Origin of the sequence: Microbacterium panaciterrae (assembly GCF_039541635.1) — a bacterium.
GTDB lineage: Bacteria > Actinomycetota > Actinomycetes > Actinomycetales > Microbacteriaceae > Microbacterium > Microbacterium panaciterrae.
The window spans coordinates 112228-169898 of record NZ_BAABGP010000005.1 but is presented as its reverse complement, the minus strand read 5'-3'; the positions used below and the strand labels follow the sequence as shown (position 1 = coordinate 169898).

48 protein-coding genes (2 of these 48 only partly in view) are annotated in these 57671 nt (G+C 70.6%); 16 read left to right on the top strand and 32 right to left on the bottom strand.

Annotation, left to right across the window (positions count from 1 at the left end; all coding sequences use genetic code 11):
- Positions 1 to 265: the 5' portion of a metalloregulator ArsR/SmtB family transcription factor gene (locus tag ABD882_RS04345; RefSeq protein ID WP_345184720.1), read on the bottom strand. It extends 113 nt beyond the left edge of the window; only the first 265 of its 378 coding nucleotides appear in the window; its start codon is at positions 263 to 265; the stop codon falls past the left edge of the window.
- A 115-nt stretch (positions 266 to 380) separates the two neighbouring features.
- On the opposite strand from ABD882_RS04345, the gene ABD882_RS04340 reads away from it, so the two are divergent.
- Positions 381 to 1691, top strand: a complete 1311-nt coding sequence (locus ABD882_RS04340) for a hypothetical protein (protein WP_345184718.1) — start codon at positions 381 to 383, stop codon at positions 1689 to 1691.
- 120 nt (positions 1692 to 1811) lie between these two features.
- Here ABD882_RS04340 and ABD882_RS04335 read toward each other — a convergent pair whose 3' ends face one another.
- The 3 genes from ABD882_RS04335 to ABD882_RS04325 form a co-directional block, all read right to left on the bottom strand.
- Positions 1812 to 2915, bottom strand: coding sequence for an ABC transporter substrate-binding protein (locus ABD882_RS04335; protein ID WP_345184716.1), 1104 nt, complete (start codon positions 2913 to 2915; stop codon positions 1812 to 1814).
- 83 nt (positions 2916 to 2998) lie between these two features.
- Positions 2999 to 3952: an ABC transporter permease gene (locus tag ABD882_RS04330; RefSeq protein ID WP_345184715.1), complete on the bottom strand. Its 954-nt coding sequence runs from the start codon at positions 3950 to 3952 to the stop codon at positions 2999 to 3001.
- Positions 3949 to 4827: an ABC transporter ATP-binding protein gene (locus ABD882_RS04325; protein ID WP_345184712.1), complete on the bottom strand. Its 879-nt coding sequence runs from the start codon at positions 4825 to 4827 to the stop codon at positions 3949 to 3951. The genes ABD882_RS04330 and ABD882_RS04325 overlap by 4 nt, the downstream gene beginning before the upstream one ends.
- 162 nt (positions 4828 to 4989) lie before the next feature.
- Here ABD882_RS04325 and ABD882_RS04320 point away from each other — a divergent pair, with 162 nt between their 5' ends.
- Both ABD882_RS04320 and ABD882_RS04315 read left to right on the top strand, forming a co-directional pair.
- Positions 4990 to 6582, top strand: a complete 1593-nt coding sequence (locus tag ABD882_RS04320) for a sensor histidine kinase (RefSeq protein WP_345184710.1) — start codon at positions 4990 to 4992, stop codon at positions 6580 to 6582.
- Entirely contained in the window at positions 6582 to 7286 is a 705-nt protein-coding gene (locus ABD882_RS04315; protein ID WP_345184708.1) for a response regulator, read from the top strand. The genes ABD882_RS04320 and ABD882_RS04315 overlap by 1 nt, the downstream gene beginning before the upstream one ends.
- A 115-nt stretch (positions 7287 to 7401) precedes the next feature.
- Here the strand turns inward: ABD882_RS04315 and ABD882_RS04310 are convergent, their stop codons facing one another.
- The 9 genes from ABD882_RS04310 to ABD882_RS04275 all read right to left on the bottom strand — a co-directional run bounded on the left by ABD882_RS04310 (position 7402) and on the right by ABD882_RS04275 (position 18444).
- Positions 7402 to 9318, bottom strand: coding sequence for a S53 family peptidase (locus tag ABD882_RS04310; protein WP_345184706.1), 1917 nt, complete (start codon positions 9316 to 9318; stop codon positions 7402 to 7404).
- 174 nt (positions 9319 to 9492) lie between these two features.
- A complete protein-coding gene (locus ABD882_RS04305; protein ID WP_345184704.1) occupies positions 9493 to 12435 on the bottom strand; it encodes a LamG-like jellyroll fold domain-containing protein in 2943 nt (980 codons plus the stop codon).
- Between the two features lie 27 nt (positions 12436 to 12462).
- Positions 12463 to 14373, bottom strand: a complete 1911-nt coding sequence (locus tag ABD882_RS04300) for an alkaline phosphatase family protein (protein WP_345184703.1) — start codon at positions 14371 to 14373, stop codon at positions 12463 to 12465.
- Complete coding sequence (locus tag ABD882_RS19070; protein WP_425563324.1) at positions 14370 to 14639, bottom strand: twin-arginine translocation signal domain-containing protein; 270 nt, start codon at positions 14637 to 14639, stop codon at positions 14370 to 14372. Before ABD882_RS19070 ends, ABD882_RS04300 begins: the two co-directional genes overlap by 4 nt.
- A gap of 194 nt (positions 14640 to 14833) precedes the next feature.
- Positions 14834 to 15574 carry a GntR family transcriptional regulator gene (locus ABD882_RS04295; protein ID WP_345184701.1) on the bottom strand — a complete coding sequence of 247 codons (741 nt, stop codon included), beginning with the start codon at positions 15572 to 15574 and terminating at the stop codon, positions 14834 to 14836.
- 186 nt (positions 15575 to 15760) lie between these two features.
- On the bottom strand, positions 15761 to 16117 hold the full coding sequence (locus ABD882_RS04290) for an SHOCT domain-containing protein (RefSeq protein WP_345184699.1): 357 nt from the start codon (positions 16115 to 16117) through the stop codon (positions 15761 to 15763).
- 196 nt (positions 16118 to 16313) lie between these two features.
- Positions 16314 to 16976: a response regulator gene (locus ABD882_RS04285; RefSeq protein WP_345184697.1), complete on the bottom strand. Its 663-nt coding sequence runs from the start codon at positions 16974 to 16976 to the stop codon at positions 16314 to 16316.
- On the bottom strand, positions 16973 to 18166 hold the full coding sequence (locus ABD882_RS04280; protein WP_345184695.1) for a sensor histidine kinase: 1194 nt from the start codon (positions 18164 to 18166) through the stop codon (positions 16973 to 16975). Before ABD882_RS04280 ends, ABD882_RS04285 begins: the two co-directional genes overlap by 4 nt.
- An 86-nt stretch (positions 18167 to 18252) precedes the next feature.
- Positions 18253 to 18444 (bottom strand): hypothetical protein, encoded by a 192-nt coding sequence (locus tag ABD882_RS04275; RefSeq protein WP_345184693.1) that lies wholly within the window; start codon positions 18442 to 18444, stop codon positions 18253 to 18255.
- A gap of 113 nt (positions 18445 to 18557) precedes the next feature.
- On the opposite strand from ABD882_RS04275, the gene ABD882_RS04270 reads away from it, so the two are divergent.
- From ABD882_RS04270 to ABD882_RS04245, 6 genes are all read left to right on the top strand, one after another.
- Positions 18558 to 18956 carry a Rid family hydrolase gene (locus ABD882_RS04270; protein WP_345184691.1) on the top strand — a complete coding sequence of 133 codons (399 nt, stop codon included), beginning with the start codon at positions 18558 to 18560 and terminating at the stop codon, positions 18954 to 18956.
- 309 nt (positions 18957 to 19265) lie between these two features.
- Positions 19266 to 20237, top strand: coding sequence for an ABC transporter ATP-binding protein (locus ABD882_RS04265; protein WP_345184689.1), 972 nt, complete (start codon positions 19266 to 19268; stop codon positions 20235 to 20237).
- Positions 20238 to 20239: 2 nt separating this feature from the next.
- A complete protein-coding gene (locus ABD882_RS04260; protein WP_345184687.1) occupies positions 20240 to 21058 on the top strand; it encodes an ABC transporter permease in 819 nt (272 codons plus the stop codon).
- Between the two features lie 31 nt (positions 21059 to 21089).
- A complete protein-coding gene (locus ABD882_RS04255; protein WP_345184685.1) occupies positions 21090 to 22304 on the top strand; it encodes a sensor histidine kinase in 1215 nt (404 codons plus the stop codon).
- Between the two features lie 13 nt (positions 22305 to 22317).
- Positions 22318 to 22926, top strand: a complete 609-nt coding sequence (locus tag ABD882_RS04250) for a response regulator transcription factor (RefSeq protein ID WP_345184683.1) — start codon at positions 22318 to 22320, stop codon at positions 22924 to 22926.
- Between the two features lie 44 nt (positions 22927 to 22970).
- Complete coding sequence (locus ABD882_RS04245) at positions 22971 to 24134, top strand: polysaccharide deacetylase family protein (RefSeq protein WP_345184681.1); 1164 nt, start codon at positions 22971 to 22973, stop codon at positions 24132 to 24134.
- Positions 24135 to 24216: 82 nt separating this feature from the next.
- Here the strand turns inward: ABD882_RS04245 and ABD882_RS04240 are convergent, their stop codons facing one another.
- Entirely contained in the window at positions 24217 to 25395 is a 1179-nt protein-coding gene (locus ABD882_RS04240; protein ID WP_425563323.1) for a glycosyltransferase, read from the bottom strand.
- A 160-nt stretch (positions 25396 to 25555) separates the two neighbouring features.
- On the opposite strand from ABD882_RS04240, the gene ABD882_RS04235 reads away from it, so the two are divergent.
- The 3 genes from ABD882_RS04235 (at position 25556) to ABD882_RS04225 (ending at position 29169) form a co-directional block, all read left to right on the top strand.
- Positions 25556 to 25819, top strand: coding sequence for a glutaredoxin domain-containing protein (locus ABD882_RS04235; protein WP_345184680.1), 264 nt, complete (start codon positions 25556 to 25558; stop codon positions 25817 to 25819).
- A gap of 176 nt (positions 25820 to 25995) precedes the next feature.
- The gene (locus ABD882_RS04230) at positions 25996 to 27372 is read left to right on the top strand and encodes an MFS transporter (protein ID WP_345184678.1); all 1377 of its coding nucleotides are present in this window, start codon (positions 25996 to 25998) and stop codon (positions 27370 to 27372) included.
- A gap of 51 nt (positions 27373 to 27423) precedes the next feature.
- Entirely contained in the window at positions 27424 to 29169 is a 1746-nt protein-coding gene (locus ABD882_RS04225) for an aldehyde dehydrogenase family protein (protein ID WP_425563322.1), read from the top strand.
- Here ABD882_RS04225 and ypfJ read toward each other — a convergent pair whose 3' ends face one another.
- Positions 29170 to 30066 (bottom strand): KPN_02809 family neutral zinc metallopeptidase, encoded by an 897-nt coding sequence (gene ypfJ / locus ABD882_RS04220; RefSeq protein WP_345184675.1) that lies wholly within the window; start codon positions 30064 to 30066, stop codon positions 29170 to 29172.
- A gap of 84 nt (positions 30067 to 30150) precedes the next feature.
- Between ypfJ and ABD882_RS04215 the strand changes: the two genes are divergently transcribed.
- Positions 30151 to 31143, top strand: a complete 993-nt coding sequence (locus ABD882_RS04215) for a malate dehydrogenase (RefSeq protein WP_345184673.1) — start codon at positions 30151 to 30153, stop codon at positions 31141 to 31143.
- Positions 31144 to 31375: 232 nt separating this feature from the next.
- On the opposite strand, the gene ABD882_RS04210 is transcribed toward ABD882_RS04215, so the two are convergent.
- The gene (locus ABD882_RS04210) at positions 31376 to 32416 is read right to left on the bottom strand and encodes an NAD(P)-dependent alcohol dehydrogenase (protein WP_345184672.1); all 1041 of its coding nucleotides are present in this window, start codon (positions 32414 to 32416) and stop codon (positions 31376 to 31378) included.
- A gap of 153 nt (positions 32417 to 32569) precedes the next feature.
- On the opposite strand from ABD882_RS04210, the gene ABD882_RS04205 reads away from it, so the two are divergent.
- From ABD882_RS04205 to ABD882_RS04195, 3 genes are all read left to right on the top strand, one after another.
- On the top strand, positions 32570 to 33049 hold the full coding sequence (locus tag ABD882_RS04205; RefSeq protein ID WP_345184670.1) for a recombinase family protein: 480 nt from the start codon (positions 32570 to 32572) through the stop codon (positions 33047 to 33049).
- Positions 33050 to 33154: 105 nt separating this feature from the next.
- Complete coding sequence (locus ABD882_RS04200) at positions 33155 to 33484, top strand: hypothetical protein (protein WP_345184668.1); 330 nt, start codon at positions 33155 to 33157, stop codon at positions 33482 to 33484.
- Positions 33481 to 34500 carry an HNH endonuclease signature motif containing protein gene (locus tag ABD882_RS04195; RefSeq protein WP_345184666.1) on the top strand — a complete coding sequence of 340 codons (1020 nt, stop codon included), beginning with the start codon at positions 33481 to 33483 and terminating at the stop codon, positions 34498 to 34500. The genes ABD882_RS04200 and ABD882_RS04195 overlap by 4 nt, the downstream gene beginning before the upstream one ends.
- A gap of 12 nt (positions 34501 to 34512) precedes the next feature.
- On the opposite strand, the gene ABD882_RS04190 is transcribed toward ABD882_RS04195, so the two are convergent.
- The 16 genes from ABD882_RS04190 to eccCa all read right to left on the bottom strand — a co-directional run.
- Positions 34513 to 34764 carry a hypothetical protein gene (locus tag ABD882_RS04190; RefSeq protein ID WP_345184665.1) on the bottom strand — a complete coding sequence of 84 codons (252 nt, stop codon included), beginning with the start codon at positions 34762 to 34764 and terminating at the stop codon, positions 34513 to 34515.
- Positions 34761 to 35198: a hypothetical protein gene (locus ABD882_RS04185; protein ID WP_345184663.1), complete on the bottom strand. Its 438-nt coding sequence runs from the start codon at positions 35196 to 35198 to the stop codon at positions 34761 to 34763. Before ABD882_RS04185 ends, ABD882_RS04190 begins: the two co-directional genes overlap by 4 nt.
- A 30-nt stretch (positions 35199 to 35228) precedes the next feature.
- Positions 35229 to 35507 carry a hypothetical protein gene (locus ABD882_RS04180; protein WP_345184661.1) on the bottom strand — a complete coding sequence of 93 codons (279 nt, stop codon included), beginning with the start codon at positions 35505 to 35507 and terminating at the stop codon, positions 35229 to 35231.
- A complete protein-coding gene (locus tag ABD882_RS04175) occupies positions 35497 to 36924 on the bottom strand; it encodes a glycohydrolase toxin TNT-related protein (protein ID WP_345184659.1) in 1428 nt (475 codons plus the stop codon). The genes ABD882_RS04180 and ABD882_RS04175 overlap by 11 nt, the downstream gene beginning before the upstream one ends.
- Positions 36921 to 37247, bottom strand: a complete 327-nt coding sequence (locus ABD882_RS04170) for a hypothetical protein (protein WP_345184658.1) — start codon at positions 37245 to 37247, stop codon at positions 36921 to 36923. The genes ABD882_RS04175 and ABD882_RS04170 overlap by 4 nt, the downstream gene beginning before the upstream one ends.
- Entirely contained in the window at positions 37247 to 37660 is a 414-nt protein-coding gene (locus ABD882_RS04165) for a hypothetical protein (protein WP_345184656.1), read from the bottom strand. Before ABD882_RS04165 ends, ABD882_RS04170 begins: the two co-directional genes overlap by 1 nt.
- A 121-nt stretch (positions 37661 to 37781) precedes the next feature.
- Positions 37782 to 38528 (bottom strand): hypothetical protein, encoded by a 747-nt coding sequence (locus tag ABD882_RS04160; RefSeq protein ID WP_425563321.1) that lies wholly within the window; start codon positions 38526 to 38528, stop codon positions 37782 to 37784.
- Entirely contained in the window at positions 38516 to 40225 is a 1710-nt protein-coding gene (locus ABD882_RS04155) for a serine/threonine-protein kinase (RefSeq protein ID WP_345184654.1), read from the bottom strand. The genes ABD882_RS04160 and ABD882_RS04155 overlap by 13 nt, the downstream gene beginning before the upstream one ends.
- Positions 40222 to 41499: an FHA domain-containing protein gene (locus ABD882_RS04150; RefSeq protein ID WP_345184652.1), complete on the bottom strand. Its 1278-nt coding sequence runs from the start codon at positions 41497 to 41499 to the stop codon at positions 40222 to 40224. The genes ABD882_RS04155 and ABD882_RS04150 overlap by 4 nt, the downstream gene beginning before the upstream one ends.
- Positions 41499 to 42326 carry a PP2C family protein-serine/threonine phosphatase gene (locus ABD882_RS04145; protein ID WP_345184650.1) on the bottom strand — a complete coding sequence of 276 codons (828 nt, stop codon included), beginning with the start codon at positions 42324 to 42326 and terminating at the stop codon, positions 41499 to 41501. The genes ABD882_RS04150 and ABD882_RS04145 overlap by 1 nt, the downstream gene beginning before the upstream one ends.
- Complete coding sequence (locus tag ABD882_RS04140) at positions 42323 to 43627, bottom strand: RDD family protein (RefSeq protein WP_345184649.1); 1305 nt, start codon at positions 43625 to 43627, stop codon at positions 42323 to 42325. The genes ABD882_RS04145 and ABD882_RS04140 overlap by 4 nt, the downstream gene beginning before the upstream one ends.
- A complete protein-coding gene (locus ABD882_RS04135) occupies positions 43624 to 46050 on the bottom strand; it encodes a transglutaminase-like domain-containing protein (protein WP_345184647.1) in 2427 nt (808 codons plus the stop codon). The genes ABD882_RS04140 and ABD882_RS04135 overlap by 4 nt, the downstream gene beginning before the upstream one ends.
- Positions 46047 to 47309, bottom strand: coding sequence for a DUF58 domain-containing protein (locus ABD882_RS04130; protein ID WP_345184645.1), 1263 nt, complete (start codon positions 47307 to 47309; stop codon positions 46047 to 46049). The genes ABD882_RS04135 and ABD882_RS04130 overlap by 4 nt, the downstream gene beginning before the upstream one ends.
- Positions 47310 to 47346: 37 nt before the next feature.
- Positions 47347 to 48318 carry an AAA family ATPase gene (locus ABD882_RS04125; RefSeq protein WP_345184643.1) on the bottom strand — a complete coding sequence of 324 codons (972 nt, stop codon included), beginning with the start codon at positions 48316 to 48318 and terminating at the stop codon, positions 47347 to 47349.
- A gap of 59 nt (positions 48319 to 48377) precedes the next feature.
- Positions 48378 to 54509 (bottom strand): Ig-like domain-containing protein, encoded by a 6132-nt coding sequence (locus tag ABD882_RS04120; RefSeq protein WP_345184825.1) that lies wholly within the window; start codon positions 54507 to 54509, stop codon positions 48378 to 48380.
- A 101-nt stretch (positions 54510 to 54610) separates the two neighbouring features.
- Positions 54611 to 57671, bottom strand: partial view of a type VII secretion protein EccCa gene (gene eccCa, locus ABD882_RS04115; protein ID WP_345184641.1) — the 3' portion only. The gene runs 896 nt beyond the window's last position; only the last 3061 of its 3957 coding nucleotides appear in the window; its start codon lies beyond the right edge, outside the window; its stop codon occupies positions 54611 to 54613.

Here is a 57671-nt window from a genome sequence, read left to right as displayed (position 1 = left end):
GGCAGACCGTGGAGAGGAAGTCGCCGATCGACAGCGCGAGCCGGTCGCCGGCGAGGGAGTACAGAATCCGGTTCGCGTCCCGCCGCTCGACCACGAGACCGGCGCCGCGCAGGATCCGCAGATGCCGGGAGATCGTCGGGCCGCTCACTGCGAAGCGCGCGGCGATCTCGCCCGCTGCCTGCTCGCCGTCCTTCAGATCCTGCAGGATCTGCCGCCTGGTCGGGTGCGCGAGGGCTTCGAACGCGCTGTTCTCGGCTTCGTTCATGATTGCACTATAGCACCGGAGCTAAATAGCAAAGGGATACCTGACAGACGCCGTCGGAGAATCCAGTAGCCTCATCCTGGAATATCGGCCTGGGGACATCGACGAAGGAATCCATATGAGAAGCGCATCGAAGCGCACCCCCACAGCCGGCATGTCCCGGACGTCGGCCTTCAAGACCGTCGGCCTGCCCGCGCTGGTCCTTATCGCCTGCGGAGCTCTCCTCGCACCGTCGGCCGCCCACGCTGACAGCGCGGCTCCGGTGCTGTTCGCCACCGACGCACCGGCCCATGACAACACGATCCGCCCGAAGATGCCGATCAGTGACCTCGCGATCGTCGGCGACCAACTGTATGCGGGATACGGCGATTACGGCCTCAACACCGGTCCGACCGAGATCATGTCCTACGCCCTGGGCACGGGGACGGCGACAGACCAGTTCACGCTCAACGGCGAAGCCGTCGACCACTTCCGGATCCTCGACGGCGCACTCTACGCGCCCGACATCGACCCGAAGCTCGCGTGGGATGCGAACGTCGGCTATGCCACGAACGCGTCCGGCTCGTGGCGGTACGTGTTCGGCGCGCCGTTCGAGCACGTCTTCGACATCGCCAAGATCGGCAGCACGCTCTTCCTGTCCGGGCAGAGCCTCAATCCGGACAAGGCCAAGTACGGCGCCGCGAACGAACTCGCCGTGATCAAGAAGTCCACAGACGGCGGAGCGACCTGGACGATCGAGAAATGGCGCGACTCGGGCAGCGCCGCGATCGGTTACGACCGCTACTACCAGCTCACCGTCGCCGGCGACACGCTCTATGCGCAGGCGACCCTCGACAGCGGCATCGTCCAGCCCGTCGACACCTGGAGAGCCGGCAGCTGGAGCACGTTCGCGCAGGGCGGCGGGGTGAGCTTCACCGGCCAGGACGTCCCCGGAGTGCTCGGCGGCACCCGCTTCGACTCGGCGAAGACAGCGGTCTTCAACGGGAACATCATCCAGGCGGGATCCCGGTTCGCGCTCAGCGGCTCCGGCTACGGCGTCTGGGTGCAGGCACAGAACGCGCGTCCCTCCGGGAAGTACTCGCCGGCCTACGTCCCGATGCCGGGTCGGGTCGTCGATCTCTACCAGGACGGCGGCGTGCTGTACGCACTGAGCCAGAACTCGTCCGGGACCACGTCGTACGTCTCGTCCACCACGGACGGTGCGACCTGGCAGACACGCGCCACGGTCACCAACCCGCTCGGTGAGCCGTTCGCGCACGGGACCACGACGATCCAGAACCCGGTCGGCTCCTACTCGCTCGCGGTGAACGGATCCGACGCCTACATCGGAACGTCCGAGTCCAGGATCTACCGGGTCAGCCTCGACCCGGCGGCCGCCGGATCCGCTCCTCTGCCGACGACCCAGCCTCCGGGCAAGAACAAGAAGTAATCCACGAACACGGAGAAGGCCGGACATCCGCGGAGGATGTCCGGCCTTCGTCCTTTCGACCGGCTCGTCCCTTCGACAGGCTCAGGGACCGGGGTTGCGGTCAGGGACCGGGGTTGCGATTCAGCCGTTCGCGCCGGCCGGGGTCGTCGTCACCTTCGTGCCGGCGTCCTTGTTGGCCTTCTGCGCGTAGACGTTCGTGAACGTCTTGCTGAGGTCGATGTTGGACGTGTCGAGGCCGAGCTGCTTCTCCATGTCGAGCACCGTCTTGGGGCCGCCGGCGGGCATGATGCCGTCCGGGAGGAACTGGCCCTTGTCGGTGGTGAGACCGGCGATGTACTGGTCCTTGGTGATCGTGGCGTTGTTCACGTACTCGGCGGGCAGCTTGTTCGCGATGTCCGCGGCGGAGTGATCGGCGATCCAGTGCATCGTCGCGACCAGCGCGTTGACGACCCGCTGCGTCGCGTCCTTGTGCGAGTTCACGTACGACGCGTTGGCGATGAGCCCGGCCGCCGGCCAGGCGCCGCCGAGAGCCTTCTGCGCACCCTCGGTGGTGGCGAGGTCGACCACGGTGGTCGCGACCTTCTGGCTGGTCAGCGCGGTGACGGTCGGCTGCGTCGTCATGGCGCAGTCCGCGGCTCCCTGCTGCAGGGCCGCGATGGCGGTGGCCCCGGCGTGCACGGCGACGGTGTGGTAGTCCTGCTGCGTGAGCCCGCCCTTGTGCGCGATGAACTGGGTGAGCTTGTCGGTGCCCGAACCCAGGTCGGTGACGCCCATGTTCTTGCCCTTGATGTCGGACGGCGTCTTGACACCGCTCTTGTCGGTGCACATCAGGCGCTCGCCCGGGGCCCCGGAGAGCTGCACGACGTTGATGACCTCCTTGCCCTTCGGCTGCAGTTCGATGGTGTGGTTGTACCAGGCGCCGGCGAAGTCGACCTGGCCGGAGATCATCGCGTCCTCCGCGCCGACACCGCCGTTCTGCTCCGTGGTCAGCTCGACGTTGACGCCGAACTTCTTGTAGAAGCCGAGCTGGTCGGCCAGCTTGTACGGCAGGTAGATCTGCTTGTCGATGCCGCCGACCATGATCTTCACGGTCTCGGGAGTGGAGCTGCCTGCTCCGGCGGTGCTGGATGACCCGGAGGATCCGGATGCTCCGCCGCTGCAGGCTGCGAGGCTGAGCGCCAGTGCTCCAGCCGCCGCGACGGCGACGATGCCGCGCTTGTTCATGTGATTTCCTTTCGTTGCGCCGACGGGTCGGCGTTCCTGGTGAGGGATTTCGGGAGGGTGGGAGGGGGGGGATCCGGGCGCCGTCAGATCGACGACGCCTCCGAACGGGACGGCGGGCGCCACTTCAGCACCCGGCGCTCGAGCATCGAGATCAGGTACTCGGCGACGAGGGTGAACACCGCGATGATGACCATGCAGGCGAACACCGTGTTCGGGTCGAACGAGCCCTGGGCCTGGCTGATGATGAGGCCGATGCCGCGCTGGGCGCCGAGCACCTCGGCCACGAGCGCACCGATGATGGCGAAGCCGAAGGCGGTGTGCAGGCTCGCGATGATCCAGGTCATGGCCGAGGGGATCGTGACGTGCCGCGCGACCTGCAGCGGCGACGCTCCCAGCACCCGCACGTTCGAGACCAGGTTCTGATCGACCTCGCGTACCCCCTGGAAGGCGTTGAAGAACACCGCGAAGAACACCAGTACGGCGGCGAGCAGCACCTTGGCGGGCATGCCGAGCCCGAAGGCGACGATGAAGATCGAGCCGAGCACGATGCGCGGGATGGCGTTGACGATCTTGATGTACGGCCCGCACACCTCAGCGAGATAGCGGTTGCTGCCGAGCAGGATCCCGACGATCATGCCGGCCAGCGTGCCGACGGCGAAGCCGAGCAGCGCCTCCTGCACGGTGACCCAGAGGTTCTCCCAGATGGATCCGAATGCCGTGCCGACGGTGAACAGGTGCACCAGGCTGTCCCAGACCAGGGACGGCTGGCCGTAGAAGAACTTGTCCACCCACTTCAGCTGGGTGAACAGCTGCCAGCCGCCGATGACGACGACGGCGAGCGCGACCCGGCCGACCCAGACCATCAGCACATGCTTGCGGCGGGCGTGGCGGCCCTTCGCCTGCAGCTCGGCTTCGGATTCAGGGCGGAAGAAGTTCCGCTGGTCGTCGGCGGCGTAGCCGAACCGACCGGTGAGGTCGGTCTTCGGCGGGCGGGACAGGGCCCCGGCTTCGGAGGCCTGCACGGTCGAGGCGCTCATGCTGCCACCGCCGCGGTCTGGGCGTACGCCCGGTCGACCTCTTCGCGCAGCGACTCCCAGATCTGCCCCTGCAGCTCGAGGAATCGTCCTTCGTGGCGGATCTGCTGCACATCGCCGCGCGGGCGGGGCAGGTCGATCTCGAACACGTCCTTCACGGTTCCGGGGCTCGAGGTCATGATGACCACCCGGTCGGCGAGCGCGACGGCCTCATCGAGGTCGTGCGTGATGAACAGTACCGACGGCCGCGACTCCTCCCACAGCTGCAGCAGCTCGGTCTGCATGATCGCCTTGGTCTGCACATCGAGGGCTCCGAACGGCTCGTCCATGAGCAGGATCCGCGGGCGGTTGATGAGCGCCGCCGCCATCGCGACGCGCTTGCGCATGCCGCCGGACAGCTGGTGCGGGTAGCGGTCCTCGAAGCCGGCTAGGCCGACCCGGCGCAGCCAGTCGAGCGCGAGCACCGTGGCCTGCTTCTTCGGAGTTCCGGTGAGCACGGGGCCGACCATCACGTTGGCCAGCACGCTCTTCCAGGGGAACAGCGAGTCGGCCTGGAACATGTAGCTGACGCCCTGCGTGATGCCGTCGACGATCCTGCCGCCGACGCTCACAGATCCGGCACTCGGGTGCTCCAGCCCGGAGACCTGCGCCAACGTGGTCGACTTCCCGCATCCGGTGGGGCCGACGATCGCGCAGAACCGGCCCGGCTCGACGCTCAGCGTCACGTCGCGGATCGCTGTGAAGGTCTCCCCCTTCGGCGTCAGGAATCGTTTCGTCAGACCGACGATCTCGATGCCCGCGGCTTCGGCGGTGTTGTCGGACGGCGTCCCGCTCCCGCCTTCGGGAGCGGCGTTCGCCGTCGCTCGTGTGTCACCCATGTCGGGACCTCTCTGTCGTCCGGTGGTGTGGGTTCGATGCTCGCGCCCGGCGGGGTGCGCTGTCTCGCTTGCGCGCATTGCGGGTCGTTGTGAGCGTTGCCGCACCTTTTGGGCGTTCTGCGCAGGATGCGGGCACGGGCGGTGATGAGAGAATCCGGTGTGATGCGAAGACGGATCCGAAGACTGTCGAGCCTGATCCTGCTGGCTCAGGTGGCGATCCTCAGCGCCTCCCTGCTGATCGGCTTCGTCCTGTTCACGTGGACCGCGCGGATGAACCTCACCTCCGACTACCAGGCGCGCGCCGCCGCCATCGCGCAGACCTTCGCCGCGATCCCCGATGTGCGCGACTGCCTGGCGGCGGGCGGGGGATCCTGCGATGGCACCGTGCAGGAGCTCGCCGGGACGGCGCTGCACCGCACCGGCGCCGCCTACGTCGTCGTGATCGACATGAACCGGGTGCGGCACTCGCATCCGGACCCGGCCCTGATCGGCAAGAAGGTCTCGGAGGACGTCGTCGCCAGGGATGGCGAGGTGCACCTCGGCACCGACATCGGCTCGACCGGAACGACCGCGAACGCGCGCGTGCCGCTGTTCGCCGACGACGGACGCACCGTGATCGGCGAGGTCTCCGTGGGCATCAGGGAGTCCAGTGTCGCCGCGGAACTGCTCGGCGAGCTGCCCCTGTACACGGCGTGGTTCGTGCTTGCGCTCGGGATCGGCGCCCTGGTGTCGTTCGGGCTCGCGAGCATGCTCAAGCGGCGCACCTTCGGGCTCGAGCTCGACGAGATCGCCCGGCTGCTGCAGGAGCGCGAGGCGACGCTGCACGGGATCCGCGAGGGCGTGATCGCGATCGACCCGGCCGGGCGGATCACCGTCGTCAACGACGAGGCGCAGCGGCTGCTGCACCTGCCGGACGGCGCCCGCGGCCGACGGCTCGACGACGTGCTCGTGGCGAGTCCGATCCGCGACGCGCTCACCGGCACCACCGAGGTCAAGGATGCGATCGCGGTCACCGACGGCGGCGTGCTCGTGCTCAACCGCATGCCGGTCTCCCTCGCCGGGCGCCCGCACGGCGCGGTGCTCACGCTGCAGGACCGCACGGAGGTGACGGGGCTCACCCGGGAGCTCGACGGCGAGCGCAGCTTCGCCGAATCCATCCGGGCGCAGCAGCACGAGTTCTCCAACCGCATGCACGCGGTCGCCGGCCTGCTCGAGCTCGACCGTCCCGACGAGGCGCTGCAGTACCTGAACGAGATCCGCGGCACCTCCGCCGATCTGGACCGCACCCTGCGCACGCACGTGCGGGCCCCGATGATCGTGGGGCTGCTGCTCGGCAAGGCCGCCGAGGCGAACGAGCGCGGCATCGACCTGGTGATCTCCCCCGAGACGGATCTGGGCCCGGCTCCGGACCGGCTGCAGGCGCTGGTCACGATCCTGGGGAACCTCATCGACAACGCCTTCGACGCCCTCTCCGAATGCCCCGCCCCGCGCCGCGTGACCGTCGCGATCGTGGAGACCCCGGAGGAGCTGACCGTGCGCGTCGCCGACAACGGCCCGGGCGTGCCGGACGGATCCGTGCCGCGCATCTTCGAGAGCGGCTACACGACCAAGCGCGGATCACTGGCCCGGCACAGCGGGCTGGGGCTGTCGCTCGTGCACACCACCGCGCTGCGCCTGGGCGGGACGGTGCACGTGCAGAGCACCGACGGCGCGGCGTTCACCGTGGCGATCCCGGCGAAACAGGAGGGGTCCTGATGACCATCCCCGAGTCCACGGTCCTCGTCGTCGACGACGACTTCCGGGTCGCCAGCGTGCACGTCGGCTTCGTGGAGGCCGTACCCGGCTTCCGCGTGGTCGGTCAGGCCGGATCCGCCGAAGAAGCGCTGCGGCAGGCCAGGGAGGTGCGACCCGATCTGGTGCTCATGGACGTGTACCTTCCCGATGGCGACGGCCTCGATGTCGTGCGTCAGCTGCTCGCGGATCCGGATCCGCCCGCGGTGATCGTGATCTCGGCCGCGAACGACCTCGCGACCGTGCGCCGCGCGGTGCAGCTGGGCGCGCTGCACTATCTCGTCAAGCCGTTCGGGTTCGCGGAGCTCGCCGAGAGGCTGACCGCCTACCGGAACGCGCAGGAGCGGATCGCGGCGCTCGGAGATGCGGCCACCCAGGACGACGTGAACCGGCTCTTCGATCTGCTGCGCCCCGGTCCGGCCCCCGCCCCCGAGGAGGGCCGCCGTCTCGCGCCGACGCTGCAGGCCGTGCTCGACGCCGCGACCGCACAGCGCTCCGACGTGTCGGCGCAGGAGATCGCGACGGCGATCGGGATCAGCCGCACCACCGCGCAGCGCGCGCTCACCCAGCTCGAGCAGTCCGGCCTGCTGCGGCTCGAACTGCGCTACGGCAGCACCGGCCGCCCCGAGCACCGCTACGCCGTGCGCCACGCCCCTCGGGGTCGTTGAGCGAGCAGCGACGAAGGAGCAGCGAGACGAAACGCGGCCTCCCGCAGGAGACCGCGTTTCGTCTCGGTCTCGCTGGCGCTCGTCCTCGCTCAACGACCCCGGGAGAAGGCCGGGCCTACTGCACCCAGCCGGCCCGAGCGGATCCCCACCCGGTCTCCGTGTCCCAGCCCGGCCCGACGGTCTGCGTCGTGGTCGCGCCGTTGAACGTGCGCACTGAGTAGACGTAGCCGCCGCTCGCATCCAGCCCGTTCACGAAGTCGACCCGGATCGCTCCCGCGTCGATGCCCGCACCGGTCACGTCGGTGAAGCCCTGACCGTGCGTGCTGTAGATCAGCGGGTTCAGCAGGCCGAAACCGGCGCCGCTGGCCTGGATCTTCAGCGCCGTGATGCCCGCGAACAACGGCGAGGCAAGACTCGTGCCGCCGATCCGGTAGGTGTCGTATGCCGCCTTGCCGGTGAACGTCTGGGTCTGGCCGACGAGCATGCCCGTGGTGGGATCGCCGTCCATCGAGACGTCCGGAACCGCGCGTCCGCCGTTGGGGCTGATGATCCCGGCGTCCTTCTGATACTGGGGCTCGGCGATGTTCGACGAGTAGCCGCCGCCCCCGCCGTACAGGAACGACGTGCTGAGCGTCCAGGCGCCGTCCTTCAGGACGTACTTCGAGGTCTGCCAGCCGGTCTCGCCGGTCAGCCCGGCCGCCGTGATCGCGGTGGACGTGCCGCCGACCGCGGTGACGTACGGGTCGGAGGCCGGGTAGTCGGTCTGCGGTGTGGCGAGCCGGGTCGCCTCATCGCCGTTGTCGCCGCTGGAGAACACGTAGCTGATGCCCTGAGCAGCACCCTGCAGGAACGCCGCCTGGTAGGCGAGGAACAGCGCCGGCTTCACGACGTCGCCCGTGCCTCCCCACGAGTTCGTGACGATGTTCGCGACGTTCTCGTCGTTGATCCGGGTGAACGTGTCGAGCAGATCCGGATCCATGCAGCTCTTGCCGGCGTAGTAGCGGATGTTCGCGCCGGGGGCCATGGCGTGCACGGCCTCGACGTCGAGCGTCTCCTCGCCGTACCAGCCGGCCATGCCGCACTGGTGATTGGACTTGTTGCTGTTGACGTTCGTGTAGGCGTTCGGCAGGTTCTGCGAGAACTGGCCGGCCGTGAACGGCTTGTCGCCCGTGTCTGTGGCGTACTTGTTGGCGTCGGCCTCGATGGTCGGCGACGCGTAGGCGTCGGTGATCGCGACTGTCACGCCGGTGCCGTCGAGTCCGCCGGTCAGGCCCGCCTCATAGGCGTTGCGGAGCTGCGGCCCGGTGTAGCCGCACGGCGAGTACGGCAGCGTCTTGCCGTCGAGCTGCGGCAGCACGGTGCCGTCGGGGGTCGCGAGGTTGTCAGGGTTCGCGGATCCGTAGGTGGTGCCGCAGGTCGGCGCGTTGCGGAATCCGCCGTCCGGCGGGGCCGGCTTCTGGGTCTGCGGATCCACGAACGACGGCGTCGTGTCCAGACCGTCGACGGCGATGACCGAGCCGGCGAGAGAGTCGGGGGTGCTCGCCGCGCCATCCGGAGCGTGCACCGTGAGCCCGTCGTGCGAGTAGGTCGAGATCGTGACGCCGAAGGCCTTGTTCGCGTTGCCGACGCCGCCGGTCACGTCCACATAGCGGTGGCTCGGGTCGACCGTGGTCTTGAGTCCTGCGCCCTGCAGCCAGCCGGTCACGGCGGCGACGGTCGCCGCGGACGCGTCGAACGTCGCGTGATACTGCGACGCCGTCAGGAACTCACGGTACTGCGCGGATCCGGGCGTCGAGACTGCGCTGGCGACCGCGGCGAGCGCGTCCATGCCGCCGGCCGGGGCCAGATACACCCGGGCGCTCACGGCCCCGTTCGCCGGTCCGGCCTTGGTCGCGTGGCTGAGCCAGCCAGGAGTCGAGTTCGGGATCGGGGCCTTGGGCGGCGGTGCGGCGTTCGCCGCTCCTGCTCCGGCGAGTGAGGCGGCAACGGTGGCGAGGACCGCGAGGGTGACGCCGAGGACTTTTCTACGCATCCGGGATCTCCAGACATCAGGTTCGGTCCACGGCGGTCGCCGCTGACCGAGGGCGATAGTACGCCTCCGATTCCCCGATGCGCCAGAGCGGAAACCGTGTCGGATCGCCGAGGAGCAGCTCCGTCCGGGGCGCGAAGAGGTCCACGCCCCGGACGGATGCCGTCGGTGCAGGTCTCAGCGACCGCCCGAGTCGCCGGCGACCGGGTGCGCCTTGCCCGCGAGCTGGAACGACACCACGACGGCCCGGTGGTTGCTCGTCCACATGTTGCCGCGCACCTTCTGCGGCGAGGGCCAGCCCGCCACGAGCGTGTTCGCGCCGTCGACCGTCAGCAGCTTCCCCGCGAAGTGCACGTAATCGATGCGGTCCTGCGGTTCCGGGCCGCCGGTCGCGCCGTTGATCGCGACCAGCGGCGACCAGGTGCTGCCCGCGTCCGCCGCGGGGTCGGGGTTCGCGACGCGATACGCGTCAGTCAGGCCCGCATCTTTGAGAAGCGCCGGCACCGGCCAATCGACAGCGCCGACGCCGCAATGCGCCGCGGAGGTCTGCGCCGTCCAATCCGCAGCCGACGGCGACTCGAGGTCGCTCAGCACGATGACCGGAGTCTTGTCGGATCCGGCCACGGCCGATCCCGCCGCGGTCGCGGCCGCCTGCGCCTGCGCGTATCGGGTCGACGCCTTCTCGGCGGCGGCGAGCGCGCCGGGATCGGCGCCCGCTGCACAGGCCGCCTCGGGACCGTAGCCGGCGCGGTCCAGGCCCACGCTGAAGACGCGCACCTTCTGGCCGAGCACGTCGAGTTCGGCGCCCGTGAAGGGCGCGGCGCCGGTCGCGGTCGTCGCGCTCGCCGCCTTCAGCGGGTAGGGAGACAGGATCCCCACGCCGCCCGGCCCCTCCACCGCGTGCCATCCCAGCGCTTCGGCGAGGGCGGTCGCACCGCTGCCGCCGTCCTGCTGCACGCCGACCACGCCGAACCCGTTCGACGCGATCACCGCGAGGTTCTTCCACACGGCGTCGTCCACATGACGGCCGGCGTCCCACAGGTTCCAGGTCGCGGCGTCCAGTGGCACCTTCGCGCCGGGCGTGAGCACCGGCACATCGACCTCGATCTGCGAGGTGACCGTGCCATCCGTCGCCTGGACCCGGATCCAGCCCGAAGCCCCTGTCGCCCTCGCAGGAGCGGTGCCGGTCACCAGGCCGTCCGCCCCGACGCTCAGCCAGGAATCGCCGCCGACAGCCGTGTACCGCGTGACCGTACCGCCGTTCCAGAGCCCGCCGACGGGTTGCGACACCGTGCCGCCCATGCGGACCGCGGGCGACTTCAGCACGGACGAGACGAAGCCGCGTGCGAGCGTGGATCCGTCGCTCACCGCAGCACTCGGACGCGCCGCGAGGAAGTCGCTGCGCACCTGCGCCGCCGAGACCGGCTGATCGTAGAAGTCGAACACGTCGATGTAGGCGTTGACGAAGCCGTGCCCCAGGTCCTCGCCCGAGCCTTCCGCGCCGACACGGAACGGGAAGCCGCTGTTGAGGGAGAACGCGGAGGTGAGGCCGGCGTTCTGGGCGGTCTGCTCTCCGTCCAGATAAGTGGTCATCGTCCCCGCGCCGCGATCGGCGACGACCGCGACCTGGTGCCAGTCGCCCAGGATCGAGCCCGCGCTGACGTTCGGGATCTCGTTCGGCGCTGTCGAGGTCCCGCTCTGCCCGAAACAGCCGCGCAGCACCCCGGGGGCGCCTTCGGTGTTGGACAACGTCAGGCCCTTGTCGCCGCACTGGCGGAAGTCCTGATTCGAGACGATCGGCGAACCGGCGCTCGACGACACCTCGTTCAGCCAGAACACGTAGGAGAAGCTGCCCGATCCGTCGGTGGATCCCGGGACCAGCGGCAGCGAGAAGAAGTTCGCACCCTGTGCGCTGCCCGCGGGCGAGTTCAAGTACGCGCCCCTGCCCGCGGTGCCGTCGCCGTATGAGGGTGTGCCCGACCAGGTCGCGTCGTTTCCGCGGCCGGACGAATCCTTCACGGTCATGCCGCTGTCGGCCTCGAAATCGTACGAGGCGAACGGGGCGACGGCGTCGCCGACCGCACGGAGCCTGCTCCACACGGCGTACAGCGTGACCGTGGCTCCGAACACGGTCGACAGATCGGAGACCGTCTGGCCATCGGCGTACGCGACCTGACCGCCCGCCGTCTTCGACCAGCCCACGAACTGGTACCCCGCCCGGGTGAAGCCGTTCTTCGTCAGGGGAGCGCTCTGGCCCGTGAGGAGCGACTGCCCGGCGGTGGATCCTGCCGTCGCCCCGTTGCCGTCGTAGTTCACCATGTACGACACCTCGCTCGGCCTCTGCGCTGCGAAGTCGGCCGCCACCTGCGACGCCGGGATCGCCTGGTCGTAGAAGCTCATGGTGTCGATCGAGGCGTTCACGTAGCCGTCTCCGGTGTCGGTCTCGCTGCCGCTGAGCCCACCGAGGTTGAAGGCGTAGCCGCTCTTGAGCAGGGTGCCCGTCGTGACGGATCCCGCGGCGGACGAGCCGGTGGGCACGCCATCGGTGTAGACCGTGATGACGTCAGCTGTGCGGTCGACCGACACCGCGATGTGATGCCAGGAGTTCAGGATGTTCGGCGACCCGTTGTTCAGGTACTGCCGCCCGCCGCCGGGAGTCTGCCCCCAGCACGCCTGCAGCACCCCGGCCGTCGACTGGTTGTACAGCGTGAGACCGGGGTTGTTGCACGCGTTGAAATCCTGGTTGCTCATGATCGGGCCGTACGACGTACGAGAGCGCTCGGCCATCCAGAACTCGTACGAGAAGCTGCCGGATCCGTCCGTCTTGCCGGCGATCAGGGGGAGCTTGACGTAGTTGGCGCCGTTGGTGACGGATGCGGCCTGGCCGCTCACACCCGCTGCGTGCGCAGGCGTGCCGATCCACGTCGCGTCGTTGCCGTTGCCCGACGAGTCCTTCACCGTCGAGCCGCTGTCGCCGTCGAACGTGTACTGGGCGATGGGGGCGATCGCGGCCGGAGCGGCGCTCGCCCCCGTCGGGGCGAGCAGCGCTGTCGCGGCGACCGCGAGCACCGCCGCCGCGGAGATCGTCGCGCGGCGCAGACCGGAGCGAGTGATGTTCATCTCACGTTCCCTTTCGTGGCTTCGCACTCAGGCGCCGAGCTGGGCGATACGACCGGCGTACCGGTGCTGCCAGCCGGTGTTCGTGTCAGCCGAGATGATGACGTCGTAGTAGCCGTCCTGCGTCGGCCAGGAGACCTTCTCGGTCTCGCCGGGCCGCACCCAGATCTTCTGCGCCTTGCCGGCGTGGTCGTTCGGGACGAGGTTGTAGTGCACGCTCTGGCGGCCGTCATTGTGCAGCGTGATGTTGACGGACGGCTTCTTGCCCGTGATGAGGTCGACGTCGATGCGCGGCACGCCGCTGTTGTCCTGTCCGGCCGGCAGCACGGTGCCCGCGTGCGAACGGACGAAGCCGTCCGGTCCGTACACCGAGAACGCGTAGCGACCGTCCTGCGCGGCGGCATCCCAGGAATGGTCGGCGGGGTTCGTCGCCGAAACCGTATGCGGGGTGTTCGCGAACGGCAGGTACTTGTCCGGGAAGGCCTGCAGGCTCACGGCTTTGCCCTTCGGGCCGCCGACAAGACTCAGCTTCGCGGTCACGACACCCGTGCTGCGATCCTCCACGAACGTGCCGTGCGGATGGTAGGACAGCGGGCGATGCTTCAGCGTCACACCCTCCCAGCGATCGGCCGGAGGCACCTGGGTCGCGATCGTGCCGCCTCCCCGGGCGATCTGCACCAGCGCGTCCGTGTCGGGCAGTGAGGGCGTGTCGACGACAGGGTGAGCGAAGTCCATCGCACTGGTCAGGTCGCCGCTGATCGCGCGGCGCCAGTCCGTGATGGTGGTCGACACGGCGGGCGTCCCGAGCGCGGCCGTCCAGGTCTCCAGGAACCGGACGAGCGAAGTGTGATCGAAAGTCTCCGTGCTGACCCAGCCGCCGCGGGTCCAGGGCGAGACGAGGATCGTGGGGACGCGGGCGCCGAAGCCGATCGGGGTCGGTCCGACGTATTCGCCGGGCGTGCCCGGCTCCGCGAACGGGGGCAGCACGTGGTCGAAGTATCCGTCGTTCTCGTCGAACGTCATGATCAGCAGGGTGCTGTTCCAGATCTCGGGGTTGCTCTGCAGCGTCTGGATCACGCGGTTGCTGTAGTGCGCGCCGTGCTCGGGGTTGGCCGAGGGGTGCTCGGACCAGGCGTAGGGTGCGACGACCCACGAGACCTGCGGCAGGGGGAACTCCGCACCCGGCTTGCATGCGGCGATGAAATCCTTCAGCACGCCGTTCAGGTTCTCGTCGCTGTCGTTGTTCGGTGCCCCCGTCGGCCCGTAGGCGCCCGATCCCGCACGCCACACCAGGCCGGTGCCGGGCTTGTTCTTCTCCGCGTCGTTGCGGTTCGCGATGTCCTGCGGGCTGGAGCCGGTGGTCGTGAAGGTGTTGAACCCGCGGATCGGGTTGTCGGTGTAGTCGCCGACCCAGCCATCCCCGTTGTTCGAGTTGTCGACGTAGACACGCCACGAGACTCCTGCCTCCTGCAGCGCCTCCGGGTAGGTCTGCCAGGCCCGGTTGCCGTCGGACTCGTTCCCGTTGCTCGTGGCTCCGCCCGAGGTGCCGGTCCACGCATACAGCCGGTTGGGGGTTGTGGGGCCCATCACCGAGCAGTGCCAGTTGTCGCAGATCGTGTAGGCGCTCGCGAGCGAGTACTGCCACGGGATCTCCTCGCCGGACAGGTAGTGCATGGTGTTGGCGCCCTTGGCGCCGATCCAGTTGTCGTAGCGTCCGCCGGCCCAGGCCGAGGTGCCTCCGGAGTAGGAGTGGTCGAGGCCGGTCGTGCTGCCTGCGACCGTGGTCACCCGACTGGGCTTCACGAACGACGATCCCTGCGGCTGCGAGAACACATCGGTGCCGTTCTGGAAGCGCAGCGCCTGCTTGTCTTCAAAGCCGCGCACACCCGGCAGCGCGCCGTAGTAGTGATCGAACGACCGGTTCTCCTGCATGAGGATCACGACCCGCTTGATGTCGGTGATGTCCCCCTTGAAGCCCTTCGGCAGCGCATAGGTGTGAGACGGCCCGGCCGCGGCCGACCCGGCTGCGGAGGCGGGAGAGGCGGAGGAGGTCGCTCCGATCCGGCACCGACCACGGCGGCGCCACCCAGCAGGCCCAACGCGCGGAGCATCCCGCGGCGGCTCAGGCCGCTGCGCAGCACCTCGTCGGGGACGGTCCGGGGACGCTCGTAGGGGTCCGGGGTGAACGGGGTGGGCTCGCTGGACATCGGAGTGCTCCTCGGAGACGGGACACCCCGGAGCGGGTGCCTCGACAAGGACAGCAAGCCGAATCGAACGATCGGTGAACGCTCGGGGACCCACCGATGTCCTCGGCCCGTCGCAGCCCGGATCCGTCCGCCGAGCGTGCACATTGGGCTCTTTCCGCCGTGCTCCCCCTCGCCCGGCGCCGGGGAGCCGACCCTCAGAGCGCAGCGCGGACGGTCTGTCCGGCCTCGATCTCGAAGGCGATGACGCCGGCCCGATACCGGTCGACGCCGAGTTCGACGAGGCGACCTTCCCCGGTCGTCGTCGCGCGCCCGACCTGAAGCAGCGGGCTGGAGCGCCGGATCCCCAGCATCTCGGCGTCCTCAGTCGTCGCGGAGACCGCCTCGATCCGGTGGTTCGTCGACGCGACGCGGATCCCGGCCTCGGCCAGCACGGCCGTCGTCGATCGCACGTCGTCCGGTACTCCGACGATCACGTCGTCCACCCACGGCGCCCACGTCGAGCGCTCGATCATGACCGGGCGGGAGTCCAGTGTGCGCACCCGCACGAACCGCAGCAGCGGATCCCCGAGCCGGATCCGGAAGTGCTGCGCCTCGCGCGGATCGGCCGGGCTCACCATGCGCGACGTGATCATGCCGCCGGGCTTGCGTCCCCCTTCGGTCGCCCATTCTGTGAACGACTGCACCCGCGCGAACCCCTGGGTCTGGTTCGGATCCTGCACGACCCAGCCGCCGCGCGGGCGTGAGGCGACCAGCGACAGCCGGGCGAGCCGCGCCAATGCGCCGCGGATCACGCTGCGGGTCGTCCCGTACGCCGCACTCAGTGCGGCCTCGCTCGGCAGACGCATGCCGGCGGGGAACTCGCCGTCGGCGATGCGGCGTCGCAGATCCGCGGAGATCTGTCCGGTGCGCGAGCCCTCGGGCCTCGGATCCGACACCGTCGTCACCGTCCGGTGCACGGAGGTGTCGTTGCCCGGGACATGCGACCATTCTTCCGCACCCGAATGACTGATCTCGTTCCGTCCCCGACACTCTCGCGCGAGGGTCCCGATCCCGCTCAGGTCGCAGAAATGGTCGGATTCCGGGCGCTGACCCGACCATTTCTGCGACCTGAACGGGGAGGCTCAGGCCTCGGGGCGGTTGGCGCGCAGCACCTCGAGGCGCGCGCGGTACTCGGTCTCGTCGATGTCACCCTTCGCGAACCGGTCGGCGAGGATCTGCTCCGCGCTGCGGCTCTGCGCGGAGGCCGCCCAGGGGCCGTGCATGCCGAGGCCGCCCGGGGCGCCCGGAGCTCCGGCGGCACCGTGCCAGGGCGCGGATCCCCACGGTCCGTAGCCCCAACGGCGACGGCGCATCACCAGGGCGACGATGAGACCCACGACGAGGATGAAGATCAGCGGGCCGATGATGAAGACGGGCCAGAACGGGTGGAACCCCATCCGGCCGGGGTGCGCGGCGACGGCCGCGACGGTTGCGAGCATGATGCCCTTCCTGAGGTCGGATCGGCCGCATCTCGACCGATGCCTCCAGCCTCGCGATCCGGGCCCTCCGGCGAATCCGGCCCAGGGAGTGATTCCGCCTGCTCCCGCCGGAGTACGCCCCGCCATCCACCGCGTCGTCCCCGTCAGCGCACCCTATGGCGCGCGCTGACGGGGACGACGCGAGAGAGGAAGGGCGCTATTGCCAGCCGGGGGCGACGAGGCCGGTCTCGTAGGCGATCACGACGAGGTGCACCCGATCCCGCGCGTGCAGCTTCGACATGATCCGCGACACGTGCGTCTTCGCGGTGAGCGGGCTGAGGAAGAGCCGTTCCGCGATCTCGTCGTTGGTCAGCCCCAGCCCGACCAGGCGCAGCACCTCGCGCTCCCGCTCGGTGATCCCCTCGAGCATCGCCACATCCGGGGCCTCGCGCAGGCCGACCGCGAGGCGTGCGAGCAGTCGCTTGGTCACACCCGGGGAGAGCAGCGCCTCCCCCTCGGCGACCACGCGCACCGCCCGCACGAGGTCGGCGGGCTCGGTGTCCTTCACGAGGAACCCGGCCGCCCCGGCCTGCACCGCCCGCACGACGTAGTCGTCCAGCTCGAACGTCGTCACGATCACCACGTGCACGCCCGCGAGCGCGGGATCCGCGGCGATCTGCTCGGTGGCCCACAGCCCGTCGCCCTCCGGCATGCGGATGTCCATGAGCACGACGTCCACCGGCGTCGCGCGGATCCGCTCCAGCAGCTCGCGCCCGCCGGACGCCTCCGCGACGACGTCGATGCCCTCCTCCGCGTCCAGCAGCGCGCGGAAGCCCGCACGCACGAGCAGCTGGTCGTCCGCCAGCGCGACCCGGATCATGACGCCCTCCCCCACGGCAGCGCGGCCACGATCCGCGCCCCGCCGCCCGAGGCGTCGCCGATCTCGATGCGCCCTCCCAGCAGCGCCGCACGCTCGCGCATGCCCAGCACGCCGCCGTGGCCCGAGGATCCGGGATCGACGCCGCCGAAGCCCCTGCCGTCGTCGGCGATGGTCACGACGAGCCGCGGATCCGGATCCTCCTGCCGCTCGAGCACGATGTGCACGTGCGCGGCCTGCGCGTGCCGCACCGCGTTCGTCAGCGCCTCCTGCACGATCCGGTATGCGGCGAACTGCGCGGCCCGACTGGGCGCGTGGTCTCCGAGCCGGTCGTCGAGCGCGATGTCGAGCCCCGGCGCGGTGAGACCGGCGATGAGCCGGGGAAGCTCCGCGAGCTCGGCCTGCGGCACGAGCGGCGCCTCGCCGTCGCGCAGCACCCCGAGCACCCCGCGCACCTCCTCGAGGGCGAGCTTCGAGGTGCTCTTCACGTTCTCGAGGGCCGTGCGCGCCTGCTCGGGATCGCGGTCGAACAGGTGCAGTCCGACGCTGGCCTGGACGTTCATCTGCGACAGGGCATGCCCGAGCACGTCGTGCAGTTCGCGGGCGATGCGCACGCGCTCCTGCTCCTCGGCGCTCTGCCGACGGCGCGCGAGGTCGGCGCGCACCGCAGCCATGCGTGCACCGCGGGTGCGCACGAACATGCCGAGCGCGAAGCTCGCGGCGAGCGCGACGGTCGCCGCGACGATGATCCCCGGATGCCAGATCCGACCGATGCCCACGCCGATCAGGATCGCCGCCGTCCACCCGATCGCGACCGAGACCGCCGCCCACACCGTGGCGCCCCGGGCGACGGCGAGCGCGATCGCGAAGGCCAGCGCGACGTAGGGCGGACCGTAGACGGGCGTGATCAGCACGTCGAGCGCCGCCAGAGCGGAAACGACCGCGACGGTGGGGCCGGGGAACCGGCGTGCGGCCAGCAGCGCCAGCGGCCCGGCGACGGCGAGCACCAGATGCAGCGCCATCCGCCAGTGCAGGCCGTGCGACGCGATGTGCGCGGCGATCCAGAACGTCGCCGGCACCTGCACGAGCAGGCTCAGCACGACCGGTGCGATCAGCAGCACCTGTCGCGGCGGACCCACCCGAATGCGTCCGGTGTCAGGCCCGAACGCGGCGACGAGCGGCTGATCCGGCATTCTTCGATGCTATCCGCGCGCAGATCGACGCGGATCCGCCCGCCGGGTGCCTCCGATGTACTCCTCAGGGAGTACGAGTCGGCTGCTCAGTTCTCCCAGGAGCGCGAGCGCTTGGTTGCGCCGCCGGGCTCGCGCATCATGTACGCCAGCGCCAGGCTGATGAGCAGCAGGCCGGCGATGAAGGCGGGCCCCTGCCAGGCGGGCAGCCCGGGGGCGATGCCCAGCATGATGATTCCGCCGAGGAAGAGAATCACGAACACGATGTAGTGAAGGATCACCGGGCAACCTCCTGTTGAGCCTCTCGAGTCTATCGCGCCGGGCAGGATCGCCGGGACCCGCGAGGATCCGTGCAGTGCGGCATCATGTCGGTCCCGCGGCTACGCTCCCCGGCATGAGCATCTCCTACCCGAAGGTCCCCGGTCTGGTGCAGAGCCCGGGCTTCAGCCACGTCGCCGTGATCCCGCCCGGATCCACGATGATCCACGTGGGCGGCCAGAACGGCGTCGATGCGACCGGCGCCGTCATCTCGGACGACGTGGCCGCGCAGTCCGCCCGAGCGATCGAGAACGCCGAGGCGGCCCTCGCCGCCGCCGGCGCGACGCTCGCCGACGTCGTCGGCTGGACCGTGCTGATCCACCAGGACGCCGATCTGCGCGCCGCCTACGGCGCGGTCGGCCCGAAACTCGCCCGCGCCGGCGCCCCGCCCCTGGTCACCGCGGCCCGTGTCGCCGGCCTCGGCGTGCCGGGCGCGCTGATCGAGATCGCCGCCATCGCCGCACTCACCCCCTGACCCGCACCGGGGCCCAGCGAAACGACGTTTCGTCTCGCTGCTCCTTCGTCGCTGCTCGCTCAACGACCCCGAGGAGGGGGACCGACCGGAGCGCAGCGATCGGTCTCTCGGGCGCGCAGGCATCGGGACCGGCGGGGCTCGCGCAGCGAGCCGGGACCGCGCGCCCGAGAGACCGATCGCGGAGCGGCCCCACACAAGCCCCGGAGCGGCCCCCACACAAGCCCCGGAGGCCGGGCGTGACGGATGTCATGACGGATCCGTGACATCGTTCATCGTGCGCTGGACCCCCGACGGCGCAGACTGGACGACATGGACGAGACACAGACGGCACAGCCCGTCACCACGGCCCGGGCCGGCAGCACGCCGCCCTCGGCGATCGCGGCGACGGGCCTGACCAAGCGCTTCCGCGGCTTCACCGCCGTCGACGGCGTGGACATCGAGGTCGCGCAGGGCGAGGTGGTGGCCTTCCTCGGCCCGAACGGCGCCGGCAAGACCACCACGATCGACATGCTGCTGGGCCTGTCCGAGCCCGACGGCGGCGAGGTCACGCTGTTCGGCCTCACCCCGCGCCAGGCGATCAGCCGCGGTCTCGTGTCGGCCGTCATGCAGACCGGGGGCCTGCTCAGCGATGTCACGGTCCGCGACACCATGAAGCTCACCGCCTCGCTGTTCGCGCACACCACGAGCATCGATGCCGCGCTCGAGCGGGCCGGCATCGCCGACATCGCCGACCGCAAGGTGCAGAAGTGCTCCGGCGGCCAGCAGCAGCGGCTGCGGTTCGCGATGGCGCTGGTGTCGGATCCGGGGCTCATCGTCCTCGACGAGCCGACCACCGGCATGGACGTCGAGGGCCGGCACTCGTTCTGGCAGGCGATCCACGCCGACGCGCAGCGCGGCCGCACGGTGCTCTTCGCGACGCACTACCTCGAGGAGGCCGACCAGTACGCCGACCGGATCGTGCTGATCCGCAAGGGCCGGATCGTCGCCGACGGCACCACTGCCGAGATCAAGGCGATGGCCTCCGGCCGCACGATCGAGGCCGAATGGGAGGACGCATCGGGATCCGCGCAGTCCGAGATCGCCGCGCTCGACGGCGTCGACTCCGTCGAGGTGCGCGGCCCGCGCATCATCATCCGCGCGAACGACTCCGACGCGGTCGCGCGCCACCTGCTCACCCGCACGTCCGCGCGGGACGTGATCATCACGAGCCAGAATCTGGAACAGGCGTTCCTGCGCCTCACCGGCGACGACGAACCTGGCGACGACACGGAAGGCGAATGATCATGAGCACCGTCACCGAACGTCTGGACCGGATCGATCCGGCCTCCCGGCGCGTGCCGCCGATGGGCGGCTTCAGCCTCACCTTCCTGAGCGTCGAGCTGAAGCGCCTGTTCCGCAACTCCAGCGTCGTCGTGTTCACGCTGATCTTCCCGATCGCGATGCTCATCATGATCGGCCTGCCGAACAAGCACACCGCGATCACGAGCGTCCCGGTCAGCCAGGGCGGCATGTCGGCCGCCGTGCCGATCATGATCTCGATGGCCGTGTACGGCGCCATGGTCGCGAGCACCATGACGGGCGTCTCGGTCGCCGCCGAGCGCGCCCAGGGCTGGAGCCGCCAGCTGCGCCTGACCCCGCTGAACCCGGTCGTCTACATCCTGGTCAAGGTCGTTTGCGGCATGGTGCTCGGGGCGATCGCCGTGATCGTCACGCTCATCGTGGGTGCCGCGCTCGGCATCACCGCCCCGCTCGGCAACCTGATCCCGGCGGGCCTGCTCGCCTGGCTGAGCTCGCTCATGCTGACCAGCCTCGGCCTCGCCGTCGGTTACGCCTTCCCCGCGCAGAACGCGATGCGCTATCTCGGCCCGATCCTGCCGATCCTGAGCTTCATGGGCGGCCTGTTCATCCCGCTCGCGATCATGCCGGAGGCGGTGCAGACGGCGGCGAAGTTCACGCCGCTGTGGGGCATCGCGAACCTGTCCCAGTCCGCCGTCATCGGCGTCGCGCCCGACGGCTGGTCGGTGCCGAACCTCATCGTGTGGTTCCTCATCTTCACCGGCCTGGCGGTGTTCATGTTCCGCCGCGACACCAAGCGCGTCTGACGTGACGGGCGGCACCCGCGAAGAGCAGGGCGTGACGGCTTCGGCCGCCCGCCCTGCTCGTCGCGGGTTCACGTTCGGTATCCAGGAGGGCGGGTTCCGCGACGCCCCCTCACTGGAGGGACTGCGCTGGTGGGCACGACTCCGGCTGAGCCTGACCTCGCCCGGCGCCAAGCGCTGGTACCCCGGCGCCCTGCTCAGCCAGGCGTTCGCGATCGGCTTCGTGATGGTGCCGATCCTGCTGCAGACGCCGACACCGGCGGCCTGGCTCTGGGCCGGAGGGATCCTCGTCTACGGGGCGCTGTTCACCGTGTCCTTCCCGGTCTCGGTCGCCCTGCCGCGCGGCTGGCAGTGGACGCCGCCCGCGGCCCTGCTCCTGCTCTCGGTGCCGTTCCTGGCCGTGCTGGGCCCGGATCTCACCGGGCTGTGGGTGTACGTGGCCGTCTCGGCCGCGCTCTGCCTCGGCGGCGGCGGACGGGCGATGATCGTGATCCTCGCCCTCGCGATCGCCGCGTTCGCCGTCAGCGCGTGGATGTCGCTGATGGAGCCCAGCAGCACGCCGCCGTGGGCGATGCCGCTCATCATCATGTCGATCGGCACGCTGATGGCCGCGTTCACCCGCAACCTGCAGACCCTGCAGCAGCTGCGGCACACCAGGGACGAGCTCGCCGCCGTCGCCGTGGAGGAGGAGCGCAACCGCGTCGCCCGCGACATGCACGACATCCTCGGCCACTCGCTGTCCGCGATCGCGCTCAAGGCGGATCTCGCTGCGAAGCTGGCCGATCGCGATCCGCAGGCCGCGGCCGCCGAGATCCGCGAGGTGCAGACCCTCGCCCGCGCGACCCTCAGCGACATGCGGGCCGTCGTGTCGGGCTACCGCCAGGTGCGCATCGCGAGCGAGCTGGCCTCCCTGCGCACGCTCCTGCCGGCCGCCGGGATCACCCCGCATCTGCCGATGACGACCGATGAGGTGCCGGAGCGCAACCGGGAGCTGTTCGGCTGGGCGCTGCGCGAGGCCGCGACCAACGTGATCCGGCACGCGAACGCGACCGAGTGCTGGGTGTCGCTCGCCGCCGACCGGATCACGATCGAGGACGACGGCACGGGGCCCGCCGCTCGTGGGCCCGACACCGACGGCCGGCCGGGCACCGGCCTGCACGGCCTCGCCGAGCGCGCGGCCGACGCCGGCGGCGCGCTGCGGATCGGCCGCTCGCGCCGCGGCGGGTTCCTGCTGGAGGTCACCGCATGATGAGGGGAGAGCCGTGATCCGGATCCTGCTCGCCGACGACCAGGCGCTCGTGCGCGGGGCGCTCGCCACCCTGCTCGGGCTCGAGGACGACCTCGACGTGATCGCGCAGGTGGGCCGCGGCGATGAGGTGCTCGCCGCCGTCGCTCAGCATCTGCCCGACATCGCCCTGCTCGACGTCGAGATGCCGGGCGTCGACGGCCTCAGCGCCGCCGCGCAGGTGCGCGCCGCCCATCCGGGTGTGAAGGTCGTGATCGTGACGACGTTCGGCCGCGCCGGCTACCTGTCCCGGGCGCTGGCCGCCGGCGTCTCCGGGTATGTCGTCAAGGACACCCCCGCGTCCGAGCTGGCCGACGTGGTCCGCCGCGTGATGCGCGGAGAGACGGTCATCGACGCGGCCCTCGCCACGGATGCGCTGACAGCCGGCGTCTCCCCGCTCACGCCGCGCGAGGCCGAGGTGCTGTCTGCGGCGCGCGGCGGCGGGACGATCGCCGATGTGGCGCGGATCCTGCATCTGTCCGAGGGCACGACGAGGAACCATCTGTCCTCGGCGATGCAGAAGCTCGAGGCGCGCACGCGGGCCGACGCCGCGCGCATCGCAGAGGACCGCGGCTGGCTGCTCTGACTTCCTTCCCGGCCCGATAGCCCCGATCCCCTACACTCAGCACTATGTCCGGAGGCTCCCCCGCACCGTCGCGCCCGAAACGGCCTCCGCGCGCCGTGATCCTCCGACGCAGGATCACGATGGGCCTCGTGGCCGTGCTCGCGATCGCCTTCATCGCCGTGGTCACCACGACCGCCCTGCATGCGCTGTCCGGCTCGGCCAAGCCGGAGGCGTCGGCCCCGCTCCGCACGACCACCCCGACACCCACCCAGACACCACTGACCCCCGCGCAGCAGCTGCTGCGGACGGCCGCCGACCCGGCTACCGCGTGCGCGGTGTCGTTCCAGGGCGACGGGATCACTGATGCCCCGATGCTGCAGACCGAGGGCGTCCTGTTCTCCGGCCTGCCGATCCCGGAGCGTCCCGGATCCGTGTTCGCAGGCTGGTACCCGACTCCCGAGACCGCGCAGACACAGGTGCAGACCGACCGGGTGAACGGCTCCCAGCTGGCGACCTGCACCGACCATCAGCGCACGCTGCACGCGGCGTGGACGACCCCGGAGCAGAACGCGGCGACGGCCGCGAAGATCCCGATCCTGATGTATCACCAGTTCACGACCAAGCCCGACGGCGAGCACAGCTGGCTGCGCAACAACTACGTGTACATCGAGGCCTTCAAGGCGCAGATGGACTACGTCGCGGCGCAGAAGTTCTACCTGCCGACGTGGAGAGAGCTGAACTCCTTCATCGACGGCAAGTTGTTCCTGCCGCAGCATTCGCTGATAATCACGGACGACGATGCGGATCCGACGTGGCTGCAGCTCGCCGTCCCCGTCGTCACGGAGCGCAAGCTGCTGACCACGTCGTTCGTGATCACCTCGACGCGCCAGGAGGGCTCCCCGTCGCCGTACGTGCTGCAGCGCTCGCACACCGACGACATGCACCGCGCCGGCGCCAACGGCAAGGGCAGGATGGTGAATCTCAGCGCCGACGAGGTCGCCGCCGACCTGGAGAAGTCGGCGCAGATCCTCGGCGTGAAAGAGGTCATCGCCTATCCGTACGGGCACTACAACGCCACCGCCGAAGAAGGCGTGACGAAGGCCGGGTTCCTGCTGGCCCGCACAATCGACTACGGCTACGTGAAGATCGGCACGCCCAAGCTCGAGCTGCCGGTGATCCGGATCAACTACGGCGACACGGTCAACGGGCTGAAGAACAACATCGGCTGAGCGATCCCGCGCCTGTCGATCCCTGAGCCTTGTAGCCCGTCGAAGGGCCCGGTCCCTGAGCCTGTCGAAGGGCCCGGCGGGCTCACTCCGCGCCGGCGGCCTCGGTCTCGAGGCGCACGCGCACCTCGGCCTTGCGCGCGACGCGCACGGAACGGCGCGGTGCGTACACCACGAGCGAGTGGAACACGAAGCGCACGAAGAACGCGACGACGAGCGCGATCGCGGCCGCGAGGATGCTGGAGATGTGCCAGGTCTCGACCATGAGCGCAAGGATCGGGATCCGCAGCGCCGCCTCGACGTTGTTGAACGTGAACGACTGCGCGAACCGCACCCCGATCGTGGAGGCGTCCTCGCTCATGTCGTTGAAGACGTAGCGCTCCTGCAGGATGAAGTTGCCGATGATCGTCACCTCGGCGGCGATGATCGCGGCCCAGATGTACTCCATGCCGAAGTGGGTGAGCGCCCACATGATGACGAGGTTGGCGAGAGCGCCGACGGCGCCGATGATCGCGAACAGCGACATCTTGCCGAACCGCAGTCGCGCCAGGTGCTTCAGGAACGCCAGGCCCTGACGGAACGAGGCCTTGGACTCGCCGTGCAGGCGCTCGCCGAACTGCATCGGGACCTCGGCGACGCGCACGTCGGAGCGCACCAGGATCTCGAGCAGGATCTTGAAGCCGTTGGGGCGCAGCGCCGCCGGGTCGACCTTGCGCCGGTCGACGAGGAAGTATCCGGTCATCGGATCCGACGCGCCGGCGAGGCGGATCGGGAACATGGCCTTGGTGAGCGTCGTGGCGCTGCGGGAGACGCCGATGCGCACCGCGCCGGCAAGACCCCCGCTGTCGCCCCCGCCGATGTAGCGGGACGCGATCACCACGTCGGTGTCGCCGTCCTCATAGCGCTCGATCATCTCGGGCAGCAGCTCCGGCGGGTGCTGCAGGTCGCCGTCCATCACGATGCAGATGTCGTAGGCCGCCGCGCGGATCCCCTCGACCACGGCACCGCCGAGGCCACCCTCGGGCTTGTCGCGGTGCAGCACGCGCACGGGAACCGGCGCGTCGACGGCGATCGCGCGGATCACGTGCGGGGTGTCGTCGGTGCTGTCGTCGACGAAGAGGATCTCGATGTCGCGCCCGGCCAGGGCGTCGGAGACCCGGGAGACGAGTTCGGCGATGTTGTCGCGTTCGTTGAACGTCGGCACGATCACGGTCGCGCCGGAGACCCTGGCGCCCGGGACCTCGGCCGAAGACATGCCGTTCATGCCCCTCCTCCGCTCGTCACTGGGACATCGTCCCATGAGCATCGATGGAAAACCTTCGGCTTTCCTGTCAGCTGAGCATGACCCGGCAATGCGAACGCCAGGTGAATCCCCTCGCCGCCGCTCCGGATCCCGGCCCGGAAATCCGCCGTATTCTGGAAACATGACCACCCCCGCCTCTGACACCATCACCATGTTCGGCGCCGAGTGGTGCGGCGACTGCCGTCGCACCAAGAAGCAGCTCGACGAGCTCGGCATCGAATACACCTACGTCGACCTGGTCGCGGATCCCGCAGCGGCCGACGTCGCGAAGGAGATCTCGGGGCGCATGAACATCCCCGTGGTGGTCTACCCCGACTCCTCGCACCACGTCGAGCCGTCGAACGCCGACGTCGAGGCCAAGCTCCGCGAGCTCTCCCTGATCTGACCCCGATCTGACCCGCGCCCGCCCGATCCCGCCCCGCGCGCAGCGCAGGGGCCGGGATCTCGGGCGCGCAGGCATCGGGTCTGGCGGGAGCGAACGCTCCCGAGATCCCGGCCCCGGAGCAGACCCTGCCACGGATCAAGACCGGCGCCCGCCCCGCCGCCACTACACTGACGCGCATGAGCATCGCCGCTCGGCCAGAACGAGCCAGCACGCGTCTTCCCGCCCGCACGATCGCCCGGTACGCCGTCGGCTCGCTCGGCACGGGGGGCTTCTCGACGTTGCCCGGCCTGGTCCTGGCGTACTTCCTCACCGACAACCTGGGCGTGGCCGCGATCCTGGCGGGCGCCATCGTGACGCTCGCGAAGATCTGGGATGTCATCATCGATCCGGTGATCGGCGCCTGGTCCGATCGCAGCCTCATCCGCACGGGCAGCCGCAAGCGCTTCATGCTGATCGGCGGCTTCACGCTGCCGGTGTTCTTCGCGCTCACGTTCGCGGTGCCGCCGGCGTTCGGTCCGGTCGCCGGCGTGATCTGCGTGCTGATCGCCTTCCTCACGACGGCGACCTCGTTCAGCCTGTTCCAGGTGCCGTACATCGCGTTGCCCGCCGAGCTGACTCCGCGCTACGACGAGCGCACCCGGCTGCTGAGCTGGCGCGTGATCGTGCTCACGGTGACGATCCTGCTGTTCGGCGGCGGCGGGCCGGAGCTGCGCCGGATCACCGGGGATCCGGTCACCGGATACCTCCTGATGGGCATCGTCGCGGGCGTCGTGATCGGGGTCGGCATGCTGATCGCCGCGCGCACCGCCGACGACGCCGTCGTCGCGCCCGCGGCCGTGGCGCACGTCGGGATCCGCGCGCAGTACGCCGCCGGCTTCGCCGCCGTACGCCGCTCGCTGCCGTTCCGGGCGCTGCTGGGGACCTATCTGCTGCAGGCCCTCGCCACGGGCACGATGCTGGCCGGCGCGCAATATGTGGCGACCTGGGTGATGCACTCCGAGAGCGCCGTCACGCTGCTCTTCATCGCGCTGGTCGCCCCCGCGGTGATCGCGACGCCGGGATGGGAGCGGCTGTCTCGGCGGATCGGGAAGGAGCGCGCGCTGCGCATCGCCTCGGTGCTGTACCTGCTCGCGGCGGCGTCGCTGCTGCTGGCGCTGTGGTCTCCCGGATCCTGGATCTACGTCTCGGTCGCGTTCGCGGGCGTCGCGTACGCGGGGATGCAGACGCTGCCGATGGCGATGCTGCCGGATGTGATCTCGCACGACGAGCGCCAGACCGGGCCGGGGCAGGCCGGCACCTTCACCGGCATGTGGACGGCGGCGGAGACGGTCGGCTTCGCGCTCGGCACGACCGTCGTCGCCGTGGTGCTGGCGCTCACCGGGTACGTGTCGCGTACGGCGGCCGACGCCTCCTCGGTCGTGCAGCCGGGCAGCGCCGTCGCCGGGATCGTGGTGATCTTCAGCGTTCTGCCCGCCGTGCTGATGCTGCTCAGCCTGTTCGCGCTGAACCGGTATCGCCTGCGCCGCATCGACATCGACGGCCCCGATCTCTGAGACTCGGTCCCACGTCGAGCGCGTAATGTGAGAGTCACCGCGCCGAAGGAGATGCCGATGCCTGAAACCCTCGCCGAAGACGTCCGCGAGCCGCTCGACGAAGCCATCTCCGCACTGCGGAAGGGATCCGCCTCATGGTCTGCGCTGACCGTCGGGCAGCGCGTCACGCTGCTGCGCGGCGTGCGCCGCACGGTCGCGGCGAGCGCACGGGAGTGGGCGCGCACCGCCGTCCGCTCGAAGCAGCTGCCGGACGGCCACGCCCTCCGCGGCGAGGAGTGGCTGAGCGGACCGTACGCGACCCTTGGCGCGCTGGACGCCTACATCGAGACGCTGGACCGGATCGCGAACGGCCGCAACCCCCTGGACGACGTGCGCATCGATCGCACCACGAGCGGACAGACCAGGGTGCACACGTTCCCCCTGCTCGGAATCGACAAGCTGCTGCTCTCCGGCTTCACCGGCGAGGTGTGGCTCACGCCGGGCGTCACTCCCGGTGACGCCAGGGCCCGGGCCGGCCTCGCGCAGCGCTCCACGGCGGAGGACGACGGCGGGATCGGCCTCGTGCTCGGCGCCGGGAACATCACCTCGATCCCGGTGCTCGACGTGCTGTACGAGCTGCTCGCGCACGACCGGGTCGTGCTGCTCAAGGTCAATCCGACGCAGGACGCCCTGGTGCCCGTGTTCGAGCGCGCGCTCGCGCCGCTCATCGCCCCCGGGTTCCTGCGCATCGTCCGCGGCGGGCCGGAGGTGGGCGCGTACCTGACGGCGCACCACGGGTTCGCGCATGTGCACATCACCGGATCCGCGGCGACGTTCGACGCGATCGTGTGGGGTCCGTCGACGGGACCGGGATCCGCCCAGACGAAGCGCCGCAAGCGCGAGAACCGCCCGCGACTGAAGACGCCGATCACCGCGGAGCTCGGCGGCGTCTCGCCCATCATCGTGGTGCCCGGCGAGTGGACCGCGGCGGATCTGCGCTTCCAGGCCGAGCACGTGGCCACGATGCGCCTGCAGAACGCCGGGCACAACTGCATCGCAGGTCAGGTCGTGATCCTCTCGGACGACTGGGCGCAGAAGGACCAGTTCCTCATCGAGCTGCGCCGTGCGTACGCGCTCGCCCCGGAGCGCCCGATCTGGTATCCGCATTCAGCGGAGCGGATGGCGCAGGCAGCGGAGACCTATCCCGACGCGCTCGTGCTCGCGGATCGCCTGCTCGTCGAGATCGGCGTGGGCGACGACCCCACGGCGCTGGAGAACACCGAGTACTTCGCGCCGGTGCTCGGCGTCGTGCAGCTCGGCGGCACCGGGCAGGAGTTCCTCGACGCCGCCGTCGCGCACGCGAACGAGAAGCTGCAGGGCACGCTCGGCGCAAACCTGCTGATCGACCCGACCACCGAGACGATGCTCGGAGGGGGCTTCGAGCGCGCGATCACCGCGCTGCGCTACGGATCCATCGCCATCAACGCCTGGACCGCCGTCGGCTTCATCACCCCGACCGTGACCTGGGGCGCGTACCCGGGCAACACGATCGCCGAGGTCGGCAGCGGGATCGGCGTCGTGCACAACGCGCTGCTGCTCGCCGACGTGGAGCGCTCCGTGATGCGCGGGCCGTTCCGCCCGTTCCCGCGCTCGGCGTCGATCGTGCGCGACGGCGGTCGATTCACGATCCTGCCGAAGCCGCCGTGGTTCGCCTCCTCGCGCACCGCGGCCGAGGTCAGTGAGGGCCTGACCCGCTATCGCGTTCGCGGCGGCGTGCTCGCACTCATGCGCACGCTCGTGCAGGCGATGCGGGCGTAGCTACGGCGTCGCCACCGAGAAGGTGTCGCACTGGCCCAGGCCGTTCTTGTAGCCGCTCGCGAACCACGCCTGGCGCTGTGCGCTGGATCCGTGCGTCCAGCTCTCCGGGTTCGTGTACCCGCCGGAGGCCTGCTGGATGTGGTCGTCGCCCACGGCAGCGGCCGCGTCGAGCGCGTCCTTGATCTGCGCCTCGGTCGGCTTGGTCATGTACGCGTTGCCGTTCTTGTCCTTCTGCGTCGCCATGTCGGCGATGAAGGCGCCCGCATAGCAGTCGGCCTGCACCTCGGTGCGCACGCCGTTGCTCGTGGGGCCGGTGCCGTTGTTCGGATACTTGGCCATCGTGCCGATGAGGTTCTGGATGTGGTGGCCGTATTCGTGCGCGACGACGTACACCTGGGCGAGGTCGCCCGCTTCGGCGCCGAACTGCTGGTGCAGCAGGGCGAAGAAGGTGGGGTCGATGTAGACCGTCTGATCCGACGGGCAGTAGAACGGACCGACGTCGTTCGACGCCGTGCCGCACGGGGTCGAAGTGGCGACGTCGACGCTGACCTGCTCGGGCTTGACGTAGCCCTTCACATGCGCGGTCCAGTACTTGTTGAGCACCAGGGAGGTGGCGGCGACCCGGCAGTCGACGCTGTTGTTGGCGTCGGTGCCGGTGTTGCAGTTCTGCACGGTGCCCTCGCCGGATCCGGTGCTCTGCGGCTGGCTCTGCGATCCGGGATCCGTGCCGCCACCCAGGAAGCCGGTCAGGTCGACGCCCGTGAACGCACTGATCAGCATCACCACGACCGCGCCGAGGCCGACCACGCCACCACCGGCGATCGCCGCGGTGCGTCCGCCGCGACCGCGCCGCTGCACGTTGTTGTCCGAGACGTCGGCATCCGGGTTGAAGGTCATGAGCACAGTTTTCCACGATCCGCACGTCAGCGGCGAGGAATAGGCTCGGACCGGGCGCGCGTCGCGCGGCCGAAAGGAGCCGGAATGACCACCACGGTGACGCTGACCGGCGCGGGCGGACAGATCGGCTACGCGCTGCTGTTCCGGATCGCGGCCGGCGACATGCTCGGCCCCGAGGAGAGGGTGCGGCTGCGGCTGCTGGAGATCCCCGCCGGGATCGGCGCGGCTGAGGGCGCAGCGCTCGAACTGCAGGACGGGGCCTTCGACCTGCTCGAGCACGTGGAGGTGACCGACGATCCCGCCGTGGGCTTCGACGGCGCCGACCACGCGCTGCTCGTCGGCGCCCGGCCTCGCGGCCCGGGCATGGAGCGCGGCGACCTGCTCGCCGCCAACGGGTCGATCTTCGGCCCGCAGGGATCCGCGATCGCCGCACACGCTGCGCCGGGAGTGCGGGTGACTGTGGTCGGGAACCCCGCAAACACGAACGCGCTCATCGCTGCGGCGTCTGCCGACGGCGTGCCCGCCGAGCGGTTCAGCGCGCTGACCCGGCTCGACGAGAACCGCGCCAGGGGCCAGCTCGCGGCGGCGCTCGGCGCGCCCGTCGCCGATATCGCCGGCGTCACGATCTGGGGCAACCACTCGGCCACACAGTTCCCCGACGTCGCGCATGCCACCGTCGCCGGGCGCCCGGTTCTGGATGCGCTCGCCGAGCAGACCAGGGACGTGCATGCCTGGCTCGATGCCACGTTCATCCCGCGGGTCGCGAAGCGGGGCGCCGAGATCATCCAGGTGCGCGGATCCTCGTCCGTCGCGTCCGCCGCCTCGGCGACGATCGATCACGTGCGGGACTGGGCGCTCGGAACCCGAGAGCGCCGCACCAGCGCCGCCGTCGTGTCGCACGGCGAGTACGGCGTGCCGGAGGGCCTGATCAACTCGTTCCCGGTGCGCGCGGTCGATGGCGAGTGGCACATCGTGGAGGGTCTGGATCCCGACGGCTGGGCCCAGGAGCGCATCGAACGCTCGATCGCCGAGCTCGTCGAGGAGCGCGACGCCGTCCGCGCACTCGGCCTGATCTGACCGCGTCCCGGCGCGGGCCCCGCAGCACTCGGTTGCCCGTTCCTCCCGTGGCCCCACCCGCGCTGCAGTTTCCTGAATGCGCTGCGGTCTCCTGGTCACGCTGTGGTTTCCTGCGGTCGCGCTGCTCTTTCCTGAAGTCGCTGCGTAGGTTGACGCAGCGCCTTCAGGAATCGACAGCGCGAACGGATTCCGCGACGCGCGGCGCACAGCGCCCACGCCACGGCGCGCGGGCTCAGATCGTCGCGACGTCGATCACGAAGCGGAACCGCACGTCCGAGGCGAGCACGCGGTCGTAGGCGTCGTTGATGCCGTCGGCGCCGATGACCTCGATCTCGGCGGCGATGCCGTGCGCGGCGCAGAAGTCGAGCATCTCCTGGGTCTCGGCGATGCCGCCGATCGCGGATCCGGCCAGCGACCGGCGGCCGCCGATGAGCAGTCCCGCCCGGTACGAAAGGGGCTCGGGCGGGGCTCCGACGCTCACCAGCGTGCCGTTCGTGTCGAGCGTGCCGAGGTACGCGTCGAGCGGCAGCGGCGCGCTCACCGTGTTCAGGATCAGGTCGAACGCGCGCTTGTTCTCCGCGAAGGTCGCCGGATCCGACGTCGCGAGATAGCGGTCGGCGCCGAGGCGGAGGCCGTCGTCCTTCTTCCGCAGCGACTGCGAGAGCACCGTGACCTCGGCGCCGAGCGCGTGCGCGATCTGCACCGCCATGTGGCCGAGTCCGCCGAGGCCGACCACGGCGACGCGCGATCCGGGTCCGACGTTCCAGTGCCGCAGCGGCGAGAAGGTGGTGATCCCGGCGCACAGCAGCGGAGCCGCGCGATCCAGCGGGATGGCGTCGGGGATCCGCACGACGAAGTCCTCGGTGACCACGACCTGGCGCGAGTACCCGCCCTGGGTGACCGTGCCGTCGCGATCGATCGCACCGTACGTGCCGACGGATCCGCCCGTGCAGTACTGCTCCTCGCCGCGCAGGCAGGCGTCGCACTCGCGGCAGGAGTTCACGAGGCAGCCCACGCCGACCCGGTCGCCGACGGCGTGGCGGGTGACATCGGATCCGACGGCCGAGACGATCCCCGCGATCTCGTGACCGGGCGCCAGCGGGTAGCGCTGCGCGCCCCAGTCGCCGCGCACGGTGTGGATGTCGGAGTGGCAGATGCCCGCGAATGCGATGTCGATCACGACGTCGAGCGGGCCGGGCTCGCGGCGCTCGATCGTGGTGGATTCGAGGGCAGCGCCCTCACTCGGTGCGGCATAGGCGGCGACGACGGGCATGGCTGCGCTCCTCGAAGGATCTGGGGTGTTCTGCGAGCGTATCGCGCGGACGGAAAGGATCGGTCGGATCCGCCCCGATCCGCGGATCCGGGCGCGCGGGCCCGTGTCACAGCCGGACAGGGCAGAATGGTGCTGGCGAGAGGAGGCGACAACATGGATGCGACGACGCACGACCACGCAGACGCGACGGCGGATGCGACGCTCGATGCCGCGCTGACCAGCCCTCTGCACCTTCCGCACGCCGCCGCGGAGTGCCCGAAGTGCTTCACCGAATTGCAGCGCAATCGCGACTGGTGGTCGGCGAAGCCGGACGGATCCCGTCTGGTGGGCCTCGTCGTCGCGCGCGAGGGCATGCCGTCGGTCGTGCAGCAGCGCGACGATCTGACCCGGTTCGGCGTGCCGATCGAGGGCTTCCGGCACCCGGCGCCGGACATCCTGGAGAGCTGGACGGATCGCATCGCGCGCCTCATCGACACCCTGCACGCGGGTGATGTGCTCGTGGTCGCGAACGTGCACGCGCTCGGTCGCGACATCGACGAAGAGGCCCGCACGGTCGCGACACTGCGCCGCCTCGGGGTGATGGTGAAGGTGCTCAGCCACGACGCCCGCCACCTCGCCGACGCCGGGCGCTGACGCCGACCGCTGAGGCCCTCCGGATCCAGACGATTCCCAGGTGCGAAGGCATTTTCAGCGTGCCTGGATGCTTGTCCGTTTCGGATCTTTGTTCTCTACTGGGGTATGGCCATCCACACCGATCCCTATGCCGCTCGCAGCGACGAGATCGTGGATCGGCGCCGCCAGATCGACCGCGCGATCGCGGCACTGGAGGCGGAGAAGGCCGAACTGTGCGGCCAGCATGTGGAGCTGCTGCTCGCCGAGATCCGCCCGGGCGCCGACGGGTATGAGGCGGCGGAGCGGTCGATGTTCGCAGAGGTGTCGGCCGAGCTGCACATCACCCGGGCCGCGTCCGCCCGCGCACTCGGGACCGGATGGTCACTGCGGGATCGGTTCCCGGCGACCCTCGCCGCCCTGCGCGCGGGGAGATCTCGGCACGGCACGTCGCGGTGATCGTCGCCGCGGCCGCGCCTCTCGGCATCTCTGATCACGACGCGCATCGCCGGTTCGAAGAGCAAGTGCTCCCCTATGCCGCCGCCGAGACGGCGCCGCGCACCGAGGCCTACGCGAAGTCCGTGGCTGCCGCCATCGCCCCCGAGTCGGTGACCGAGCGGAGCCGGCGCGCGCACGACGAACGACGCGCGTTCGTCACCGACCACGAGGACGGGCAGTCCGTGTTCGGCGTGCTCCTGCCCTCGCCGCTCGCACACGCAGCCTTCGAGCGGTTCACCGCAATGGCCCGCCGCATCCGCGAGATCGCCGCCGCGACCGACTGCGGGGGCTTCGACGGTCCGCGCGCGCCGCAGCCGGGCCGGGCGCCGACCGAGGAGGAGCTCGAGCCCCTCACCGGGTTCGGATCCATGCTCGACGACCTGGGCGAGCCGCTCAGCGACGACCGCACGCTCGACCAGATCCGCGCCGACATCGTCACCGACCTGCTGCTCACCGGCATCGCCGACACGCTCTCCGAGCTCGGCGACATCCGCGGCAGCGCGCAGGTCACGATCGCCGCGACCACGCTGACCGGCGCCGACGACCGGCCCGCTGAATACGACGGTCACGGCCCCATCGATCCCGACGTCGCCCGGCAACTCGCCGCCGAGGCGGCGGACGGGGATCGCCTGTTCCTCGATCCGCGCGGCATGCTCGTCCAGACTGACTCCTACGCCCCGACCGAGCGGATGCGCCGGTTCCTCCGCGCTCGCGACCGGCATTGCCGCTTCCCCGGCTGCCGGATACCGGCCCGCAACTGCCAGATCGACCACAATCACGACCGTGCCAAGGGCGGCAAGACCGAGATCTGCAACCTCTGCTGCTTCTGCGTCGGCCACCACGCCCTGAAGCATCCCGACCTCAACGACCACTGGAGATGGACGGACCGTCAAGGGCCGGGCGGCGTCATCACCTGGATCAGCCCCACCGGCCGCGTCTACACCGACGCCCCGCCGCCCCGCGTGCAGTTCGCCTGAGAGCGGGCACGCTCAACGCACTCCGGTGATGCGGTTCCACAGCTCGACGCGGTGTACGAAGTCGGCGAGCGCCTCCTCTTCGTGAGCGAACTCACGCAGGGAAGGGCGAAGCACCTGCGCCCGCTCATCCTGCAGGAACGTGGCCCAGACACCGCTCCCCTCCGCGAGAACCACGATGTTGGACTTGCCTCGGGGATCGGTCAAGAGTGCATATCCGGTGAACCCGCGCGCCGCCAGATCCAGCCCGACCGTCTCCCGGTTCATGCCGAGACCCCCCGCTCCAGCTCGCGGACGAGCCCCAGCCGTACGTAGAAGTCGAGCGGAAGGGGCAGGGTCAGCTGCATGGCACCCCCCGGGTCGCCGAATGCCGGGGCGACTGTGCCTGCCATGATCGGCGCATCCCATTCGTAGTAGCCGATGTCGACGAGATCCTCGAGATCGCGCCGCAGCACCGGATCCGTCGCCTGCTCGTATGCCACGCGGATCCGCGTGCAGTCACCCACGACGATGAACTGGTGATAGGCGGCGGGATTCTCCGCCCACGGGAGCGAGCGGGTCGCGTACACGGCCGGCTGCCCGTCCTGCACGACGCACACGTATCGCGTCCGCGCCGTTCCGTACAGGTCCCACACCTCGGCCCCGGCAGGGATCGGCTCACGGGACAGCGCGTGCCCCGATCGGTCGGCCCAGAACTTCATGTCCGCAACTCCCTCTGACGCACTGACGACTCACACCCGGCGGGTCGCGGTCTTATCCAGGTCCCGATGATGCTCTGCACGACGGAGGAAGGCGTCCAACGCCTCCGCCTCCGATTCGGTCCGCAGTGTCATGAAGTCCATGACCACGCCGCGCTCATCGGTGTCCCAGACCTTCCATCCTGAGCCGTCCCGGTCTATCCAGGTCGACCTCTCGGCGCGGCCTGTGCGCCCGAACCAGTTCGCCGTGACCATCGGATGTGTCGCGAGATACTCCGCAACCTGATCAACCGTCAGATTCTCACGATCCACCGCGCACCTCCTTCACAAGACCGAGCTTCTCCAACACGTCGACTGCGAGCGGAAGCTGCACCTGCACACCGCCACCCGTCGATCCGAACCCACCCGCGATGTCACCGCGGTATCCCTGGCTGCCCAGGTACTTCGGATCGAAGCCGTTCTGTGCGAGATCATCCTTCACGGACTGCGGCGCACGATCATAGGCTCCCTTGAGATCCCCGAGGTCGCCCGTCACCTCGTACTGATGGTAGTGGTTCGGGTTCTCGGCATACGGCAGCGAGCGCTGATCGTAAGAGTAGGGTCCGCCCTCCGGAACGGGGGACGTGTAGCGGCCGTCCGACGGGCCGTAGCGGTCCAGGACCTCGCCCGGCTGGGGCGTGTACGGGTGCTGGATCGGGTTGCCCGCGCCATCCAGGACGTAGCCGCCGCCCGGCACTTGGCTCCAGTCGATGGATCCGTCCGGGTTCAGGACCGACGGATCCTTCGGGATCTGCACGTCGTCCGGGATCTTCCCGCTCTTCGCGAACTCGTTCGCGACATCATCGCCGTACGTGTGGCGCAGGTACTTCTCCAGATCCGCGTCGGAGAGCGTGCTCTTCGCACGGATATCGTCGATCGACGGCTTCTTCGGAGCGGCACCGTCGGGACCGTGCTTCGGCGAGCCCTTCCCGCCGTGCAGGAGCTTGTCGGCGGTGTCGGAGAATCGCTTGAACAAGGCCCGCAGCTTCTCCAGCAACTCGGACAGCTTCTTGACCGCGTTCACCAGATCCGGGATCTTCTTCGAGAACTTCGCCGCCAACGCCGACACCCGCGTCGACGCCTGCTCGATCACCAGAGGCGTCGCCAGGCCCAGCGAGAACACCAGCTCCGCGGCGTACGAGATCAACGACCCCACCAGCTGCGCCAGAGAATCCCGCACCATGTCGTGCACCACCTGCACGATCGTCGACGCCATCTGCATGCCCACTTGCATGCCACCCGCCCACGACGCCGCACCGTTGAGATGCTTCACCACATCATTCTGGAACGCGAGATACGCCCGCACCGCCGCACCATCCGCCGCATCCAGATCACCCAGCACCGTCGCCAGATCCGACGCCGACCGCGACAGCTGAGTACCCACGTTGCCCCAGGTCTGCGCGAACCCCAGCACCTGCCCGGCGTCACCGGTCAGATCGTTCAACCATCCCTTCAACGGCTGCAGATGCTCCATCAACCAGCCCAGACCCGCCGCGATCAGAGACCCCAGCGGATCCGACACCGCCGCCACCGTGTCCGCCACCGCCGCGAACGCCGCAAACCCACCCGCGACCCAGTCCCCCGACTTGATCGCGTTGACCAGCGCCTCACCGTCCTCCAGCAGGAACGTCCCCGACAACGGCGACGACGTGTCCACCGCCCCCGCCACCAACGGATTCGGCGGCGTCACTGCGCCACTCCCAACGCTCCGTGCATGCTCTTGTAGCGGCCGGAGAACTCTTCCTCCGTCGCCTCGAAATCGCTCACCATGCCCAGGAACTCGGTCTCCGCTCGGCCCAGCATCGCCGACACCGAGCTGATCGTGCCGATCGCGACCTGCGACACCAGCACCGCCGGCGGCACCAGGAACGCGCACATCACCCCGAACGCCCCGCCCGCCAGATTCAGCGAGCTCGCCGCGTCCTGCGCCATGCGCACATCCGCGGCCACCTGGCCGACCCGCGCCGCATGCCGCCGGCCCAGGTCGAAATCCAACGCGATCGTGTCACCCATCAGCGGTACTCGATCCCGTCCGGCAGGCCGTCCGCCTTCGGCGCCCGCGCCTCGATCTCGGACCGCAGGTGCGCGACCGCCGGATCGTCCTCGCCGAACGCGTCGGCCGCGATCCGCGCCGCCCGGGCCCCGGCCGCCTGCTGCGCCTTCACCGACGTGTCCACGATCATCCGGCCCAGCGCCCGGGCGCCCAGCTGCAGCCCCGCGTCGGTCAACGCGACGTCGATCAGGCGCCCCGACGAATCCACCGTGACCGTCAGCTCCCGGCGCGGGGATGTCGCCTGCTCGCGCACGGCCTCGATCTCGACCCGCACCGCTGTCGCCGCCTCCGCGCGACGCTGCGCCTGCTCCACCTGCACGGCGAGACGCTCGCGCACCTCGGCCGCGCTCGCGCCTTCGAAGAAGTCACTCATCGGATCCACCCCGCTCCTGTGTCCTGTAGAAAACTGCTGCGTCTCACGGTCGCCCCTGAATCACCGTACGGGCGCCGCGCACGTGCGTCGATGGGGAGAACTTCCCATCCGCCGACCCGGATCATTCGGCGTCCACCGCATCCTTGGCACTCTCCTGCGCGAGCCGTGCCGGATCGATCAGGGCCAGATCGTCCTTGGTGACGAGCCGGGACGCGATCACGTGCTCCACGAGCCGCGCGCGCCGGTTGGTCGCCGATCCCCGCGCACCGCCGCGCATGCCGGGCACCCCGATCCGGTCGAACTTGTCGCACACGTTGTCGAGCTTGCGGTTGAACCGGGTCACGGTCCACTCCAACCGGGCGGCCGCGGCGGCGCTCGACGGGATCGAGCTCATGCCACTGCCGTCACGGCGCAGCAGCGGCTCGGCGAGCGCGAGCAGCAGCTGCTTCTGGCTGACGGTGAGCGGAACCTCGCCGATCGTCGAGTCGCCGTCTCCGACGAGGTCGTGATGGATCGGGCGGAAGGTCGGCTCCGACGAGTGGATCGTGAACTCGTAGGTGGTCGGGCCCGCGGAGAAGACCACGTTGGTCGTCGCGAACACCAGCGGCAGCCGCGCGCCCGGCGCGAGCCAGGCCTGCACCCCGCCGGTCGCGTCGGTGACGGTCGCCTGCAGGCGCGTTCCGATGTTCGCCAGCCACCACAGCCCGCCGGACTCCACGACCTCGAGGAAGTGCCGGTGCAGGAACAGGTTGTCGTCGATCGCGAGATCGCCCTCACGTCCGAGCACGAACCGCCCGCCGGGATCGATCGGGAAGTACTCGCCCGCGAACTCCACGGTCAGCCGTGCGTGCGCGGTCACTTCGCGCACCCCCGCACCTTCGAGGAGGCCGTCCCGTCCGCCCGGCGCAGTTCGACGTCGATGCAGGTCTGCCCGCCGGACTGCGCGGCCACGGTCGTCTCCGGCTTGTCGACGAGCTTCGTGTCGCCATCGCCGCTGAGCATCACCACGGTCACGAGGTACCGGTCACCGGTCTGCGGCTTCGGGTTCGTCCAGGTGAAGTGCACGCCGCCCTGGGCGTCCGGGGCACCCGTGACGTCGGTCGGTGTGGGGGTGAGCGCGGACAGCGGATCCTGCGGATCCGCCGTCGGCGAGGCGCTCGGCTTCGCCTGCGGCGGGGCCGCGTTCAGCAGGTTCACCGTCAGGATCGATCCGCCGATGAGCAGGACGATCGCCGCCACGGCGACGAGACCCCAGAGCAGCCCCCGACGCGAGGCCTGCGGGGCGGGTTCGGGCCCCTCGCCAGGCTCAGGAACCGGGGCGGACTCGGGCCCTTGGACAGGCGCAGGGACCAGGGCGGGTGCCACCGGCGGGGCCGCGGGCGCGGGCGCGGCGACGAACGCGGGAGACGCCGGCTGCGGATCCACCACCTGCGGGGGCCGCACCCGGGTCGGATCGTCGTCCTGAGGCGGGGTCGCGGCCGGCGGGCGGACCACCGTGGCGTCCACCTCGGCAACCTCGGGAACCTCGGACAGGACCGGCGGATCGAATTGCGGCCCGCGGGCGGGCGGCGGCGTCGCCGGAACGACCGGGCTGGTCGTCGCGGACGGGCGGGTCGCCGTGTGGCCAGGGTCGATGCTGACGACCTCGCGCACCCGGGTCAGGCCGTCGTCGTCCTCCTCGGGATCCCGTTCGACCTGGTGGTCGTCGACGATGTCGATCGGGGTCACCGAGTGCGACAGCTCGATCTGGATCTTCTGCAGGGCGCGCGCGAACGCGACCGCGCTCGGGAATCGGTCGTCCGGGTTCTTCGCCATCGCGCGCTCGAGCGCACGGCTCAGGCTCTCCGGCACATCCGCGCGGCCGAGCGGCGGCAGCGGCTCGGTCTCGATGCGGGAGATGAGATCCGCGCCGCTGTTGCGCTGCCCGGGCTTCTCGAACGGCGAGCGGCCGGTGAGCAGGGTCGAGATCGTCGCGGCGAGCGCGTACACGTCGGAGCGGACCCCGCCCTGCGGCGGGTCGCGGAACGACTCCGGCGGCGACCACGGGATCGACATGCCGGCGGCCTCGCTCACGGCCCCCGTGGTCGAGGCGATGCCGAAGTCGGTGAGGGCGGGGCGGTTGTAGGCCGTGACCAGGATGTTCGCGGGCTTGATGTCGCGGTGCAGCACGCCGGCGCGGTGTGCGGTCTCCACCGCTCCCGCGACCTGCACGCCGACCCGCAGCGCCTCGGCGACGCTGAACGGCTCCTTGCGGGCGCGCTGCTGCAGGTTCGGCCGCGGGCAGTACTCCATCACGAGGTAGGGGCGGCCGTCGTCGGCGACGCCGGTCTGGTAGATCGTGACGATCGCGGGATGCGTGGACAGCATCGCCATGACGTTCGCCTCGTCGGAGAACTCCTGCGCCGCGCCCGACGCCAGCCGGTCCGCGAGCAGCACCTTGACGGCCACCCGGCGGCGCGGCATCTGCTGCTCGTAGAGGAACACGTCGGCGAAGCCGCCGGTGCCGAGCGGCTCGACGTACGAGAACCCGTCGAGCTGCGGCGGCGGAGACGGCGGACGGCTCACGGCAGATCCTCGAAGGCGACCGTGACACCGTCGCCGAGATCGATCACATCCCCGGTGACCACGATCGTCTGCTCACCGGGGTGCAGCCGCACCGGGTCGGCTCCCTGCCGCAGCAGGGTCGAGCCGTTGGTGGTGTGCAGGTCGAGGACGACCACCGCGTCGCTCTCGGGACGGATCTCGAGGTGGCTGCGGGAGATGTCCTGCTCCGGGCTGTCCACCGCGATCAGGTGCGGCAGGGTCGCCCCGGAGGAGCGGGTCGCCCGCGGACGGCGGCCGATCACGACCGTGCGATCGAGGGCGACGACCTGACCGGTGGACATGCGGATCCGCGGGCCTGTGGACGAGTCCGCGGCGGGGGTCGCAGGGACAGCCGCTGCCGGGATCGGATCTGGGGCGGAAGGGGCGGATCCGCGCAGCGCGCGGGCCTGGGCCAGCGAGATGGTGGCGCCGTCGTGGTCGCCGTCCTCGGCCTCGTCGTAGACCTCGTTCGCCTCCTGCTCGGCGCCGCCGACCGGACGCAGATCGAGCGTGTGCCCGCCGAGCGGGGGCCCGATCGTGTCGGCGGGGGGCAGGATCGTCTCCACCGGGACCGCGTTCGGGGAGGACGGGGAGAGCACCGTGTCGTCGACGTCGTCGTCGAAGGGCGGGGCGGGGACCGCCATCAGCGGGACATCGGCGTCGGGCGCAGGGACCTCGACAGCGGGGGCGATCGGGGCGGGGTCCGGGGCGGGGGCGGGCCCTTCGACAGGCTCAGGGACCGAGGGTTCAGGCTCAGGGACCGAGAGCTCAGGGACCGCGGGCTCAGGGACCGGGGCGGGGTCCAGGACGGGGTCCAGGACGGAGCCGAAACCGACGCGGGCGGCGCGGACGATGCCGGCGACGATCGGCAGGGCGGTGTCGTCGCGGGCATCCTCGACGACGATCTCGGCGCCTGCGACGGACGGGACGAACCGCTCGCTCCAGGTCGTGACCTCGGCTCCGGTGATCTCGTGCTCGGCGCCGGCCCCGACAACCCGGGCGGTCACCTGCCCGCGCACGGCGATGCGGGCATCGGCGCCCTCGCGCACGATCGCGGCGAACGGCGGGATCGCCGAGAACGATCCGCGCCCGGCGGCGGTGAGCGCGTCGACGACGTCGGAGAAGGCGACCTCGTCGGATCCGACTCTCGCCCACAGCTGGGCGACGAGGTCGAACTCGGCATCCGGCGGCAGCGCCACGACGGCGCGCGGACCGATCAGCAGATACCAGGACCCTGCGCGGTAGGCGGTGTTCATCAGCGCATTCCTCCCATGGCCTCGGCACGCGGTCGCGTGTCCGAGTCGATGTCTTCGTCGTCGGTCCCGGTGGCGCCCGCGGCGCCTGCCGGCCTCGTCGTCACGTGGATCGCGTCGACGACGATCGCCGTCACGTTGTCGCGACCGCCGCGTTCGAGCGCCCGCACGATGAGCCGGTCCGCGGCGGTCTGCGGATCCTCGTGCGTGAGGAGCAGATCGCGGATCTCGTCGTCGCCGACCTCGGAGCTCAGCCCGTCCGAGCAGATCAGGATCCGATCCCCCACCGCGGCGGGGATCATCCAGTAGTCGGCCTCCCCCGCGCTGCCGGCGCCGATCGCGCGGGTGATGATGTTGCGGCGGCGATCGCGCTGCGCATCGGCGGCGAGCAGCTCGCCCGAGTCGATGAGCTCCTGCACCACGGAGTGGTCGACCGAGACCTGCTCGAGCATGCCCCCCGCGAGGCGGTAGGTGCGGGAATCGCCGATGTTCATGGCCAGCCAGTAGCCGACCCCGTCGACCTGCGCGATCGCCACCCCGCTGAGCGTGGTGCCGGCGCTCGTCGCGCCGTCGCCCGCGATCGCGTCGACGGCTGCCCTGGCCCGTGCGAGGGCGAAGCTGATGTCGTCGATGCTCAGCTCCGCGCGCCCGTGCAGACCCCGGAACTCGTCGATCACCGTGGCGCTGGCGACGTCGCCGGCCTGGTGCCCGCCCATGCCGTCCGCGACGAGGAACAGCGGTGCCTCGGCGAGATGCGCGTCCTCGTTCAGCGCGCGGCGCAGCCCCGTGTGCGTGGTCGCGCCGACCCGCGCGACGATGGGAGCGGTCATGCGTAGCCTCCGACCGTGACGATCCGTTCGCCGATCTCGATGGCGTCGCCGAGCCGGATCCGCACCCGCTCGCCGGGCGGGCACGCGATGCGCACGCCGTCCCGCACGATGGTCATGCCGTTCGTGGAGTGCCGGTCCATCACCCAGCCTCCCGACGCCTCGGCCGCGGCCTCGAAATGCGTCTTGGACAGCGACAGCGTCTCGTCGCGCACCGCGATCACCGCGGCTCCCGCCTCGGCCGCGGGATTGCGTCCGAACAGCGTGCGGCCCGACACGGTCGCGCGCGCGCCGTCGTCCCAGACGAACAGCAGGCGGTGGCCCGGGATGCTGATCCGGGTCTCCTCGAGGTCGCCCTCGTCGTCGAGCGGCTGCATCACCGGAGTCGGTGCGGCCGGCGCGGCGGCGGCCGGCGCGACCGTCGTCTCCGGACCGGAGACCGGAGTGGGCGCGGGGGCCGGGACCGACGGGCTGATCCCCGGGACCACCGTGATCATCGCGCTCTCCGCCTCCTGCGCGACGCGCGCCGCCTGGGCGGCCGCGGAGGTCACCGTGGCATCGAGCGGATCGGTGTCGAAGGCGGGAGAGGCGGCGGAAGCCGCGGGCATGGGAGACGCGACGAGCGCGGGGGAAGCGGCGGCCGGGGAGCCCGGCGCGTGCGGAAGGGTGTGACCGGTGGGGGATCCGAACTCCGCGGGGTCGTGCTCCGCCGCCCGGGCCGCGGCCCGCGTCAGCGGTGGCCCCTGCGGCGGAGCGAACGCCTCGTCCGCCATCGGGATGAACGGCATCGCCGTCGTCACCGGTGCGGGTGCCGGCGTCGTCGCAGCGGCTCCGTCCGGCGCGACCGGCACGGCGCCGCGCGCATCGCGCACCAGCGCGCCCGCCGCACGATCGTGCCAGCCCTGGTAGCGGCCGGATCCGTCGAACAGCGGGGTGAAGTAGCCGACGATGATCGACGCGCTCAGCCCGAAGACGATGTTGCGCAGCAGCGCGCGGCCGAAGCCGATCGGCTGTTCGGTGTCGGCGCGCACCAGGTGCAGCTTCATGATGCGCATGCCGAGGGAGGCCCCTGTGCCGTGCATCCCGCTGAACACGAGGAACCACGCGAGCTGGACGAGCGCGACGATCCCGAGGCCGATCATCATCGCGGTGAGCAGCGCGGCCGGGGTGCGTGCGGAGAGCGCCGTGGCGGCCGTGATGGCGTAGCCGGCGACGAGCACGACCCCCGCGATCGCGAGGTCGATGAGGCACGCGACCGCACGGCGCGAGATCGGAGCGATCGGGCCGACCGGAATGGTGCTCATGAGGTCTCGCTCTCGGATGGGGGCTGGCGGGGTGCAGGCGTGCTCTCGATCGTGCCAGGTCGGCTCGCCCCCGCGCCAGGGCGCAGCCGGACCCGTTCGGTCGCCGCCTCGCGCAGGCTCTGCATGCCGGTCGACATCCGTGAGCCGCCGAGCAGGGAGCGCAGGCTGAGCCGCGCCACCAGCCGCCGGCGCCAGTTCGCGCTCTTGCCCATTCCCGCGACGATGTCGTCGACCTCGTGCCAGAACGCGTCCACGTCCTGCTGCGTCGGCTCCGCCGGACCGAACACCTGCGCATCGGCGTGACCGGCCAGCGTCGTGACCGCGGGCACGGTGAGGGCGGTCGCGACGGTCTGCGCCTCCTCCGACCGGGTCGCGCCGGCCGGGATCCGCGCGCCGTAGTCGACGGCACGATCGGTCAGCTCGTCCCAGCCGCCGCTGATCCGGTCGGCTGTCTGCGCGGCGGCACGTCGCTTGCGGCGGCGCGCGGCCTTCCACGCGCCGATCACGATGAACGGCGCGGCGATGATCGCGAGCACCAGCAGCACGCTGCCGCCGATCGCCAGCACCATCCCGAGGATCCCGAGCAGGTTGTTCGGGCCGTCCTGGTTGCCGCGCTGATCCGGCACGGTCGGCGGCAGGTCCACCGGCTCCTGCGGCGGGGGCGGCGGCTGCAGCACCTGCGGCTTCGGGACCACCTTCGGCTTGGTGATCTGGTCCTGCGGGACCTTGTCCTTCGGCGGGGTCGGATCGAAGGCCACCCAGCCGGCCTTGGCGAAGTTCACCTCGACCCACGCGTGCAGGTTGTCGCCGTTGGCGGCAAAGGTGCCGTTCTTGGTGGCACCCTTGTCCGGGTAGAAGCCCATGACCACCCGCGCGGGGATGCCGAGCGACCGCGCCGCGAGCGCCATCGCCACCGAGTACTGCTCGTCGTCGCCGATCATCTGCTCACCGGCGATCAGGGTCGAGATGCGCTCCTCGGTGTGCCCGGCGCGCGAGAGCGCCTCGCCCTGCAGGCCGTGGCTGAAGAAGCCCTCCTCGGAGAACTTCTTCGTCAGCGCGCGCACCTGCGCGATCGGCGTCTTCGCGTCCGCGACGGTCTGCGAGGCGAGATCGGTGAGCTTCTGCGGAGCCTCGGGCTGCTTCGGCATCGACACGGCGCCGAACGCGAGGCCCTCGAGCTGCTTGTCCGACCAGGTCTTCGGGATCGTCGTGTCGACGGTGTAGGTGTCGCCCGTGCCGAGCTTCGTGGTCGCGACGGCGGTGCTGGTCGACTCGTTGTAGAACGTGCCGCGGCGCAGCGCGTCGGCATCGGATCCGTGGAAGTCGATCCTGCTGACCTCGCCGGCATCGGGCAGCCACACGCCCTTGTAGGAATCCATCGTGAACGAGAGCGTGGCTGCGGTGCCCGTGGCGGAGGCCGACATGTTGTCGCGGATCGGGCTGAACGCGCCGGACGAGCCGACGCCTTTGTCCGAGACGTCGTAGACGACGCCGTTGTAGGCGTCCATCGTGCCGATCCGCACTCGCGCCCCGTCCGGCAGGCCCTTCACCGTGAACAGGGTGTCCTTGCGGTGGTCCTTGACGTAGCCGCGGTACGACTGCAGCGGGCTGGCGTACTGGTGCAGATCGAACGGCGGCAGCACCACGTCGCGGAACACGTGCCGCGGCTCGGCGAGCGCGGTGACGCTGGCGACACCCGTGCCGGCGAGTCCGGCGACGACGAGCACCGCCGCACCGGCGAGGATCCGCCGGCGCAGCAGGGCCGTGGAGCGGGACCCGTCCGCCGCGTTCACCGAGACGGCCGCGTTCGCGGAGCCGCCGAGACCCCGCAGCGCCAGCCAGCCTGCCGTCACGAGCGCGAACACCACGCCCTGCACGAGGGGGGCGGCGGGATCCGGCACGCCCATCGCGATCACCAGCATGAGGTGCGCGCCGGCGGGGATCAGCGCCCACGCCACCTGTCGCAGGCGCAGGGCGAGGGCGGCGGCCGTCACGGTCGCGACCAGCGTGGCGAGGAACGGCACCAGCCCGTAGCCGTCGCCGACCGCGACCGGCGCGACCGTCGTGAGCATGGCCTTCCAGCTCGTGACCGCACCGGTCGCGAGCGCGCCGAAGGTCTCGCCAGAGGGGACGACTCCGAAGATCACGGTCTGCGGCAGCGCCAGCGCACCGCCGAACAGGAAGTAGGCGACCACGGTCAGCCCCGCGGTCGGCAGGATCCCCCAGCCGCGCCACGCGCACAGCAGCGCGATCCCGAGGCCGAGCAGCAGAGCACCGACCGCACCGGGAAGGTACGACGGCCCGGCGAACGAGGGCCACCAGCCGACGATGCCCACCCCGATCAGCAGGGCGACGGCGGCGAGGTCGATGAGCGTGCGGCGCACGCCGAGCGGAGTGCGGACCGTGCGGGCGGGGGCGGTCATGCGAGCACCTTCCCGAGCGCGAGCGGCAGCTGCTCGAGCGCGCCGACCGTGATCACGTCGGCGTCGCCGATGCGGCGGAGCGCCGGCATCGCCCCGAGGTGCGCGACGATCGCCAGCACGCGGGATCCGAACGGCAGCCGGGCGCACGCCGTGCGCAGCTCTTCCGGGGTGGTGCGGCTGCCGCAGACGAGCACGACGACGCTGGACAGCGGCATGTGCGCGGCCACGTTCCCGGCGAGCAACGACAGCCCGCCGTCCTTGGCCCGGCCGCTCTCCACGCCGGCGAGGGAGTCGAGCAGCTGCTTGCCGGTGGTCGCGGGCAGAGAGCGGCCCTGCACGCGCAGCTCGACGTGCTGCGAGTCGCGGATCGCGCGCAGGCCGACGGATCCGGCGAGCGAGATCCCCAGTTCGAACTCGTCGTCGCTGAGGTAGTCGGCGCTCGAGCGGCTCAGCCCGATCACGAAATGCGAGCGCCGCGTCTCCTCGTACTGGCGCACCATGAGCACGCCGGTGCGCGCCGAGGATCTCCAGTGCACCCGGCGCAGGTCGTCGCCGGGCTGGTACTCGTTCAGCGCGTGGAACGAGACGTCGTCGCGAGACAGGTCGGCCGCGGGGAGGCCATCCAGGTCGCGCAGGAAGCCGAGCGACTGGCCGTCGAAGACGATGGTGCGCGGGTGCACGAACAGGTCGATCGGCTCGTCCCGGCGATGCGCGCGTTCGAACAGCCCGAGCGGATCGCCGCGCACCACGCTGACCGGACCGACCGAGACCACGCCGCGACGGTGGGTCGGGATCGCGAACAGCTCCTCCGCCTCCTCCCCCGGGGCGAGACGCTTGATGCCGAACTCGCCGCGTCCGGCGCCGACCGGCAGCACGACGCGGGAGGGCAGGATCGCCCTGCTGCCGCGGTTCGCGAGGGTCAGGGCGCCCACCGCGCGTTCGCCGACGACGACCCGGGTGCGGGCGAGGTCCAGGCGCACGTCGTAGGCGGTGCGTCCGATCAGGAACAGCGCGCACAGCGCGAGCAGGATCAGCAGCACCAGGGCGACCACCGCCAGCTCGACCCAGCCCAGCGGCAGCGCGATCAGGAGCGTGCCGACCGCCACCGCGAGCAGCACCCAGGCCAGCGGCCGCACGGCCGAGGCGATCAGGCGCAGCCGCACGCCGATGCGCGCGAGCACCAGCGCGGCGATGTCGCGCCAGCCGGCCTCGCGCTCGGATCCGGGGATCCGCGCGGGTGCGGTCGTGGTGGTGGTCATGCGGGGCGTCTCTCTGTATTGGTCCCTGAGCCTGCGCTCAGGCCGCGGTGCGGGCCTGCGGGGCCGGGACCTGTTCGGCGACGCGGGCGAGAACGGTCTCGGCGGTGGTGCCGGCGAACTCGGCCTCGGGGTCCAGCAGCAGGCGGTGCATCCACACCGGGCGCGCGAGTGCCTTCACATCGTCGGGCAGCACGTAGTGCCGGCCCTGCGCCGCCGCCCACACCTTCGCGATGCGGACCATCGCGAGGGCGCCGCGCACCGAGACGCCGAGGCGAATGGCCGGGTCGGCGCGAGTGGCCTGGACGAGCTCGGCGATGTAGCGCAGCACGGCGGGCTCGACGTGTGCGGCGGCCGCGAGGTCGGCCATGTCGGCGACCGCGCTCGTGGTGATCATCGGGGTGAGCTTCGCCGACGGGTTGCGCTCGGCGGCACCGGCGAGGATGGCCGCAGTGACATCGAGGTCGGGGTAGCCGATCGACGTCTTGATCAGGAACCGGTCCAGCTGCGCCTCGGGCAGCTTGTAGGTGCCCGCCTGCTCGATCGGGTTCTGCGTGGCGATCACGAGGAACGGGCGGCCCGCCTCGTGGGCTGTGCCGTCGACGGTCACCCGCGACTCCTCCATGACCTCGAGCAGCGCGGACTGCGTCTTCGGCGAGGCGCGGTTGATCTCGTCCGCGAGCACGATCGACGCGAACACCGGTCCCTTGTGGAACTCGAACGTGTGCGTGTTCTGGTCGTAGATCGTCACGCCCGTCACGTCCGAGGGGAGCAGGTCGGGGGTGAACTGGATCCGCGTGCTCGTACCCTGCACGGTCGCGGCGAGCGCCTTCGCGAGGCTCGTCTTGCCGGTGCCGGGCGCGTCCTCCAGGAGCACGTGCCCCTCGGCGAGCATCGACGCCAGCACGAGGCCGACCACATCGCGCTTGCCCTGCACCGCACGGTCGACGTTGTCGACGAGGCGGGTGAAGGTGCCCTGGAACCAGGCGGCCTGTTCGGGGGTCATCGTCATTTCGGTTGTTCCTCAGTTCTCAGGTCTTGTCAGCGTCTCGGGCCACGGGATGACCGTGGCTAGGGTCTGGGCCAGAAGTTCTTCTCCGTGTCGACAGAACCTCCCCAGCCGGCGATGTCGATCCAGACGTTCACACCGTCGCGGCCCTGCCAGCAGGAGATCTGCACGGATCCGTCGCCGTTGAAGTTGACCGAGTTCCCCGAGCTGAATCCACCCGGCCGCGCGTCCGAGGCGCAGGTCACCTGGTGGCTGCCGATGTTCAGGTTGCGGAAGTTCACGACGAACAGCCGGCAGCCGTTCACGCAGTTGGTACCTGCGGACGCGCCCTCGGTGACCCACACGCGCGGTGCGGGAGGGGCGCTTGTCGTCGCCGACCTCGAGACCACGTTCGACCATTGCTGGGCGCTGTCCATGGCCTTGACCTGGATCGAGTGGGTCTGCGAGTATCCGTTGCCGACCGTGGTCGTCCCGCTCGGTCCGACGTTCTGCCACCCGCCGCCGTCGACCCTGATCTGCATCACCTGGATCGGCCGGCCGTTGGGCGCCGGCGCCGACCAGCCGAGAGTCACGCTCTGGCCGTTGTTGGTCGCCGAGGCGCCCGGATCCCGCACCGGCCCGTACGGGGCGAGCCCGGCCTTCGAGCCCGCCGCGCCCGGCTGCGATTCCTGCCCGCCCACGACGGAATAGGCGCGGACGGAGACCGTGTACGTGTTGTTGTTCGTGGCGGGGATGTTGTGCCCGTCCCAGCTGCGGCCCCAGCCGCCGCCGGTCGAGTACTCGTAGTGGATCTCGCTCCCGCTGGCGCCGTTGCCGCCGGCCAGCGAGTAGTCCACCCAGATGTTGTTGTTCTCCTCGCGCGACTGCGTGATGGTCACCGCGCCCGGCTGCCCGAACGCGCGCCGCGCGTTGGACGCGCCGGACCACGCCCCGGCACCGGCCTTGTTGTTGCCGCGCACCTGGAACGTGTAGTCCGACGTGGAGTTGCCAACGGTCACGTTCTGGCTGAGGGTCGTGCCGGCGATCCCCGTGATCGTGCGCACCACCGATCCGCCCTGCAGCACCTGCAGGTCGTAGCTCGAGATCGCGTCGCCGTTCTGTCCGGCGGCGGTCCAGGTCACGGACATCTGCGATTGCGATCCCACCGACGGCGCGCTCTGCGCGTTCGGTGTGCCGGGCGCGGTCGGCGGGCCCGCCGGGATCTCCGAGGCCGACCAGCCGCTCCAGCTGGAGGGCTCAGGCGCGCGGTTCACGGCCTGCACGCGCACCTGGTAGTTCGCGCCGTTCTCCAGCCCGTCCCACTTCAGCGAGTTGCCGGTGACGCCGGTCTTCTGCGCGACCCCGCTCGGCGGTGCGGGCGAGATCTCCAGGTTGTAGGAGGTCACCGGAGACCCCGGGGTGGTCGGCGTCGTCCACGCGACGTTCAGCGACTTGTCGCCGAACTTCAGGGTCGGCGGGTTCGGGGTGTCCGGGCGGGCGTCGGGCCGCGCGACCGCGGAGGCCGGCGACGGCTTGCCCTCGCCCACGCGGTTGGTCGCGGTGACGGTGAAGGTGTATTCCACGTTGTTGGTCAGCCCGTCCAGGGTGCACGTGGTGGACGCGCACTGCTTGGAATAGCTGCCGCCGCTGGCCGCGCGCACGGTGTACCCGGTGATCTCCGCGCCGTTGTTCGACGGCGGTGCCCAGTTCAGCACGACGGTGCGATCCTGCACGCTGGTCACCTGCGGCGAGCCCGGCGCGTCGGGCACGCCCTGCACGGTCACGATGATGCGCCCGTCGACCTGACGGTCGGGATCCTTCGTCGCATCCTGGATCCGATAGCTCGCGACCACCTGGCCGATGAAGTCGGCGGCCGGGGTGATCACGACCTTGTCGCCCTGCACTGCGGCGTTCGCCGAGCCGGTCTGCACGTCCACCGACATGATCTTCAACGGCTTGTCCGGGAACGGGTTCACGTCGTTCTCGAGCACGGGGATCGTGACCGGCTTGCCCTGATCGGCCTGCGGCACCGTGTCGGTGTTCGCGACCGCGACCGGACGGGTGGAGGCGGCGACGGTGACCGCGATCGTGCCCTCGACCGGCGGCGTCTTGCCGTCGGTGACCGTCACCTTCACGGTCCCGGCGGTGCCCTTGGGCGTCGTCGAGTCGGCGGAGACCTTGAGAGTCGTGCCGTCGAGCTCGGCCTTCATGCCGTCGCCCGGCCGGCCGGAGAGCGCGAACGTGAGCTTCTTCGCGTCGCCCGGATCCGGATCCTTCGCGAGCGCGGAGAGCTCGACCGCCTGCGCGGGCTCACCGGGCGCGACCGACACCTGCGCGTTGGTGAAGGTGGGCGGCTGGTTGTCCGGCGGGAGCACCGTGATCGGGATGCTCAGCGTGGCCTTGCGCCCCTTCGGGTCGTCGGGGCCGGTGCCGTCGGTGACCTCGAAGGTGAGCGCGTCGTCGCCGAAGTAGCCCTGCTTGGCGGTGTAGACGAGGGTGTGCTCGTCCTTGATGAGCGAGGCCCCGTTGCCATTCACGGCGCTGACCTTGTCGGCCTGCGTGATCCGCACCTGCCCGCCGCCGGCGACCGTGACGTACTGCGAGAGCGGCAGCTCCTTGGTCTCGCCGCTCTTCACCTCGACCGGCTTGGTGGAGGTAAGGGTCGGGGCGAGGTCGCTCAGCGCGGGGACGAAGATGAACGCGGAAGCGCTCTGCTTGTCCTGGTCGGTGATCGTGTACCGGATGAGCTGGCGCTGATCGGTGACCGTCACCTGCACCGTGCGGTTCGGCAGCACCTTGGCGCCCGGATCGTCGACGCTGAGCTGCAGGTCGTCGACCGTGCCGTCCGGATCCTCGTCGTTGTCGAGCACCGGGACCTCCACCTGGAGGGAGTCGCCCTTCACGTCGGAGGCCTGGATCCTGTCGTCTCGCGCGATCGGCGGCACCAGCGGCACATCCTCGGCGACCGTGATCTGCACCGGCGCCGTGGCCGTCGCGCCGTGCGAGTCGAAGACCGTGTAGCCGACGGAGGTCTGCACGGGATGGTTCGGCGCGGTGATCAGCACCCGGTCGCCGGAGACCTTCGCGCTCAGCCCGTCGACGCCGGACGGCAGCTCGAGGCCGTTCTTGACCAGCCCGATGACGTCGCCGTCGGGATCGGAGTCGTTGGCGAGCACGGCGACGGCGACCGTGCGGCCCGGACGCATCACGACCGCGTCCTTCACCGCGTACGGCGCCTGGTTGATGTTGGTGCCCGGCGCGATCCCGACGCGCACCGTCGCGGTCGCCTCCTTGCCGAGCCGGTCGCGCACCTTGTACGTGAACGAGTCGACGCCGCTCGCGTTGTCGAACGCCTCGTACGTGAGGTAGTTCGCGCCGACCTCGGTGACCTGGCCCTGCTTGGGGGCCGAGTCCAGGCCGACGAGCTCGACCGAGTCGCCTTCGGCGTCGAGGCCGTCCAGCGGCACCGCGACACGCACGCTGGTGCCGCTCAGCGCGCGCACGGTCAGATCGTGCGGCCGGGGCGCAGTGTTCGTCTTCTCGTCGACGGGGAGGATCTGGATCGTGATGTAGCCGGCGGCCTTCTGCCCGTTCGAGTCCACGGCCTCGTAGGTCGCGTAGACCGTGCGCGGCGTGGATCCGGCGCGGAAGCGGACCACGTCCTGCGAGACGAACGCCTCGCCGTACTTGGGGTCGACCAGGGGCTCGATGAGGTTCGGCGACACGTGCAGCATCGTGCCCGGCGCGTGCTTGTCGTTCGCGAGGACCGGGATCGTCACGACATCGCCGGCGCGCACCACGGCGGTGTCGTCGTTCGCGACCGGCGGCTCGAGCTTGGCGGGGGCGGGGATCGGGATGACGATCACGTCGCCGTCCGCGGTCTTGGATCCGTTCGAGATCCGATAGCTGATCCTGGCGGGCTTGTCGAGGTTGCCCTGATCCGTGATCCGCAGCGTCTCATGGTTCAGCACCGACACGGCGATGCCGCTGTGCGGAGGCACCGTGACGGACTGCACGACGAGGATCCCGCCGCCCGGGTCGATGTCGTTGTTCAGCACGCCGACGAGCGTGTCGCCGCCCGTGGGCAGCAGAGCGACGTCGCGCACGGCGATAGGCGGTGCTGCCTCGGCGGTCTTGTCCAGCACGTCGACGCGGACCAGTCCCGGCACGGCGTTCGGGCCGGCGCTGGCCAGGTACTGCACGTAATAGACGCCGGGCGACGCCGCCTGGAACGTGAACGTGCCTTCGCCGAAGTTCGGGACGATCGTGGCGCCGGGCGTCTCGTCGACGCGGGCGAGGCGCAGCTGCTCCTTGCCGGAGCTGGAGTCGTTCAGGAGCGGAGCGACGGTGACCTGCTCGCCCGCGCGGGTCACCGCGTGGTCGGCGTTCGTGATCGGCTGGGTGGTTCCGGCCGGTCGCACGTCCAGCCGGATGGTGCCGGTGGTGATCTCGCCGAGCGCGTCGGAGACCACGATCTTGATCTCCTTGCGCCCGGGCAGGCTCGCCACCGCGTGATAGCTCAGCTGTCCGTCGGGGGTGAAGTCGACCTGGTCGCCGGGGGCCGGGATCACGTCCTTCAGGTACAGGTCATCGCCGTCCGGATCCAGCCAGTCCGGCAGCGCGTTGTACTTCACGGTGCCGCCGGTCTCGATGAGCAGCCCCGGCACGCGCTGCTGCTTCGGCGCGGAGTTCACGCTCCAGTCGTGCACGGTGACGGTCGCGTTCGCCGTGGCCGTGCCGCCGCGGCCGTCGTCGGCCTGGTACTGGAAGGTGGCGGATCCGGTCGCCTTGTCGGGCACCGCGATCTGCAGCGCCCCGCCGTTGTTGATCGGCTGCACGTCGCCGATCGACGGCTGCGCCTGCGTGAGCGAGGCGACCAGCACGTCGCCGTCGGCATCGGTGTCGTTGTCGAGCACGGGCAGCATCGTGGTGCGGCCAGGGCGCACGCCGAAGTTGTCGTCGCGGGCGACCGGCGGGGTGTTCTCGGGGGTGCGCTTGGGCAGCGTGGTCTGCACCTGGTCGTCGGTGGTCTGATCCTGCTGCTGGGTGTCGCCCTCCGGCGGGACGATGTCCTGCCAGTTGTCCACGCGCTGCAGGTTGTCGGTGGCCAGCCAGGCGGCGCCGCTCGCGGTGTCATTCAGCACCACGACGTCGCGGTTCACCCGGAACACGAGCGACGTGCTGCTCTCGGCCCCGTCGATCGTACTCTTCAGATCGTGGGAGGTTCCCACGCAGTCGCGGATGAACTTCGCGGATCCGCCCCACGCGCCGTACGTGCACCCGCTCATGAACACGGGCGCCGCCGGCGCTCCGGCGCCGCCGGCCTGCTGCACGGTGGGCGCGGAGCCGTCCAGCGGCACCGAGACCAGGGCGTCAGCGGTCGAGATCGCGACGGCGGTGTTGTCATCGGACGGCTGCTGCAGCACCGCCGCGTCGAGGTTCTTCAGCTCCCCGCCCGCGAGCTCGGTGCGGTGCCCGGCCGCGTACACGGCCTTCGCCTGCGCGTCGAGCACGACCGGAGTGGATCCGACGACCGTGATGGTCGGCTTCGCCTCGGGCGCGAGGTCGATCCCCTCCGTCGATGACGGCTGCGGGTCGCCCTGCGCGTCGACGCGCACGGTGACGATCGAGCGCTGCTTGGCCGAGACCGCGTAGACCGTGCCGTCGCGGCCGACCGTCACATCCGCGTCCGGGCCGAGCGTGGCGGACGGCTTGATGCTCGCGGCCTTGAAGCCGCTCAAGCCCGACGCCGGAAGGATCCAGAGCTTGCCGTCCTTCGGCTCCAGGATCGCGACGGTGGTGCCGCCCAGCGCCGACTTCGCGCCGCCCGGAACGGTGACGGCATCGCCCATCACGACGCGCGCGGGATCGATCGCGGTGAGGGTGGACGAGGTGCGGTCGGTCACCAGCACCGTGCCGCCGGCCTGCAGCACGTCGTAGTTCTCGCCCGCGGCGCGGAGCCCGCCGTCGAGCACGTGCGACTCGTTGTTGAAGTGCCCGACGAGCAGGCTCGAGGTCTTCGTCAGCCAGACGCCGCCGTCATGCAGGTCGACCTCGGCGGTGGGGTTGCCCTGGTAGGCGAGCGCCATGCCGGTGAGGGCGACGGCGCCGATCGTCACGCCGGCCACGGAGGCGAGGGTCTTCGGACGCAACCGCAACCATGCGAACGTCTTGACCACGAATTTCCCCCCGGATGCAACGACCAGCCATCCCATGACGAACACTCAGGGGACTTTAAGAGTGTAAGCCGCGATCCTGAGCGCCCACGATGGGGAGAACTACCCGTCGGCGCCGCGCGAGCACGCGACCGGTCCTGTTACGCGTACCGCGGCGGGACCCAGAGCAGCTGCGCGGCGACGAGCCCGCGGTCGCGGCTGACGATCTGCGCACGTCCCGGAATGGAAGGGATCGCCTTGACCTTGCCGATCAGCTGGCCCTCCTCCGGGCTGCCGCTGAGCAGGATCCCGGTCGCACCGAGGTCGGTCATGCGCTGGATGATCGGATCGTACGACGCGCGACTCGCGCCACCGGTGCGGCGGGTGAGGATCACGTGCAGCCCCAGATCCGCCGCCTGTGCCAGCAGCGGGGCGAGCACCGAGATCGGGTTGCCCTGCGAGGTCGCGACGAGGTCGTAGTCATCGATGAGCACGAAGCCCTCCGCGCCCGTCCACCAGGAGCGGGTGCGCAGCTGCTCGGGCGTGACATCCGGCCCGGGGATGCGGCTGCGGAAGAACGCCGCCAGCTCGCCCATGCCGCCCTCGGCCAGCTCATGCGAGGTGAGGTAGGCGCCGAGGTACTCCTGCGGGATCTCGCCGAGCAGGGCACGCCGGTAGTCGACGGCGAAGATCTTGGCCTCGTTCGGGCCGTAGAGCCGCATGATCTCGTGCACGGCGCCGCGCAGCATGGACGACTTGCCGGAGTCGGCGTCGCCGTACAGGTACAAAAGCGGCTCAGCGAGCGGGTCGATCGAGAACGGCGCGAGGCTGGCCTCGTCGATGCCGAGCAGCATCTCACGCGGCTCGGTCCCGCCGCCCGCGGCCGCGGCGAGTGCGCGCAGCTCGTCGTGCGTGATCCGATCCGGCAGCAGCCGCAGCTTGGGGCCGGCGGGCCCCTGCCAGGCCGCGCCCACCCGGCGCATCAGGTCGTCGACGCCGTCGGCGAGCGAGGCGGCGTCCTCCACCCCGTCGATGCGGGGCAGCGCGGTGAGCATCTGCAGGCCGCGCGGGTTCAGACCGCGGCCGGGCATCGACGTCACGTTCGCGGCGGCCTTGCGGTCGACCTCGGAGTCGGTGGCCTCGCCCAGGCGTAGCTCGATCCTGGTGCCGATCAGATCCTTCACATTGGAGCGCACCTCCATCCAGCGCGAGGCGGTGAGGATCACGTGCACGCCGTAGGTGAGACCGCGCGCGGCGATCGCCTGGATCTGCGCCTCGAGGTTCTCGAACTCGGCGCGCAGCGTGCCCCAGCCGTCCACGACGAGGAAGATGTCGCCGTACCCGTCGTCGACGGATCCCTCCGCCCTGCGCCGCCGGTAGGTGTCGATCGAGTCGATCCCGTTCTGTCGGAAGTAGACCTCGCGCGCGTTCAGCAGCGAGGTGATCTCGCTCACGGTGCGGCGCACCACGTCGGGTTCGGAGCGGGTGGCGAGGCCGCTCAGATGCGCGAAGCCCTGCATGCCGGCGAAGCTGCCACCGCCGAAGTCGATCACGAAGAACTGCACCTCGCGCGGCGTGTGGGTGAGGGCGAGGGCGGCGACCGCCGTGCGGGCGAGGGTGCTCTTGCCGCTCAGCGGCGCACCCACGATCGCCATGTGCCCGGCGGCGCCGGCGAGCGAGACGACCAGGTTCTCGCGGCGCTGCTCGAGCGGCACGTCGACGATCCCGAGCGGCACCGTGAGTCCGCCGACCGCCCGCCAGCGCGACGAGACCAGGCCGAGCTGCGGATCCTCGACGAGGTCGCCGAACAGGTCGCCGAGCGTCGGCGGCACCTCGAGCGGGGGCAGCCACACCCGGTGCGCCTCGGGGCCGCGTCCGCTCATCCGGTCGACGGCGAGCTCGAACGTGTTGCGCTTCTCCTCGGGCTCGGCCGGCAGCGCCTGCTCGGCGGGCGCCTCGTCCGGCTGCTCGCGGATCCGCACGGGAGCGGCGGTGAACAGCTCGACGGCCGCGTCCTGATCGCCCTGACGCGCGCCGCTCGTCGCGCGGCGGCGGCGCGGCGGGGTGCCCGAGACGTAGGCGGCGCGGAACTGCGTCATGGTCTCGGTGTCGCTCTTGAGGAACCCGACGCCCGGCTCGGGCGGCAGGTGGTAGGCGTCCGGCACGCCGAGCACGGCGCGCGACTCGGACGCGGAGAAGGTGCGCAGACCGATCCGGTACGACAGGTAGGTGTCGAGCCCGCGCAGCTTGCCCTCCTCCAGGCGCTGCGACGCGAGCAGCAGGTGCACCTGAAGGGAACGGCCGACGCGGCCGATGTTGACGAAGCTCTCCACGAACTCGGGCTTCGCGGCCAGCAGCTCGCTGAACTCGTCGGCGACGATGAGCAGTGCGGGCAGCGGCTCCAGATCGGTGCGACCGCCGCGGCGGGCCTTCTCGTAGTCGGAGACGTTGGCGAAGTTGCCGGCGGCGCGCAGCAGCTCCTGACGGCGCACGACCTCGCCCTGCAGCGCATCCTGGAACCGGTCCACAAGAGCGAGCTCGCTGCCCAGGTTCGTGATGATCGCGGACACGTGCGGCATGCCGGCCATGCCCGCGAACGTCGCACCGCCCTTGAAGTCGACGAGCACGAAGTTCAGCTGCTCCGGCGAGTGCGTGAGCGTGAGGGCGAGCACGAGCGTGCGCAGCACCTCGGACTTGCCGGATCCGGTCGCGCCGATGATGAGACCGTGCGGCCCCATGCCGAGCTGCGCCGACTCCTTGATGTCGAGGATCAGCGGCGAGCCGTCCTCGGCCTGGCCGATCGGCACGCGCAGTCGGTCGCGCTCGAGCCGCGGCGCCCAGGCCGTGTCGAAGTCGATGTCGCGCACGTCGGGCAGCCCGAGCAGGTCGACCAGCTCTGCCTGTCCGCGGATCACCGAGGTGTCGGCCGTCGAAGAGAGCGCGGTGGGCTGTGCGGAGATGAGCCGACGGGCCGTGGCCTCCGCCTCGACGATCGTGATGGCGTCGACATGGAACGGCTGCGCCGACACCTGGCGGCTCACGAGCTCGGCCGCACCGGGCTGCGTCGCCGAGAGCGCGACCCGCAGCGTGGTGTCGTCCTCGAGCTCGCCCCAGCGCGCGGGCAGGTCGATCACCGTGATGCCCGAGACGCCGTCGACCAGAGTCGATGCCTGCACGCCGTCGGTGAGCACCACGATGTGCGGCAGCTGCGCGGATCCGCCG

Coding starts and splice junctions, on each gene's coding strand:
- ABD882_RS04340 (WP_345184718.1), top strand. CDS start 381: ATGAGAAGCGCATCGAAGCGCACCCCCACAGCCGGCATGTCCCGGACG.
- ABD882_RS04335 (WP_345184716.1), bottom strand. CDS start 2,915: ATGAACAAGCGCGGCATCGTCGCCGTCGCGGCGGCTGGAGCACTGGCG.
- ABD882_RS04330 (WP_345184715.1), bottom strand. CDS start 3,952: ATGAGCGCCTCGACCGTGCAGGCCTCCGAAGCCGGGGCCCTGTCCCGC.
- ABD882_RS04325 (WP_345184712.1), bottom strand. CDS start 4,827: ATGGGTGACACACGAGCGACGGCGAACGCCGCTCCCGAAGGCGGGAGC.
- ABD882_RS04320 (WP_345184710.1), top strand. CDS start 4,990: ATGCGAAGACGGATCCGAAGACTGTCGAGCCTGATCCTGCTGGCTCAG.
- ABD882_RS04315 (WP_345184708.1), top strand. CDS start 6,582: ATGACCATCCCCGAGTCCACGGTCCTCGTCGTCGACGACGACTTCCGG.
- ABD882_RS04310 (WP_345184706.1), bottom strand. CDS start 9,318: ATGCGTAGAAAAGTCCTCGGCGTCACCCTCGCGGTCCTCGCCACCGTT.
- ABD882_RS04305 (WP_345184704.1), bottom strand. CDS start 12,435: ATGAACATCACTCGCTCCGGTCTGCGCCGCGCGACGATCTCCGCGGCG.
- ABD882_RS19070 (WP_425563324.1), bottom strand. CDS start 14,639: ATGTCCAGCGAGCCCACCCCGTTCACCCCGGACCCCTACGAGCGTCCC.
- ABD882_RS04290 (WP_345184699.1), bottom strand. CDS start 16,117: ATGCTCGCAACCGTCGCGGCCGTCGCCGCGCACCCCGGCCGGATGGGG.
- ABD882_RS04285 (WP_345184697.1), bottom strand. CDS start 16,976: ATGATCCGGGTCGCGCTGGCGGACGACCAGCTGCTCGTGCGTGCGGGC.
- ABD882_RS04280 (WP_345184695.1), bottom strand. CDS start 18,166: ATGCCGGATCAGCCGCTCGTCGCCGCGTTCGGGCCTGACACCGGACGC.
- ABD882_RS04270 (WP_345184691.1), top strand. CDS start 18,558: ATGAGCATCTCCTACCCGAAGGTCCCCGGTCTGGTGCAGAGCCCGGGC.
- ABD882_RS04265 (WP_345184689.1), top strand. CDS start 19,266: ATGGACGAGACACAGACGGCACAGCCCGTCACCACGGCCCGGGCCGGC.
- ABD882_RS04260 (WP_345184687.1), top strand. CDS start 20,240: ATGAGCACCGTCACCGAACGTCTGGACCGGATCGATCCGGCCTCCCGG.
- ABD882_RS04245 (WP_345184681.1), top strand. CDS start 22,971: ATGTCCGGAGGCTCCCCCGCACCGTCGCGCCCGAAACGGCCTCCGCGC.
- ABD882_RS04240 (WP_425563323.1), bottom strand. CDS start 25,395: ATGAACGGCATGTCTTCGGCCGAGGTCCCGGGCGCCAGGGTCTCCGGC.
- ABD882_RS04235 (WP_345184680.1), top strand. CDS start 25,556: ATGACCACCCCCGCCTCTGACACCATCACCATGTTCGGCGCCGAGTGG.
- ABD882_RS04230 (WP_345184678.1), top strand. CDS start 25,996: ATGAGCATCGCCGCTCGGCCAGAACGAGCCAGCACGCGTCTTCCCGCC.
- ABD882_RS04225 (WP_425563322.1), top strand. CDS start 27,424: ATGCCGATGCCTGAAACCCTCGCCGAAGACGTCCGCGAGCCGCTCGAC.
- ypfJ (WP_345184675.1), bottom strand. CDS start 30,066: ATGACCTTCAACCCGGATGCCGACGTCTCGGACAACAACGTGCAGCGG.
- ABD882_RS04215 (WP_345184673.1), top strand. CDS start 30,151: ATGACCACCACGGTGACGCTGACCGGCGCGGGCGGACAGATCGGCTAC.
- ABD882_RS04210 (WP_345184672.1), bottom strand. CDS start 32,416: ATGCCCGTCGTCGCCGCCTATGCCGCACCGAGTGAGGGCGCTGCCCTC.
- ABD882_RS04205 (WP_345184670.1), top strand. CDS start 32,570: ATGGATGCGACGACGCACGACCACGCAGACGCGACGGCGGATGCGACG.
- ABD882_RS04200 (WP_345184668.1), top strand. CDS start 33,155: ATGGCCATCCACACCGATCCCTATGCCGCTCGCAGCGACGAGATCGTG.
- ABD882_RS04190 (WP_345184665.1), bottom strand. CDS start 34,764: ATGAACCGGGAGACGGTCGGGCTGGATCTGGCGGCGCGCGGGTTCACC.
- ABD882_RS04185 (WP_345184663.1), bottom strand. CDS start 35,198: ATGAAGTTCTGGGCCGACCGATCGGGGCACGCGCTGTCCCGTGAGCCG.
- ABD882_RS04170 (WP_345184658.1), bottom strand. CDS start 37,247: ATGGGTGACACGATCGCGTTGGATTTCGACCTGGGCCGGCGGCATGCG.
- ABD882_RS04165 (WP_345184656.1), bottom strand. CDS start 37,660: ATGAGTGACTTCTTCGAAGGCGCGAGCGCGGCCGAGGTGCGCGAGCGT.
- ABD882_RS04150 (WP_345184652.1), bottom strand. CDS start 41,499: ATGAACACCGCCTACCGCGCAGGGTCCTGGTATCTGCTGATCGGTCCG.
- ABD882_RS04145 (WP_345184650.1), bottom strand. CDS start 42,326: ATGACCGCTCCCATCGTCGCGCGGGTCGGCGCGACCACGCACACGGGG.
- ABD882_RS04140 (WP_345184649.1), bottom strand. CDS start 43,627: ATGAGCACCATTCCGGTCGGCCCGATCGCTCCGATCTCGCGCCGTGCG.
- ABD882_RS04135 (WP_345184647.1), bottom strand. CDS start 46,050: ATGACCGCCCCCGCCCGCACGGTCCGCACTCCGCTCGGCGTGCGCCGC.
- ABD882_RS04130 (WP_345184645.1), bottom strand. CDS start 47,309: ATGACCACCACCACGACCGCACCCGCGCGGATCCCCGGATCCGAGCGC.
- ABD882_RS04125 (WP_345184643.1), bottom strand. CDS start 48,318: ATGACGATGACCCCCGAACAGGCCGCCTGGTTCCAGGGCACCTTCACC.
- ABD882_RS04120 (WP_345184825.1), bottom strand. CDS start 54,509: ATGGGATGGCTGGTCGTTGCATCCGGGGGGAAATTCGTGGTCAAGACG.